Source organism: Lysinibacillus sp. FW301-JW8 (genome assembly GCF_058788755.1).
Genome location: NZ_JBYTBB010000039.1, coordinates 1 through 51265, shown reverse-complemented (window position 1 = coordinate 51265; position 51265 = coordinate 1). Strand labels below are relative to the sequence as shown.

Sequence of the window (51265 nt, the reverse complement as noted above, 5' to 3'; positions counted from 1 at the left end):
TGCTTTGTTCACCAGCAGAAGCTAGCTACTAAAAACTTGATTGATTACGTTTTGCTTGTTCAGTTTTCAAGGTTCATTTTGTTACCATTTCTCAACAGCAACTCTTACATCATACCGCACTCACAACTATTTGTCAACAATTAAATTCAAATTTAATTTATTTGTTTTTCAACAGTTATCTTGGCGACTTCTATTACTATACCATAATATTTTTATTATGCAAGCTTTTTATAAGAAAAATATTAAAGCTGTTATTCCTAAGACGCCTGGTATACCTAGTATAGCAATAGTTAAGACAGAAAAAAGATTGATAGGTATATTATAGCCTACATACCCTATACTCAAATGAATAATAAACAATAGAAGAAAAGCGAAGGCAAATCTAAACCAAAAAACGGACATTCCTTCTAAAATTTTACCCATTTTAGCATGTCTAATTATTACATAAAGAAAAAGAAGCACTACAGGTACACCAAAACTCATAATTACTAACCACGACATCAGGTTTCCCCCTTAATGATATAATTATGAAAGTTTATGATTCCTGTTTTGCTTCTATGAGTTTAAAAGACTGTTATTTAATTAATACTCTTCGTATTCTAGCTTCTTTAAATAAATAGAAATGAATGCTCTCTGTTGCTTTTCGTTGAGCAATTAATTCTAAATCATAATCATCTAACAATTCTTCAATTAATTTTGCCTGCTGTAAATCTTCTTTTGTTCCTTTAATTAGACTCACAAGCCTGTCATCGAATTCTTTTTTTAACTTTCTCTTACTGCGGAAGAACATATTAATCCCTCACTCATAATTCTCGGCGACCTTCCATTGCCTTCGATAACGTAACTTCATCTGCGTATTCTAAATCTCCGCCTACCGGTAGTCCGTGGGCAATACGAGTTGTTCGAATACCAGAAGGTTTCACTAGACGGGAGATATACATGGCTGTTGCCTCACCTTCGATAGTTGAATTCGTAGCTAAGATTAACTCCTGAACTGTTTCATCCTGCAAACGAACTAACAATGAGGCAACATTAATATCCTCTGGGCCAATACCATCCATTGGTGATATTGCCCCTTGTAGTACATGATACATCCCGTTGTAGTCACGCATTTTCTCCATCGCTATTACGTCTTTTGTATCTTGTACAACACAGATAATCGAATGATCCCGTTGCTTATCTGTACAAATGTGACACGGGTCAACATCAGTAATGTTGCCACATACAGAGCAATAACTTAAATTTCGTTTAGCATCAATAAGTGACTTAGAAAAGGATAAAACATCATCTTCTTTCATTGTTAACACAAAAAACGCCAGACGAGCCGCGGTTTTCGGCCCGATACCTGGCAATTTCATAAAACTATCTATTAGTTTTGATATTGGTTCTGGGTAGTACATTTATTTACCTCCTAGAATGGAAGGTTTATGCCTTGAGTAAATTTACCCATTGTTGCATTTGTTTTTTCTTCTACTTTTTTAAGTGCTTCATTTGTAGCAACAACGATTAAATCTTGAAGCATTTCGATATCATCAGGGTCTACTACTGAAGTATCAAGATTCACTTCTACAACCTCACGTTGGCCAGTAACAATTACTTTTACCATACCACCGCCAGCAACACCTTCAAATTGCTCTGCATTTAAGGCCTCTTGAGCTTCCATCATTTCCTTTTGCATTTTTTGCATTTTTTTCATCATACCTTGCATATTTCCCATTCCACGCATAAACATATTCCTCCTAAATGATTAATCGTTAACAATTTCTATAAAATCTTTACCAAACAACTTTTCTGCCTCTGTCACAAGTGGATCTTGTGAGGCAAGTGGTTGAGCATCATCGATAAACGGCTCATCAGGCATTTCTGCCGGTGGTGGCTCTAATAATTCCACCTCATGATCAGTCACTGTTTGAGATTTTTTCTGCTGTTGCAAACCGTGATCACGAATAAACTCTTCACGTAATTTTAACCAAGTTTCTTCAGGGGTACAAAGCATTTCATACGTTGTACCAGTTTGCCCTGCAATTAATTGTGTGAAGTGAGCTTTTAGAGACTGATTATCAGCAACCATTTGACAATGAATATCATACTTGAATTTTAACACAAAAGCACTCGAAGATGCCGCAACGGGTTCAGCTTCTGCTAAAAGAGCAGATTGCGACTTTTGCATTTGGTTTAACGCTTGTGCCCAGACTGATTTAATGCGGTGAACATCTTGTTTCGTGGCATCCTTTAGCACCTCTTGTATCCGCCCAGTTGGCGCTTTATAGCCATTTGGACTTTTAGCTCGTGGCCGTTGTTCTTTAGGTGCTTGCATCTGCTGCCCAGGAGCTCCAGCCTGTAATTGTACTGACAATTGTTGTACCATTTGCTCAAGTGCTACTATCTTTTGAGCAAGTTCTGGGCTCAAAGCTGCTTCAACTGAAGTGGTTGTTTGACTAACTAGCCCACTCGAAAGCTGTACCATTTTAAGTAGTGCTGTTTCTAAATAGATTTTTGTGTGGTGGGAGAATCGCATTTCTTGCTGTGTTTTCGCTAAAATATCTATGTAGCCATATAGCAAATCAGGTGCAAAATCATGCGCTAATGTAAATACTCGTTCTTCCGGCGAAACTAGCTCTAATAGTTCAGCCAAATCATCACTTGTTTGCAGCAATAATAAGTCACGGAAAAATGTAATCAAGTCCTCTGAAAGACGAAGTGGATCCTTGCCATCTGAGATAAGCTGTTCTAATAACGCAAGCATTTGAGCAACATCTTTTACTTTTAAGGCTTCTGCTAAGTCATAAAAAACTTCCTGACTGATTGAACCTGTTACAAGTAATGTATCCTCAAGCTTTAGCTCCTCCCCACTGAAAGAGACAACCTGATCTAATAAACTTAATGCATCACGCATACCACCAGCAGCAGATTGTGCAATAACCTTCAAACCTTGTTCCTCATACGGTAGTTCGATGTCCTCTAATACAACCTTCATTCGTTCGATAATATCATTAGTTGAAAGTCGCTTGAAATCAAAGCGTTGGCAACGAGAGATAATGGTTGCAGGCAATTTATGAGGCTCTGTTGTCGCCAAAATAAAAACAGCATGTGGAGGTGGTTCTTCTAATGTTTTTAAAAGTGCATTGAAAGCACTTGTAGAAAGCATATGCACTTCATCGATAATATACACTTTATATCTGCTACTAGCAGGAGCAAATCGAACTTTCTCGATAATATCACGTATTTCTTCAACTCGAGAATTAGATGCTGCGTCAAATTCAATCACATCAGGGTGTGACCCATCTGTAATACTTAAACAAGTGGCACATTCGTTACACGGCTCGTTCGATGGTGCTCGCTCACAATTCAAAGCTTTTGCAAAAATCTTAGCTGTACTTGTTTTCCCGGTTCCTCTTGGCCCAGAAAACAAATAAGCATGTGTGGTTTTATTTGCTAGGAGAGCATTTTGTAGCGTTCTTTTGACATGTGCCTGACCAGACATTTCTCTAAATGATTGCGGTCTATACACACGATAAAATGCTTGATACGTCAATGATTTCCTCTCCTTTTCCTCATTTATATAGAATAGTTCTATTATAACATTTGTCTAATAATAGTGTTATCAATTCCAAAAAATTGAGACAATATACTTTGTCTCAAGTTCATTTCTATTATGTAAGATATATAAATATAAAAAACGCATCCCGCCTAATGTAGACGGATGCGTTTGAATTGGCAATTTAATGCCGTGCACCTTTCTTTGACAGCCGCACATAAGCGTTACTCTTGTCGTTAGCTCAGATTAGGCAACCCCGCGGCACATGAATAAGACCACTTAATGCTGCTTCCTTCCGGACCTGACATGGTTCATGGGTATCCATTGCGCAGGACCCAATCGTCAACACTACGTGCAAAAGGCAGACCAAACAATACGGACAGCCTCGAAAAAGGAATTCAGTCTCGCTAGAGCGGATTGCGAGTTACAGGACACCGCTACCTTCCCACCTAGCACGGCAATAACTAGTATACTGACTGTTTTCATAAATTGCAACTTAATGCACATAATATTTATGTGGAAACATTTATCAACAATATAATTATAAAAATTTCTAAAATCAGTTGACGTGAAATACAAAACATGATAAATTAATTTTTGTCGATAAGACATCAGGTTAATATGGAGGTATACCCAAGTCTGGCTGAAGGGATCGGTCTTGAAAACCGACAGGCGGGTAACACCGCGCGGGGGTTCGAATCCCTCTACCTCCTCCAGTTTTTAAATTCCGACTACATCTGTAGCCGTTTTTTTTTGCCTAAATAATTGTACATAATACATGCAGATACCACTTCCACAAAGGTTGTGGTATTTTTTTATTGATAGGAGAAAATAAATTAAATATCTACATTTATATAATAAGGGAGGATTTTTGTGCACCCAAAATATTTAATCTCTCGTGCTTCCCTCACTTGGATCTTGTTAATCGCTATATTAACTGCGATTGGTAGTGAAATTAAAATAATGCCATTTGCTAATACAACTTTTCGTTTTGGATTAGGAACTATTGTTTTCTTTCTTTGTACCCTTCTTAGGTCAACCCCTATTATATTAGCCGGTATCGTTACAAGCATTGTGACAACAGCTTTTCGAGTTTTCGTAACTTCTACTACTCCCAATGTAGCTTTAATGGATAGCATCTTTTTACATTTACCAGCTGCAGCATTTTATATACTTTTTGCGTTATGCCTACAAATTTTAAATATTCATCGCTATCGAGAAAAACCACTAATGCTTGGATTATTAGTTGCATTTAGTGAAGTAATAAGCAATTTAGCAGAACAATTATTTCGTTTTCTTGTTAATTCTTATACTTTTTTACTCGTTCATGATTTACTTATATTGTTAGCTGTTGCTTTATTACGTAGTTTCTTTGTAGTTGGTGTTTATAGCTCCATTTTAATTGCTGAACAAAAAAAACGTGTGCAAGAAATGCTTACTATTGGGTCAGATCTATATGTTGAAACTCTCTATTTAAAAAAATCTATGAATCATATTGAGACTATCACAGCTAGTGGGTTTGATTTATATCGACAGTTAAAATCGCAAGGCTATCGGACTGAAAGCTTACAGGCTTTGCATATTGCCCAGGAAATTCATGAAGTAAAAAAAGATTCGCAACGTATCTATGCAGGAATTTCTAAAATTGTAGGCGAAAAGAGCTTTGGTCCCTTTAGAATGTCAGAATTATTACATTATATTGAAGATGGTAACAGAAAGTACGGTGAACTACTGGGAAAAGAAATTCACTTTAAAGTAAGTTTGGATACTACTGACTTTCAAACAAAAGAACATATTGCATTGCTCGCACTATTGAATAATCTAACTGCAAATGCTATTGAAGCCATTGAAGATCAAGGTGTTATTTCTATTGCCATTCAACAGCAGCTGGATGATACTGTAATTACAGTATGTGATAACGGAAAAGGCATTTCACAAAATGATATCACTATTATTTTCGAACCTGGATACACCACAAAATACAATATGGACGGTGTCGCTGCAACTGGTATTGGACTTTCACATGTTGCTGAATTAGTAAATAAATTAAATGGCTTCATATCCGTTGAATCAAACAATCAAAACACAATGTTTAAAATTACAATTCCTACGCAAACTATTCAAACAGGAGAGACTTAAATGAGGTATTTTATTGTAGATGATGATCGTGCAAGTCGGGTCATGTTAAAAAAAATTATTGAAGATAGCGGGCTAGGCACCGTTATTGGTGAAGCCCGTAATGGTGAAGATGCTATCCCACAAATTTTAATGACACAGCCAGAGTTTGTGCTTATTGATTTACTGATGCCAAAGCTCGATGGAATCGCAACAGTCGAGCAACTTACTCAAAATCGTTTTGAGGGGCAATTTATCATGATTTCTCAGGTTGTCAATAAGGAAATGGTGGGTGAGGCCTATGAACAAGGGATTGAATTCTTTATTCATAAACCAATAAACCGTATTGAGGTTGAAAATGTTTTACGTAAAACAACAGAACAATTTCGCCTAAAAAATTCACTATTAGTAATTCGTCAATCGCTGACAAACATTGATTTAAGTGAGCAAATAAATCAAAAAGCCACTTCTCGTGATCATATTCAATCAATCTTAAACGATATGGGCATTGTTGGTGAGATTGGAAGTGAGGATATTATAGCTATCATCGAAACCTTGCTTGCTCATCAACATAAGATAGCACCCCTACCTCCATTGAAAGAGCTATATGAGGAAATTGCAGCTGTTACAAAGACTACACCTGATGAAATTTTGAAAGAAAGTAAAGCGATTGAACAGCGTGTACGTCGTACAATATTAGCAGCCATGATTAACCTTGCCAATTTAGGTGTCGTTGATTACACAAACTCTGAATTTGAATATTATGCGCCTCGATACTTTGATTTTAAAGAAATTCGTCAGCTAATGACACAGATAGAAGATCATGAAAATCGTAAAGCAAAGGTAAATATCAAGAAGTTTATTCAGGTATTATATTCAGACATTTTAACAAAAGTAAATTAATTTTCTCGGATTTTGTCGGATTCCATAAGTCCTCCGTATTATTAAAGTAAGGCGAGTCCTAAAAATTTAATATCAGGGGGTACAAAGGGTTTGAAGAAGAAATTTAAAATCAGTTTAGCCACTCAAATTTTAATCGGTTTGATTTTAGGGATCATTGTTGGTGGTATCTTTTATGGAAACCCCAAAATTGAAACATATTTACAGCCTTTAGGGGATATCTTTTTACATCTAATTAAGATGATTGTTGTACCGATTATTATTTCTACTTTAATCGTTGGTGTTGCTGGTACCGGAGACATGAAGCAGCTTGGACGATTAGGCGGGAAATCAATTATTTATTTTGAAATTATTACAACTGTAGCAATTATAGTTGGTTTACTTTCTGCAAACTTGTTCCAACCAGGCGCTGGCCTAAATATGAATGAGCTTTCTCAAGGGGATATTTCAAAATACGTTACAACTACAGAAGAAGTACAGCATGAGGGACCTTTTGATATTATTGTAGGCATTGTCCCAACAAATATCATTCAGTCTATGGCTGAAGGTAATATGCTTGCCATTATCTTCTTCTCTGTTATTTTCGGCTTAGGGGTTGCCGCTATCGGTGACCGAGGAAAACCAGTCTTAGACTTCTTCCAAGGGGTAGCAGACGCTATGTTCTGGGTAACAAACCTCGTAATGAAATTCGCTCCATTTGGGGTATTTGGCTTAATTGGTGTAACCGTTTCCAAATATGGATTTGCTTCACTAATACCACTAGGTAAACTTGCAATACTTGTTTATGCTACAATGCTATTCTTTATCTTTGTCGTTCTTGGACTTGTGGCAAAATTTGCAGGTATCAACATCTTCTACTTAATCAAAGTGTTAAAAGATGAGCTAATCTTAGCGTTCTCAACTGCAAGCTCTGAGGCTGTTCTACCACGTATTATGATGAAAATGGAGAAATTAGGTGCTCCAAAGGATATCGTTTCCTTTGTTATTCCAACCGGTTATTCCTTTAACTTAGATGGTTCAACATTGTACCAAGCTATTGCTGCATTATTTATTGCTCAAATGTACGGTATTCATCTAAGCATTGGAGAACAAATTACGTTAATGCTTGTATTAATGGTTACATCAAAAGGAATCGCAGGTGTTCCGGGGGTGTCATTCGTAGTACTTCTAGCAACTTTAGGTACTGTCGGCATTCCGCTTGAAGGCTTGGCATTTATCGCAGGTATTGACCGTATCCTTGATATGGGACGTACAGTTGTTAACGTAATTGGTAACTCATTAGCGTCATTAGTAATGGCAAAATGGGAAGGCCGTTTCGATACAGAGAAAATGAAAAATTATTTTAAAGATAACGAAAACTTAGCGTAAAAAGTTAAAAAAATCCTCACGATGTATGGATGGCATCGTGAGGATTTTTTTAATTTGATCAATTATGCCTCGGCATAATTGCGTCCGGAATCGGCTTTGTGCTTAGGCCTGCACGAGGGCCGACACGATGTCGGTCATTTCGGTAATGCCACAGGACGTGGCGTTTTTACCGATGCAGGTCAGTTAGCCGTTATCGCATGGAAGCGATGATTTAAGGCTAACATCCTAAATTGAACTCCTTTCCGATTCCGTGACATCCGCTGGAGGCTTTAACTTCTGTCAGCTTCTGCTGAAGGAAGTTAAAACTTTATCTAAATAAGCAATGATTGATTCTTTACCATTTACATGTGCCTCATGTGCACGAGCTTCATCTTTTTCTAGCTTTGCCTCCGCTGCCATCACAATACGTTCTGCATCTTCCTGCGGCACGACAACAACTCCATCCACATCCCCAATAATATAATCTCCAGGATGAACATTAACTCCTCCAATAGAGATGGGGATATTTACTTTACCTCCACCATTTTTATTACCAGCAGCTACCGTTGTCCCTAAAGAGAATACAGGGAAATCCAGCTCTCGAATGGCTGCGATATCTCGGATAACACCATCCACAACAAACCCTTGTACACCTATGCCCTTTGCTAAGGAAATCACAAAATCTCCAGCAACAGCTCGATTCGTATTGCCCTTCGCATCGATTACCAAAATATCACCTTCATTAGCAGCTCGAATAGCTTCTAATACCGCACCATTTTCACCATCTGGTAAACGCACAGTTACCACGCGCCCAGCCACTTTAAAGTGATCTGCTAAAGGCTTAATATCACTGCGTAAATTGGTGTGTCCGCCAGTTGCATCTGAAATAGCTGTTGTTGGTAAATGCTTAAAACTTATTTCCACCTTTGTCATACATAACACCCCTATTATGATTTATGAAAGACTTACATAATTATTGTAAATAAAAATCATCTACTATTTCAATATATCTCAGAAAATTATGGAAATAAAATATTTAAATATGGTACTGTTAGGAGAAAATAAAAGAAAAAGTGGGTACTATGGCTAATCAAAAATTATATGAACAACGCAATCAAATTATCGCAGCTTTTTTGGTAGCAGCTTTTATCGGTTTATTCAATGAAACAGCTCTCAATATGGCCTTTGCACAATTGATTGTTGACTTTAAAACCGATGCATCTACCATTCAATGGCTAACAACTGGTTATTTGTTGACCTTAGGTATTTTAGTACCGCTCTCTAGCATCCTTATGCAACGTTTTACAACGAGGCAATTATTTATTGTATCGTTGTTCTTTTCTATTATAGGTACCTGTGTTTCAGCTATCTCTCCAACCTTTGCACTGTTACTAGCTGGACGCATTATTCAAGCTGTTGGAACAGCTATTATTCTGCCGCTTATGATGCAGGTTGTACTCATGATTTACCCAATTAATCAACGTGGCGCTGCAATGGGGAAAATCGGATTAGTTATTATCTTTGCTCCAGCAATTGGACCAACTATTGCAGGCTTTGTCATGGAGCATTTCTCATGGCATTCTATCTTCTGGATGAGTCTTCCGTTTTTACTCATATCATTTGTGCTTGGATTAAAATTTGTTCAAAATGTTAGTGAAGTTAGGATGGTTAAATTTGATGGTGTTTCAATCGTCTTATCAACGATTGGCTTTGGAGGGATTGTTTACGGTTTTAGTATTTCTGGTAAGCTAGGTACTTTTATGACAATAGAGGTAATCTCCTCTCTCATGGTTGGAGCACTAGGAATCATTCTTTTTTGTTTGCGACAAGTTAAAATGGAACAACCTATGCTGAATTTAAAGGTATTCTCATTTCCGATGTACAATATTGGCATGCTCCTGGTTATTATTGTACATATGACCATTTTAGCAACAATGGTATTATTACCCATTTACTTACAAAACATTTTATTGCTAGCACCTATGATAGCTGGCCTTACACTACTTCCTGGTGGTGTCATAAATGCCTTTATGGCTGTTGCCTCTGGACATATTTTTGATCGCTTTGGACCTCGTATCATGGTTCCTGTTGGATTATTTTTGGAAATAATTGCATTACTTTTCTTACGAACAATTGATGCTGAAACTTCTGTTTATTTCATCGTAAGTTTCCATATCCTTATGTTTGTTGGCATCTCTCTTGCAAGTATGCCTGCGCAAACAAATGGATTAAATCAGCTACCCCGTCGACTTTATCCGGATGGTACGGCATTTATGAATACATTACAGCAGGTTGCAGGTGCAATCGGTACTGCTGTCTCGATAACGATCATGTCCATTAGTAAAACAAATTTCGTTTCCCAAAATGGAGCCTCTACTACAAATGAATTTGCAGGATCCATTATTGGTGTACAACACGCTTTAACCTTCTCACTTATACTGGCGATTCTCGCATTCGTTATATCATTCTTTATGAAACGTGTACAAGAGAATAAATAAAGCCAAAAATGCGCCATTCATTAGGAATGAACTCACCTTTCTATCAAATGGCGCTAACTATCATTAAACTATTTCGATAAAATGCTTTGATTGTTCGTCTAACGCCTCTGCTGCACTGGCGATTTCAGCAAAATCGTTGGTTGTCACAGATATTTGTCCATTTGTTTTTTCAACTTTTTCAGCTATACGTGTAATACTTTCCGTAACTTGTCCTATTTCTCGCTCTATGCCCTCAATATTATCCTTTACTTCAGAGATAGATTGCTCAACTCTTATGGATAGCTTTCTCACCTCTTTTGCTACAACATCAAAACCTCTCCCATATTCTCCTGCCCTAGCTGCTTCAATAGCTGCGTTTAATGCCAGTAAATTTGTCTGAGAAGCAATTTCTTGAATAGTTTTCACAATGCCTTTAATAGATTCAGCTTGCTTTTGCAGCTGTGCAAGATTTATTACATTATCGGCAGACTCTTTTGATACTTCCCTAATAGTCTCTAGTAAACCTTCACTATTTTGAATACCAGCCTCTGAACGGCTATGAAGTTCTTTTGACATCTCCTTTAATGTCTCAGCTACACTTACGATCTCATTTTGACGGTCTGTAATATTAGTAGCAATTTTTGATACACCAATCACCTTTCTAGAATTATTTGCAAAGACCGGCATATAGGTGGCTTCAAGCCAAACTCTATTTCCGTTCGCATCCAATCTTTCAATTTTATCTTGATAGCTATTACCAGCGGCTAAGTTCCGCCAAAATTTTTCGTACTCCACACTATTACTAAATTTAGGTAAACATAAATCTTTATGATCTTTTCCTATCATTTCTGCTACTGTATAGCCTAATGTTTTGGCAAAATGTGCATTTACAAAGGCTACTTTACGCTCCATATCAAAACGAATAATAGCAATATTTCGTTCAATTGCCTGCACCACTAAATCATCTGTTACTTGTGTATCGATTTTCTGCATAATCTACACCTCTTTATTCAATTTTATAAAAAAAGATTTATTTTAACTAAAAATTTAATTTTTTCCATTTTAGCTCCTCATTAATCTTTGCAGAAAAAACATGGGCAATCATTACCCATGTTTTAATAACTGTAATACTTCTTCTGATGTAGTAGCTACATCAATTAGTGACTTTTGTTCCGCACGAATAAATCCTTCTTCAAGCATTTTCTTAAAATGCTGTAAAAGTGCATCATAAAAACTATTTACATTATATAAAATTACTGGCTTTTCATGTAGTCCAATTTGTGCCCACGTAAAGACCTCAAAATACTCATCCATTGTGCCACCACCACCTGGTAGCGCTATAAAGGCATCTGCAAGCTCTACCATTTTTGCCTTGCGTACATGCATAGACTCAACAAAATGAATTTCTGTTAATGAAGCATGGGCTAATTCCCGCTTCTGTAAATGCGTTGGCATCACACCAATTACCTCTCCACCAGCGGTTAAAACAGCATCTGCCACCTTTCCCATCAACCCACTTTTTGAACCACCATAGACTACACCATGACCATTTTGAGCCAACACTGCACCTAATTCTGCTGCCTTTTCTGCATAAACTGGGTTTTTGCCTAAACCAGAACCACAATACACCGCTATTCTTATAATAATCCCTCCTACTTAAAAGACGTGAAACAATAGCTATTTATATTGTCTCACGTCCTTTAATCATTTATTTTCTTTAATTGCTTATTTAGATATTTTTAGTTAAGGTTCTTGTAAATTTCTATTTGCGTAAATGGCTTGTTTGTTTTAGCATATGACTGATACGGCTCACAATTGATTCAATTGCTTCAGGATTTTTTAATAAATCATAATCATTAATATCTAAACGTAAAACTGGGCATGAATTAAAATTATTAATCCAGTTCTCATAACGTTCATGCATTTCAATCCAATAATCATTTGGTGTCTGCTGCTCCATTGCACGGCCACGCTCTTGAATACGTCCTATGACCGCATCAATTGGTCCCTCGAGATAAATTAGTAAATCTGGATGTGGGAAGTAAGGTGTCATTACCATTGCATCAAATAAATTTTTATAAGTCTCGTAATCTGTTGGACTCATTGTTCCTTTATCATAATGCATTTTTGCAAAAATTCCTGTATCTTCGTAAATAGAACGATCCTGAATAAATCCACCGCCATATTCAAAAATACGCTTTTGCTCCTTAAAGCGTTCCGCTAAAAAATAGACCTGCAAATGGAAGCTCCATTTTTCAAAGTCCTCATAAAATTTATCCAAATATGGGTTAGTATCTACTTTTTCAAATGATGTACGGAAACTTAGTGCCTCTGCTAACGCTTTTGTCATCGTTGATTTCCCTACACCTACAGTACCAGCAATAGTAATAACGGTCTGCGGAGGAATATCGTACTTCTCTCTTAAATTCATTGTTGCAAGCTCCTTTGTTGTAACGTATCCTTTATGATTTGCAAAACATAGTTTAAATCATCCGTGTTCTTAACAAAGTCAATCTGATCTCCATTAAATCGAATGACAGGGATTTCAGGGTGCATTTTCTCAAAATGCTCGATAAAAGAGTGATAATCTGCCACAAGTTGCTCCATATAATCCCATGCAATCATCTTTTCAAATTCACGTCCACGCATTGCAATACGCTTCATCAATGTTTCAACACTGGCATGTAAATAAACAACAACATTAGGTACAGGCATATCCTTCGTTAGTATTTTATAAATTTCTTCATACTTATCATACTCGGTTGGTGCCAATGTACGCTTTGCAAATATTAGATTTTTAAAAATATGATAGTCCGCTACTACAGGCTTTTGATGTGCTAAGCGAAATTTTTTAATATCTGATAATTGTTTATAGCGATTACATAAGAAAAACATTTCAGTTTGGAAGCTCCACTCCTCAATGTTTTCATAAAACTTATTTAGAAAAGGGTTTTCGTCTACTATTTCCTTTAATAGATGGTAATTTAATGTCGCTGCAATCTCTTTCGATAAAGAGGTTTTACCAACACCAATCGGACCTTCTACCGTAACAAATGGAACCGTCACCAGAAGCTCCTCCTTTATGTTCTATGGATTCTATTATCAATTCCCTCTTCGCCTGAGGATATTATATAAATCAGTGCTTTTCATTGTATCATAGTGCGAAAATGAAAGACAGAATCAAGCTAATCTCTCTATTAAATTTACATATTAAAAAACGACCCACCGAGGTAGGCCGTTATCGATCATTATAATTTAACACGCTGTAATCGAAGTGCGTTTAAAACAACTGAGACTGAACTAAAGGCCATTGCTGCCCCTGCTACCCAAGGAGCAAGTAAACCAATTGCAGCAATTGGTATACCTAATGTATTGTAAGCAAATGCCCAAAATAAGTTTTGTTTAATGTTGCGCATTGTTTTACGGCTCATAATCATGGCATCCGCGATACTGTTTAAATCACCACGAATCAGCGTAATATCTGCTGCTTCCATAGCTACGTCAGTGCCGGTACCGATTGCCATCCCAATATTAGCTGTAGCAAGTGCTGGTGCATCATTAATGCCATCGCCTACCATCGCCACTTTCTTGCCCGTAGCTTGCAGTTTTTTTACTTCATCTGCTTTCCCTTCTGGTAGTACCTCAGCAATAACATGATTCACCCCAACTTCTGCTCCGATAGCTTGGGCTGTACGTTCATTATCACCAGTCATCATAATAACTGTAATACCCATATCTTGTAGACGACGAATCGCCTCCTTAGAAGTTTCTTTAACAGTATCTGCTACTGCTACTAGACCAGCATATTGACCGTTGATAGCAGCTAACATCGCTGTTTTACCGTTTTCCTCTAACTGCTCCATTTTCGGTAGAATGTCATCAATAGGAATACCATATTGTTGCATCAATTTACGTGTACCGATAACAACTCCTTGACCAGACACTGTCGCTTGCACACCATAACCTGGTATCGCTTCAAAGAATTGAACATCACCTAGCTGAATACCACGATCTGTAATGCCTTGAACAATTGCTTCTGCTAATGGATGCTCTGATTGCTTCTCTGCTGCACCTATTAACGATAAAAATTGTGCTTCGCCTTGCTCTGCCGCTAGTATAACATCAGTTAATACAGGTTTTCCGTGTGTTACTGTACCTGTTTTATCTACAACAACCGTATCGATACTTTGCGTCTGCTCTAAATGCTCGCCACCTTTAAATAAAATCCCAAACTCTGCTGCACGACCAGAGCCTGCCATAATAGATGTTGGTGTTGCTAATCCGAGCGCGCATGGACATGCAATGACAAGAACTGCGATTAATACTTCTAATGCAGGCGTAAACTCACCCGGTTGTACCCAAAGAATCCAAACTAAAAACGTAATAATTGCAATTCCAACAACAATTGGTACAAATATGCCGGAAATATGATCTGCTAAACGCTGGATTGGAGCCTTTGAGCCTTGTGCATCTTCTACCACTTTAATAATCTGTGCTAAAGCTGTATCTCGACCTACTTTTGTTGCTGTCATTTTAATAAAGCCATTTTTATTTATTGTTGATCCAAATAATACATCACCTTGCTTTTTATCAACAGGAAGACTTTCCCCTGTCAGCATTGACTCATCAACAGCGGTTGTTCCTTCTAAAACTTCACCATCAACTGGAATTTTTTCACCTGGTTTTACTAAAATAATGTCACCAATAGCTACTTCTGCTAATGGTACTTCTTTCTCAACACCATCTCGAACAATGACTGCCGTTTTTGCTTGAAGGCCCATTAACTTTTTGATTGCTTCAGATGAACGACCTTTCGCTTTTGCCTCAAATAATTTTCCTAATAGAATTAAAGTAATTAATACCGCGCTTGTTTCAAAATAAAGGTGCGGGCCATGATGTGAACCAGCTGTAACAATTGCTTGATAGACACTATAAAAGTAGGCTGCTGATGTACCCATTACTACTAGTACATCCATATTGGCACTACCATTTCGCAAGGCTTTGTAGGCACCCATATAAAATTGTTTCCCTATTATAAATTGAACGGGCGTAGCTAATAACATTTGTACCCATGGATTCATTAGTATATCTGGTACATATAAAAACGAAGTAAATGAAAAATGACCAACCATCGTCCAGAGCAATGGTAGTGAAAGAATAGCTGATAAAATAAATTTATGCTGCTGTTGTTTGATGGCCTTTTGACGATGGTCTACGGCTTCTTGTTCTTCAGCTTTTTGATGGGCCTCATAACCTAATTTTTCAACCTTTGCAATGATATCTGCAATGGACACTTCAGATGGGTTAAATTCAATTGTTGCCTTCTCAAGCGCTAAGTTTACATTTGCAGATGAGACACCTACTAGCTTATTTAATCCTTTTTCTATACGCGTAGCACAGGCTGCACAGGTCATGCCCGTAATGTCAAATTCAGTTTTCTGTTTAACAACGCCATAACCAAGTGCCTCTATTTTCTTTTCAAAATCTACTTCACTTAGTTTGGATGAATCGTACTTAATCGTTGATTTTTCAAGCGCTAAATTAACAGTGGCCTGTTCAACACCATCCATTTTATTTAATCCTTTTTCTATACGAGTGGCGCAGGCTGCACAGGTCATACCCGTTATTTGCAGGTTGGCCTCTTTTACTTCTGTACTCATTTCTTTCACCTCTCCTTATACCAACAGGGGGTATATATCACTTAAAATAATAGAGTGCTACTTGAGCACCCTACATATTTTATTTTACATCATAGCCTTGGTCATCAATTGTTTCTTTAATTTGATCTAAAGATACTTTTGCTTCGTCAAATGCAACATCTACTAAGCCTTCTGTTAGGTTCACTTTCACTTGGTCAACACCAGTTAATGTTCCCACACTTTTTTCAACTGCATTTACACAGTGTCCACATGACATTCCTTGTACATTTAAAGTTACATTTTGCATAAAATATCTCTCCTCTTTGTTTATATTAAATAGGGGTATATATTTACAAATATTATTTTTTCATTAGCTTTTGAATGGTCACTACTAATTCATCCAATACTGCTTCATCACCCTCAGATAGGCGGTCCACAACACAACCCTTTAAATGACCTTCCAATAATATTTTTGCTACACTATTTAAAGCAGATTGTGTGGCAGATAACTGCGTAATAATATCATCACAATAAACATCTTTTTCGATCATTCCCTTAATACCACGAATCTGACCCTCTATGCGATTTAAACGAGTCGTTAAATCCTTTTTTACACGTTCAGGATGATGGCTTTTTCGACAAGATGTAGTTTCCTCCGTATGACAAGTAACCTCTTTCGTTATGTCTTCCATTCCATACACCTCCTATTTCACTTTCATCATACTATACCCAAGAAGGGTATGTAAAGTAAAAAATTTTATTAATGTTGATGATCATGATGAGACGGTTCTGCTTTTAATTGGCATAAAATTGAATTGTCATGCTGATGTGCTGCAGTTTCTAATTGAATTGTTACATGCTTAATGCCCTTATGCTCAAGATTATGTTCAATTTCTCGTAATATATTCTCACTATCCGTAATTTTCAACTGATCATCAACCACTGCGTGACAGGAAAGTGCATTCGTTCCACTTGTTATTGTCCAAATGTGTAGATCATGTATACTATGAACACCTTTTGTTTGCTCAATTGTTTGAATAATTTCTTGAATATCGACGTTTGAAGGAGTTCCTTCCATTAAAACATGGACTGCCGCCTTCGTTACATAGTAGCCACTTCTTAATACCAGTAATGCGACAATTACACTTGCCAGCGGATCAGCCCAGCCCCAACCAAAAAACATAATTAGTAGAGCAGCAACAATGGCTCCTACAGATCCCAGCATATCACTTAGTACATGTAAAAATGCACCTCGCATATTTAAATTATCCTTTGTGTCACTGCCCCTCATCATTATCCAAGCCACCAAAATATTAATAAGAAGACCAATCGTACTAATAATGAGCATACCTTTAGTTGCCACTTCTGGTGGATTTGCAAAGCGCTCTATTGCCTCATAGAAAATAAATAATGCTATTAAGATTAATGTCACACCATTTAACACCGCAGCTAAAATTTCAAATCGTTTGTAACCATATGTTTTACTGTAATTTGCTGCCTTCTCTCCAAACATAAATGCAAGTAATGCTATTGCTAAAGAAATTGAGTCACTTAACATATGTCCTGCATCTGATAAAAGAGCCAAACTATTTGTTAAAAAGCCACCAATTGCTTCAACCACCATATATCCTGTAATTATAATAAATGATAATATTAACACTTTTTTATTAGCGCCATGTGTATGATCATGGCCGTGATCATGATTATGTCCCATGTTTTTTCCCTCCGTTATATTTAATTATGTGCAGCATGTTCAATCGCTTGCTTCAGTAAATTCATAATGTGGTCATCATCCTTCGAATAGTATAAGGTTGTGCCCTCTCTTCGAAATTTCACTAAACGTAAATTTTTTAAAAAACGTAATTGATGCGAAACGGTTGATTGGCCTAAATCTAAGATTTCCGCGATGTCATTAACGGAATGTTCATCTGTACACAATAAATTTAGTATACGAATTCTTGTAGGATCACTTAATGCCTTAAAGGTTTGCGATACAACAAATAGTGTCTCCTCGTCTAAATGCTGATCGTTGTTTACTTTAGCCTCTGTTAATTTTTCATCCATTTAGTTTATCCCCAATCTTTTATATTTATATATGAGCATGTGTTCATATATAAATATAAATGGTACTTTTAGGAATGTCAACATTTAAAGTAGCATTTACCAATTAAGCAGGATACACTACTTTTAAGGAGAGATATTTAGTGGATATTTTCGAAACAGATCGTTTATTTATGAAACAGGCATTAGAAGAAGCACAGAAAGCCACCGCACTTGGAGAAGTACCTATCGGGGCTATACTTGTTTACAATGGAGAAATTATTGCAAGAGCCCATAATTTACGAGAAACAACACAAAATGCAACCACACACGCTGAGCTGGAGGTTATACAGGAGGCTTGTAAAAAAATTGGTAGCTGGCGTTTAGAAAATACAACACTTTATGTAACGCTTGAACCTTGCCCTATGTGCGCAGGTGCTATTTTACAGTCTCGTGTGCCTCGTGTTGTATATGGTGCACGAGATCTAAAGGCTGGCTGTGTTGATTCCCTCTATCATCTGTTAAATGATGCACGCTTTAATCATGAATGTGAAGTAACTGAAGGTATATTAGCCGAGGAATGCGGACAAATATTAACTGATTTTTTCAGAGCTTTACGTGAAAGGAAAAAGGCAGAGAAAGAGGCTCGTAAATTAGCTGAACAACAATAAATAAAAAAACCAAACAACCGAAGTAGCAATATGCCCCTGTGTGAAAGCAAGGGGACAGTGGCAGAAGGATGTTTGGCTTTTTTTGTTATAGTAATCAATATATAAGTTCTAATCATTCGGCTGCTTCATATTGTACCCTACTTCAAAAAAGATCAATATTTAACCATAAAATCTTTATAGGTATCCAAACCATTTTACATTGCTCCAATACATAATCGTGATTCAGTAATATTCACAGTTTACCAGCAACTAATTAGCCCTCGAGAATCAGTTTGAACTCTTTTCCTTTTTGGACATATGTGTCAATCGATAATTGAATTAGCTCAAAGTCTTTATCTTGTAAGGAGCGAATAACCTTACCTGGTGATCCAACAACTAATGAACGTGGAGGAATCCTTGTACCTTGTGTAATAAGCGTATTTGCTCCAATAATACATTCCTCTCCAATTTCAGCATAATCTAAAATAACCGACCCCATGCCGACAATTGTACGACGACCTATTTTACAGCCATGTAAGACCACCTGGTGGCCAACTGTTACTTCGTCTTCTACAATAACAGGCGCCCCTTCAAATAAATGAATTGTTACATTATCCTGAATACTACAGCGTTTTCCAATGCTGATTGTATCTTCATCTCCTCGTAATACTGCATTAAACCAAATTGAAGATTCTTCATCTATTGATACATCCCCAATGATATATGTTCCTGGAGCTTGAAATACAGATTCGTGTACAACTGGTTTTTTTGTGGCGTATGTAATCTCCATAAAATTCACCCTTCCATTTGTCTGATTATTTTGTTAAATTTAATATAACACATTTTAAACGGGAGGTGTACTTATTGAATCAATTATGTTCGATTTTAAAGATTCAATACCCAATTATACAAGGAGGAATGGGAAATATCAGCAGCCCTGAACTCGTAGCTTCTGTGTCAAATGCAGGAGGATTAGGAACAATCGGCTGTGGGACAATGACACCGGCAGAAGTAGAGAAGCGCATAGAAGCTACAAAACAACTGACGGAAAAACCATTTGCTATTAATATCCCAATTAATGTTAATCCTTATGCAAAAGAATTATTACAAATGGCTATAACACTTAAAGTACCGGTCGTTTCTTTATCAGCAGGAAACCCCGAACCATTTATCAAGAAGCTACATGCCCATAATATTTGTGTAATGGTGGTTATAGCAGCCGTCAAACACGCTATCAAGGCCGAACAAGGCGGTGCTGATGTGCTTGTTGTAGAAGGATTTGAAGCGGCAGGGATTAATTCAAATTTAGAGCTGACAACATTTACTCTGATTCCACAAGTTGTTGATGCGGTTTCGATTCCCGTTGTGGCAGCAGGTGGTATTGGTGATGGGCGAGGATTGGCAGCTTCATTCATGCTTGGGGCAGCGGGTGTACAAATGGGAACACGTTTTATTGCTACACAGGAAATGCCTGTACATAAGACCTATAAACAAAGGCTACTGGATGCAACCGATGTAGAAACGGCTATTCTTGGCAGATCAGTTGGGCAAATACGTCGTGTATTAAAATCACCTTACACAGCTGAACTTCTGTCAGATGAAGGAATAGGCATAACGCTTGCTGATTATCAAGAACGTACATCTGAAACGTATCATATCAAAGGAGCCATTGAAGGAAACGAAAAGGGTGGTTTTATGAATAGTGGACAAATTGCAGGGATGATCCAAGACTTACCGACTGTTTCCACGCTTATCAACAATATGATGACCGATGCACAGAAATGTTTAAATCGCGCATTGCTTACTAATTTTCAGTCTCAATAAAAGGAAGGACATAAGCGACCATGATTGACTTAAAACAAGTTATTAACGGGGCAGTTGAACCACCCGCATGTGATCAAACGTTATGTATTAAATTAATCTCGGCTATTGCTGGAGATGCTATTTGCTCATGGGAGATTAACGAAAATTTTTTAAACGGTCATCAAATAGTAATGGGTGGATATATAGCTTCTGCGGCTGACATTACGATGGCATATTCGATGGCTTCTGTACTAGAAGAAAATCAAGTGTTTTCAACCATTAATTTACAAACAACATTTTTACGACCTCTTCACGTAGGTATTGCCACTGTTGATTCAAGGATCATAAAAAAAGGACGGAAAACTTGTTATGTGGAGGCGATAGTTTCACAAAATGAAAAATATGTTGCTAAAGTAACGTCTTCTATAATGATTCTTTAAAATTAAAAGAGCTCCCCTTATATTGGATGAGCTCTTTTGTGTTTTTAATTATCAGCGTGGAAAATCTCCTCAAAGAAACGATAGGATGGCTCTTCCAGTAATTTATAGTATTGTTGAAACAATAATGCTGCGTGATTTCCACTCCACATAGGAGGTAATAATTCTTGTGGAAGACCTGGATCGATAAATAGAAATTTACGATATTCATGAACAAGATTTGTACGCTCTACAAAACATTCAGCATCTGACATTTCTTCTTTAGAGATGGCACTTTGATGCACGATATATTGCTTGCTATATTGATTCATAAATTCCTCATATCGCGCTTCAATTTCTGTCAATGACCAGCTTTTTTCAATAAGTGCTTCATGATTATGCGGCCCAATGTATTCGGCTGAAAAGAAATCTACGTAATCAGCAATATCATATTTTTGAATAAGCAATTTAACTTCTTCTTCTAAGTTGTTGGGCGATATCCAGCAGCCATTTGAAAAAGAACCAAATCCGCTCCATAAGAGTTCTTTGCGTAATTCGTCTCGAATCTGACGTTTGTCTTCTGGAATAGTATACATCAGAAGTCGCCATTTTTGGTCCCATTTGTTGGGTTTCAGTTTAAAAATACGATTGGCCGCTTCTTCCATTCGTTTTTTACCTCGTTTTGTTAAAAAATAATAACTACGGTTCCCTTGTTTTTCAGATTGTAACCACCCTTGTTTGACCATTCTAGATACGGATACACGTACATTTTGCTCTGTATGACCAAATTCCTTCAATAAACGAATTAAGCTACCAATCCAAATTTTAGAACCGTAGCGCATAATATAATCACCATAGAGTGTAAAAATCATTGACTGTGTATTAGCGCCCATCTTATCCCCCAACTTTCTTACTTATTTCCCTTGAAATACAGGTTGACGTTTTTCACTGAATGCCTGCAATGCTTCAAGGCGATCCTCTGTCGGAATGACTAACTCATACGCCTTTGATTCGATGGCAAGACCTGTTTGTAAATCTGTGTTCATTCCTTGTGAAATGGCGTATTTTGCTTGACGAACGGCTACTGGACCATTTTGCATAATACGTGCTGCAAGTGCCTCACATTCAGATAATAACAATTCACGTGGCACCGTTTTTAAAATGATACCTAGCTGTACAGCTTCTGTTGCTGTAATTTTTGCCGCTGTTAAAATCATTTCTTTTGCCTTCATTTCACCAACTAGTCGTGGCAGTCGTTGTGTTCCACCCGCGCCAGGAATAATTGCCCAACTCGTTTCAGTTAAACCAAGCAATGCCTCTTCAACAGCAATCGCAAAATCACAGGCTAATAACCATTCAAAGCCACCACCTAGTGCATGTCCATTAACCGCTGCAATAGTGGGTTGTGGTAAACCTGCGATACTATTAAACACGTCTCGAATCGCTCGTACATTTCGACGTACTTCCTGTGGTGTTAATGTTTTTCGCTCTTTTAAATCTGCACCTGCACTAAATGCCTTCTCACCCGCACCTGTAAAGATGACGGTATGGACGTTATCAGCTATATGTATCTCATCAACAACTTGTTGTAATTGAGATAACGTTGTATAATTGAAACAATTTAACGTCTCTGGTCGATTTATTGTTATATAAGCAATATAATTGTTTATTTTAAATGAAATTGTATTCATATGCAAACCCCTCTTTTTTTAATCCTATTTTAGTAAAAACCGGCACATTGAATGTGCCGGTTCCTCTCTAAGATTCTATATTTGCTATAATTGTTGCGATTCCTTGACCAACACCGATACACATAGAAGCCAGTCCGTAATGTACGTTTTGTTTCTTCATTTCGTAAAGTAACGTTGTTAAAATACGAGCACCACTTGCACCTAGTGGATGGCCGAATGCAATCGCACCACCGTTTACGTTCACCGTGGCTGGGTCTAGTTCAAGCTGTTTCATGGATTCTAATGCTTGTGAAGCGAATGCCTCGTTTAGTTCATAAAGCCCGATATCCTTTGTTGTTAGCCCTGCACGATGTAGCGCTTTTTTAGAAGCATAAATCGGTCCTAATCCCATAACAGCAGGCTCTAATCCCGCAATAGCTCCTGTTACATAACGTGCTAAAGGTGTGATATTCAGTTCCTTTGCTTTGTCAGCACTCATTAACAATAGAGCAGATGCGCCGTCATTGACACCAGAAGCATTACCAGCTGTTACTGTGCCGTTTTCGAAAATGGGACGTAATTTGGCCAGTGCTTCAAGTGTCGTTTCTGGACGCGGATGTTCGTCTGTATCAATAATCGTTTCATTGCCTTTTTTATCTTTAATGCGCACGGGTACGATTTCATCTGCGAAACGATTTTCTTCAACCGCCTTTTTCGCACGTTGTTGGCTTTCAAAGGCAAAGGCATCTTGTTCTTCACGGCTAATGTTAAAGCGTTGTGCCACATTTTCAGCTGTTTGTGGCATTGTATCAGCTCCATACATGGCTTGTAGCTTTGGGTTTGTAAAACGCCAACCAATCGTTGTATCGAATAATTTTTGATCGCCACGCGGATAGTCTACTTCAGGTTTTCCCATGACAAATGGTGCTCGTGTCATGCTTTCTGTACCACCCGCTATAAAAATATCACCTTCACCACTTTTGATAGCACGGGCTGCGAAGTGTACAGCATCCATTCCTGAACCACATAATCGATTTATGGTTGTTCCACCAACCCCAATTGGTAGCTCTGCAAGTAAAGCGGCCATACGTGCAACATTTCGATTATCTTCACCAGCTTGGTTAGCGTTTCCGAAAATAACATCTTCTATTTGTTCAGCGGGCACTTTGGGATTTCGTTCCACAAGTGCTTTAATCACTATGGCAGCTAAATCGTCAGGGCGTACAGATTTTAATACGCCTTTATATCGTCCAATTGGTGTACGTACAGCATCTACGATAACGACTTCCCTCATTTTCTTATCACCTCTTTTTGCTCGGTATAGTCATAAACACCTTTTCCACTTTTACGTCCTAAACGCCCAGCTTGTACATATTGTTCAAGTAGTGGTGCTGGACGGTATTTTTCACCGAGTTTTTCATGTAAATAACGCAAATTATTTAGGCGTGCATCAAGACCAACTAAATCTACCAACTCAAATGGACCCATTGGGTAATTTAAGCCAAGTTTAATTGCTTTATCAATATCTTCGGGTGTACCTAAACCCTCTTGTAACATGTAAAATGCTTCATTACCAACGAGTGCACTGATACGACTAGTAACAAAACCTGGGAATTCGTTAATGATAACAGTTTGTTTACCCATTTGTTCAGCGATTTCTCGAATTGTTTGTGCAGTCTCATCGCTTGTTTCAAGACCTCTTATAATCTCGACTAGCTCCATTTTATGTACGGGATTAAAGAAGTGCATAGCGATTGTTTGTTCGGGCCGTTTCGCATAAGAAGCAATTTCTGTTGGACTCATTGTTGAGGTATTTGTCGCAAATAAACAGTAGGGGGATGCAAACTGTTCCATTTGTTCAAACACAGCTTTTTTAATGTCTTTTTTCTCTGGCACAGCTTCAATGATTAAATCTGCATTTTTTGCAACAGCCGCTAAGTCTGTCACATAAGCAAGACGTAATCTAGCTTCTTGAGCTTGTTGAACTGTTAATTTTCCACGTGTAACGGATTTTTCAAAAATAGATGTAATTTCATTTTGGGCATTTTCCAACGCTTGTTCATTAATATCGATAATAGCTGTTTCAAAACCACCGACTGCGCTTACGTACGCAATTCCACGACCCATAACGCCTGATCCGATGACAATGACTTTTTTCATGAAAGCTACCTCCTTGTTGTGAAAACCATATACGAAGAGTGGGGATAGCTCATCGCATATGGTTTTTGTGGTGGTTAAACGCCCAGTGGGTTTAGTGGGCGGCTACCATAATATGAAATGATACTTTTAGTTTCTGTATATAAATCTAATGTTTCGATACATAACTCGCGACCGAAACCAGATTGCTTATAACCTCCAAATGGTGTACCTGGCATTGCAGAGAATGGGCAGTTAACCATTACTATACCTGCTTGGATTTGATTTGCGACACGTGTAGCACGTGCACCATCTTTTGACCAAACCGCTGAGCCTAGACCAAATTCAGAATCATTTGCTAAGCGAATCGCTTCTTTCTCATCACCAAATGGCATCACCACTACCACTGGACCGAATATTTCCTCACGTACAACTTTCATAGATTGATTCACATCTGTAATAACAGTTGGCTCATACCAAAAGCCATTTTCAAAGCCTTCTATTGTCGCAACTTTTCCACCTGTTAAAATTGTAGCGCCTTCTTCAATGGCAGATTGTACATAGCCATCGATGACGTTTAATTGATCTAAGTCGATAATCGCGCCCATATGTGTGCCCTTATCAAAGGGATCACCTAGTTTAATCGCTTTTGTTTTTGTAACAAATTTTTCTAAAAACTCTTCATAAATGTCTTTGTGTACATATAAGCGGGAACGTGCTTCACATGATTGACCGGAGTTATAGAAAATACCGTATAGTGAACCATCTACTGCAGCATCAATATCTGCATCTTCGAATACTAAATTAGGTGATTTACCACCGAGCTCTAATGTGACACGTTTTAAAGTTTGAGATGCTTTTTCCATAATGCCTTTACCGACTGGTGTAGATCCTGTAAATGCTACTTTGTCGACTTGTTTATGTTCCACTAAGTAATTCCCTACATCTTTTCCTGATCCTGGAATAACATTCACAACACCATTTGGAACGCCTGCTTCTAAGCAAATTTCTCCTAAAATAATTGCAGTTAAAGGTGTTAAAGAAGCTGGTTTGACAATAACGGAACAGCCTACAGCAATAGCCGGGGCAATTTTCCATGCAGTCATCATTAGTGGATAGTTCCAAGGAACAATTTGAGCGCATACACCGACAGGCTCTTTCTCCGTATAGTTATGGAATTGACCTGGCAAGTTGTTCACTGTACCACGGTGACCAACGATTGCACCTGCATAAAACTCAAAATCTTCGATTGCTTGGTGTACTTGACCTTGTGCTGTGCCAAGTGATTTTCCTGTATCAAGCATTTCAAGTTCTACAATTTCATTGAAGCGTGAACGCATGATGGCAGCAATCTTGTTGAGTACTTGTGCACGGCGATTAATAGGGTATTGTTTCCACTTTCCGTGATCAAAGGCCTCGCGAGCCGCTTGTACTGCGCGCTCAGCATCTTCTTGAGATGCTTTCGCGACAGTTGCAACAACTTCACCTGTTGCAGGGTTAATCGTTTGGAATGTCCCACCATCACTGCTTTCAACTTTTTCACCATTAATAATTAAATGGTAAAAGTCACGCTTCACTGATATTTGCTCTTGTACTTGTTGTGTCATTGCCATTCACTCCTTCTTATTGTCCGCTAAATTGAGGCTGTCTTTTTTCTGTAAAAGCTTTCATACCTTCTTGATAATCATCTGTAGTGCCTGCAATACTTTGACTTTGTGCTTCATACTTAAGGAAGTCTTCAAACTTTAGGTGTTCTGCTGCCTTCATATTACGTTTAATTAAGCCAATTGCTTTAGTCGGTAGCTGTCCAATCTGTTGGGCAAAGGTATGGACTTCATCTTCAAATGTGTCATCGCTATAGATAGCGGTTGCTAATCCTAATTGTTTGGCTTCATCTGGTTTAATACGTTGCCCGAGTATAGAAATTTCAAGTGCTTTGGCATCACCTACTAATTGTTTTAAGTAGTATAAATTCCCTGAATCTGGAATAAGACCTACATGAATGAAGGCATTCATAAAGAAGGATTTTTCTGCCATTACACGAAAATCTGCGGCAAGTGCTAGACTAAAGCCAGCACCTGCTGCGGCACCTTTCACAGCTGCGATAATCGGTTTTTCACAGCCATGTATTTGTTGCACCATTGGACCATAGTGATCTGTTAAAATATCACCAAGTTTCGTACCTTTATCGATGGCGGACAAATCTTGACCTGAACAAAATGCGCGTCCTTCACCACGTAATACAATGCATCGTATGGTAGCATCTGCAGAGGCTTGCTTAACAGCAGTGCGAATTTCATGATTCATTTGTGCTGTAAATGCATTTAATGTATCAGGGCGATTTAACGAAATATACGCCACAGATTCTCTTAGCTCATATCGAATAGTTTCAAACATAATTATCTCCCCTTAAAGTTCGGTTGACGTTTTTCAACGAATGCTTGCATACCTTCTTTTTGATCTTCTGAAGAGAATAATAGATAGAAGTTTTTCCGTTCAAATTGCATACCTTCATAAAGTGAGTAGTCAACAGCTTTGTTGACGGACTCTTTAATGAGGCGGACAGCGAGTGCTGGTTTTTTCGTGAGCATTATCGCTACTTTCTGTGTTTCTTCCATTAATATTTCTGGTTGTACAATTTTGTTGATAATGCCATGTGTGAGTGCTTCTTCGGCCGTAATGCGGGCGGCACTCCAAATCCACTCCAATGCTTTTGTACGTCCTACTAATTTTGTTAGACGTTGTGTACCACCTGCACCAGGCATAACACCGAGGTTAATTTCTGGGAAACTAAATTCAGTGCCTTCCGCTGCAATTAATAAATCACAACAAAGTGCTAATTCAAAGCCACCACCGAACACGAACCCCTTGACACTACCGATAATAGGTTTTTTAACTTGCGCGATACGATCCCAGTCAGCGAATTGATTTAGTAACTCTAAATGAACAGTATTGTCTGTAGCCATTTCGTCGATATCTGCACCCGATGAAAAAGCTTTTCCATGCCCTGCTACGACAATCACTTGTACGTAGTTGTCATGGTCAAATTGTTCCATCGCATACATAATTTCGCGTATCATTGCACGATTTAATGAATTGTATTGGCGAGGACGGTTCAAATAGATATACCCAACCCCGTTTTCAATCGTTACTTCAATAAATGTGAATGCTGTCATTACGCATCTTCACCGATAATAAGTGTGACAATGTCGCTCGCAAAGCTCATTAAATCTTTTCCTGATGCTTTGCCCTCTGGGGAACGTAGTCCATTTTTTAAATCTTCTGCGCTATCATATGTCATTTCGCACATTAAATAATAAGGTGAATCTGTGCCCATCGGTGTTGAACTGAACTTTGTGATTTTCATTTCACGTAAGCCTGGAATTTTTGCTGTAATTGGTGTGTGTACGTTTTCATAGTGCTCGTCAAATGCTGCCTTATCTGCAGGGTGTTTATATAATGCGACTAATTTAGCCATAGTTGAATACGCTCCTTTGTCTACATTGAAGTAGAAATTAATTTCATTGCCTCAAACGGGTTTTTACAGCTCTTGCAATATAAAATACTGCGGCATGCTGTGGGACCAAATATATTTTCAAGCGTGACATACGTAGAACCACAGTATGGGCAATCGACATGCCAAGAACCGTCTTCATTTAAAAACCGAGGTGGAGGGGCTATGCCGAATTGCTTTAAGCCCTCTCGACCTTTTGCTGTTACACGATCGGAAGTCCAAGTAGGATTATTAATAAAAACGACAGCTACTTCACGAACGTTTTCTAATTGAGAAATCGCTTTTTCGATATTTTGTTGAATGATTGTCAGTGCAGGACAACCTGAAAATGTTGGTAGCACTTCAATACGAATATGACCATCATTAATTTGAACACGCTCAATCATGCCAAGATCAATTATGCTTACCGTATCGATTTCAGGATCTTTTACTGTATCAAGTACTTTATAAATGTGTGTCTCGTGCAATTCAATAGTCGGCATAGTCACCCTCCTTTGTAAATTGACATTACCAACTTGCTGCTAAATCAGAACGATAAACCTCTGACATTGTCTCAATCGCTGATGTTAAATCATCTGTATGCTGACCGTTACGACCATTGATTGTAGGTGTTGGTAATACAGGTACGGCAATTTTTATTGATTCAAATATTGGTTTAATAATCGCTGACCAGCGTTCTTTTAAGGCTTCTTCAGATTCGATTAAATCAAATGTTGCTAGGCGAGGTGCTACATCCCCGTATGAGAATAAATCGCCTGCATCTTTGATGACTTCTTCTAATGCTGCAATCATACGTGAACGTGATTCTTCTGTTGCTGTAAATAATTGAGTAAACCAAGCTGTCCAGTGCATTTGGTGGTAGTATAGTTCGGCACTAATCTTTGTAACGATTTCTTGGATCGGACTATAGCTGCTTGCTTTTAAGGCTTCAATTTTTGCTTTTTTTGCAGTTGAATAGATATAATTACGTGCAACCGCATAGCCCCAATCATAATTAGGTGCTTCTTTGTAGTAGCCTTCACCATTTGGACGTTCAACAAGTAGACTATTGCTACGTTCTTCTTTTGGTCGAAGCTGTGCTAAAGAATCTGAATTGCCTTCACCAAGTTCTTCTAACAATGTGTAGTATAGTTTTGCGTGCCCCATTGTATCTTGTGTAATAGATGAGAAAGCCACATCTTCTTCAATATGAGGTGCTAACCCAAGCCATTCTGAGCCGCGATAAGAGAATAAATAATCATCATCTGCTAATTGATATAGCAACGTAGTTACTGATTTTTTAAATTCAGGAGTTACTTCTTTGCTCATCTTTTTTACCTCCTCCAGCCCAAGATAGGATTTCTTTTTCATCTAGCATGCCTTGCTCATAGTGCCGCCATTTTTTCTTTAAATATCCATAGCCTTTTGTTGTACGATAGTCTTTATTATCTAAGCGTTGCAATGCTTGTTTGCTTTCTTGTGTTAAGCCATGTACATGTTTACGATTTACTACCCAAATGTCTACGACAGGTTCACGACGCATAAAGTTTTCCTGAGCCATCACTAGGGCTATTTCTCCGTTTGGAGCTAGGAGACTGAATTGATGTTGAAAATGGGATGTTGGTGTTCGTTTACTAAATACTTCAAATTCTTGATAGAAAGATTCTTTTTCCACGATAGTACCTCCTTCTAAGAGTTAATTTGCTAGTGCAGTTAATGCTTCACGTACCCAAGCGTTATTTTCGTACGATGAGCGACGAAGTGTTAAACGTTCCTGTGAACATGGGCCTTCATTGCGTTGAATTTTCTTGAAATATTCCCAGTTAGGTTGTTCGTAAATCCATTTTTGTTGTGCCTCATCAAAGTGTAAAGTTGGATCTGGAACTGTTAAACCTAACGATTGAATACGCGGAATGTACTTTGTTAAGAAACTTTGACGTAATTCTTCGTTTGATAACACGCGAATTTTGTATTTAATTGTTACATCCTGTTTGCTTGAGCCTGTTGTATCCTTTGTTTCTGGACCAAAGAAGAATAACAATGATTCCCACCAGCGATTTAATGCATCTTGCACTAGTTCACGTTGTTCAGGTGTTCCTTCTGCTAACGCCATTATGATGGCTTCACCATGCTGTGCGTGGAACACTTCTTCTGCACAAATTCGTTGTAAAGCACGTGCATATGGTCCGTAAGAAGCACCTAACATATTTGTTTGTGAGATGATAGCTGAACCATCTACAAGCCATCCGATTAATCCTGCATCACCCCAGGATTTTGTTTCCATATGGAATACATTATGAAATTTAAGACGGCCCTCGAATAAATCAATCATCAAATCGCCACGGTTTTTCCCATATGGTTTTAGTAAGTCTTCTGCTACGCGCAATAATAATTGGCCATGACCCATTTCATCTTGTACTTTTGCCATAATACCTAGCTTTCGATATAAAGTAGGGGCTTTAGGAACCCACTCTTTTTCAGGAAGAGCACCCATGATTTCACTGATACCATGCATAGAAATCAACTTGATTAACGCTAATCGGTATTCTTCTGGCATCCAATCATCTACTTCGATTTTGTCTCCTGCAGCAATACGTGCCTCAAACTGCTCTTGTAATTTTTGTTCAGATAATTGTGTTGCTACACTCATCGTAAAAGCCTCCTTATAACTAATTTTAATTACCCGTTCTTATTTCGTTATATTAAAAACCAAAAAAAATTATTCGTCTAGCAGTCTTTCAGAGTTACTTGCTACTTTAATGGATTCTGTAGGGCAACCTTCCATTGCATCCTCTAAATCATCATATAAATCTTCAGGTACTTCTTGACAGCCTTCGTTATCATCTAAAATAACATATGCAATACCCTCATCATTATAATCAAAGATTTCCGGAGCTGATGCACCGCAAGCGCCACATGCAATGCATGTAGTCTGATCTACTCTTGTGAATTTAGCCATACTTATTTGTTCCTTTCAAAAACCTTCTGCATCAGGTAAACTGTTTCTTCTTTTCTTCCATTAAACTCGTACTATGCAACGGCTGTACTTTAGATGTTGGGTCAATATAAACTTTCGCATTACTAATAGCTGTTGGTGCTTCCCCGAAACCACTGACAATTAACTTTACTTTTCCATCATACGTACAAATATCACCAGCAGCGTAAATGCCAGGGATGTTCGTTTCCATGCGAGAATTGACTACAATGGAGTTTTTGCTAATTTCTAAGCCCCAGTCTTTAACTGCACCTAATGATGAGACAAAGCCAAAGTTTACGATCACATCATCTACCCCATAGATTGGTTCTATTGTTTCATCTTTCGCATGTTTTAATTTGACATGAGTAATGATTTTTTCCCCAATTAGCTCTTCAGGGACATAAGGTGTAATCACTTCGACAGAAGATTTCATCAAATTTTCTATACTATGTTCATGTGCACGGAATTTGTCGCGTCTGTGTACGATTGTTACTTTTTTAGCGATTGGCTCTAGCATCATAGCCCAATCCACTGCAGAATCTCCACCTCCGAATACCATGACGTTACGATCTTTGAAAGCATTAAGATCATTGATGAAGTAATGTAAATTATGTTCTGCATACTTCTCTTCCCCGTCGAACTCAAGTGTACGAACTTTGAAAGCACCATTTCCTGCAGTGATAAGAATTGTACGAGAGTAATGAATTCCACTTGTCGTAACAAGTGTGAAAATACCATCTTCATCTTTTTCAATGGTTAGTACAGATTCTTTTGTACAGACATCAACTGGAAATGTATTCATTTGCTCTTTTAGGTTGTAGATAAGATCTTGAGCACGTATTTTAGGGAAACCAGCAATATCATAAATATATTTCTCTGGATAAAGCGCTGCTAGCTGGCCCCCCAATTGGGGGAGACTTTCAATAATTTTTACGCTCATGCCACGCATACCGCCATAAAAGGCGGCAAACATGCCAATAGGTCCTCCACCAATAATCGTCACATCTTTTATTTGTTCTTTTTCAATCATTGAATAACCTCCCGCCTCTCATTTCTCCGATCAATAACACGAATTGCCTTTCCTTCTGATCGAGGAATAGAACCGATGTTTTCAATCACAAGACTAACAGAAACTAAACACGCATTTTTTAAATCATGTTTGACTTTTCTTGATAACATTTGAATCAGCGGATGGTTTAAGTTTCCACCAATTTCTTTATATAATTTTGGTGTCAACTCCACATGTAGCTCTAGCTCATCCATATTCCCTTTCTTCAATATATGAATTTGATAGTGTGGGGCTAAACCTTCAACTTGTAGCAATTCACGCTCAATTTCTGACGGGAAAACATTCACTCCTCTAATAATCAACATGTCATCCGTTCGTCCTTTAACACGAGCCATGCGTATTGTTGTACGTCCACATTTACACTTTTCATGTGTAATTGAAGTAATATCACCAGTTCGATAGCGAATAATTGGTAGCGCTTCCTTTGTTAAGGTTGTAATAACCAGTTCACCATCTTTGCCAGCCTCTACAGGTTCTAATGTCTCAGGATCGATAATTTCCACAAAGAAGTGATCCTCTGCGATATGTAAGCCATTTTGACCTTCATAACATTCTATTGATACACCAGGCCCCATAACTTCACTTAAACCATAAATATCTAAAGCACGAATTTTTAATTTGTTCTCTATAGCACGGCGCATTTCCTCTGACCAAGGTTCTGCACCAAATATCCCGTACTCAATGCCATTTGTTTCTGGATCAATCCCCATTTCTTCCATCTTCTCAGCGATGGTCAAAATATAGGATGGTGTACCTGCAATGCCACGTGGTTTGAAGTCTTCAAGTAATGTAATTTGTCGTTCTGTATTGCCTCCTGAAATCGGTACAACTGCTGCGCCTAATGCTTCAGCCCCGTAGTGTAAACCAATTCCACCTGTAAATAGGCCGTATCCGTAAGCATTATGGAAAATATCTGATTTGCGTCCCCCTGCGGCAACAATAGCACGAGCTAAAAGTCCCGACCACATATCGATATCATTTTTTGTATAGCCGACAATTGTTGGTTTTCCACTAGTACCTGAGGAGCCGTGAATACGGACTACCTCATCCATAGGAACTGAGAAAAGTCCAAATGGATATTGTTCACGCAAATTTACTTTTTTTGTGAATGGTAATTTTCGGATATCCGCTAAACTTTGAATATCAGCAGGCGTTACTCCTAGCAGATCGAATTGTTCCTTGTAAAAAGATGTATTATTGTATACTCGTTCGACTGTTTTTTTTAAACGTGTCAGTTGAATCTTTTCCATTTCTCCCCTTGATGCTGTTTCAATTTCTGGATGATACATTCCCTAATCCCCCTTTTAGCTTTTACAGTTCATTACAATACAAAACTTTATATAACATTTTAATAACGACAGTATTTATACTGTAATCTATTTATAAGATAAACAAATTAATCTGAATTGTCAATATATTTTGTTTTATCTCTTTAAAGTTACTTATTTCTAATTTTCAAGCTATTTTCTTTTAGTTATGTTAATTATATTTCCAATAGTCCGTATAACAGTAATAGCATTCCTAAATAATTTTTACCGAAAATACATGCGGAAAATCAATATAATTCTACATAGCACACATATTACCTAATTCCTTATTTACTTTTTAAATAACCAATGTTAAATTGATTTTATATTTCACTTTTATTACAGTCGTTATTATTATGTATTAATATGTGCAATACAATCGTTGGGTACATTCTATTCAAATAAGGAATATATTTACAATTAAAAGGAGGGAATTTGTATTGACGTTATCTGAAACACAACAACACGAACAATATTACGACGACATTTTTGACGCTTTAAAAAACGAACCTTACGCTAATTATTTAGGGATGGAATTAATAGAATTGAAAGCAGGATTTGCGAAAGTGACACTTTCACCAGCTACTCATATGCTGAACACACATGGTACTGTACACGGGGGCATTATTTTTTCACTAGCTGATTATGCCTTTGCAGTGGCAAGTAATTCTTATGGAACAACTGCTGTTGGTGTGACAAATACGATTAACTACATGAGCGCGAGTTTTGCTGATCATAAACTAACAGCTATCGCTCAAGAAGTGAAAAAGACGCGCCGTTTAGCTTGGTATCGCATCGATGTATTAAGTAACGATGAATTATGCGCAACAATGGAAGCGATGGTTTATCGTAAAAATGAAAGTTTTATTGGATAAGAGTAATCAATTTCGCCTTGGCGTAATTGCGTCCGGATTTTGAATTGTGCCCGCACAATTCATTCCTTTGAAAATCCGTGACATCCGCCGGAGGCTGTATCTCCATTCAGTAGGTGTTTGGACAACTACTGAAAAGGAACCAAAACCGCATTCATCTCTCCACCTGTAGAGATGGGAGTCTTCTGCTGAATGAAGATAAAGTAATCAAAAGTGAAATGGCAATGCTGATGTGATTGAAGGAGCAATCTATCAAATATCCACCGGTTGCTTGTTATAGTAGATGTGTATGAAACCTTTTTGAGTGATGAATAGGTTTCATACACATCTTTTATTACGCTTAAATCCATCTCTAGTTTAGTGACAAGGAGGGATCTTGAAGTTGTTTTCTTATCCCTTTACTTTTGCTAGCGCAGTTGGTTTTTTCTGCGGTATACCAAAGTACGCCTCTTGTACTTTTGAATCATTTAATAACTCTTGGGCTGTACCTGAAATTGTCATTTGACCATGCGCTAATACACAGGCACGGTCAGCTACCTTTAAGGCCGCTTTTACGTTCTGTTCTACCAAAATAATCGTTGCACCTCGTTCATCACACAGTTTACGTAAAATATTCATGATATCTTTCACAATTAAAGGCGCGAGTCCTAATGAGGGCTCATCTAGCATTAATACTTTAGGATTGGCCATCAAACCTCTTCCAATAGCTACCATTTGTTGTTCCCCTCCTGAAAGTAAGCCACCAGGACGATTGAGCATTTGCTTTAAGCGTGGAAATAATTCTACGATTTCCTCGTAGTCACGATGAATCGTTTTCTTATCTTTCTTATAACGATGATAAGAACCAAGCATAAGATTGTCTTTTACAGATAACGAAGAAAAAATTTGTCTTCGTTCAGGTACTAAACAGATTCCTTTGGCAACTGTCCTTTGTACACCATCTCTAGTAATATCAAACCCCTTGTATTCGATTTTCCCCTCAGTTGGCGTATATACACCAGCTAGAGTACCAAGTAGCGTACTTTTCCCTGCACCATTTGATCCGACAATTGACAGTAATTCTCCTTCTAATAGCTCAAAATTTATACCTTCAAGGACGTGTAAATACCCATGGTGGGTATGTAGATTTTCGACTTTAAGCATACTCCACACCTTCTTCCTCATCATCGCCCAAGTATGCTGCCAGGACTTGTGGATTTTGATAAATCTCTTCAGGAGTGCCTTCTCCGATTTTGACACCATTATCCAAAACTACTAAACGATCTGAAATGGACATAACCGTTTCCATGTCGTGTTCAACAAATAAAAATGTCATACCATCCGCCCGCATTTTCAAAATTACGTCGACTAATTGTCTAGATTCTTCAGCGTTCAGACCTGCCATTGGCTCATCTAATAAAATTAGTTGTGGTTTTGAAATTGCTGCACGCGCAATTTCAAGCAGCCGCTGATTACCATAAGGCAATTTATCTGACATTTCATAGGCGAATTCGGCAATTCCTACGTCCTTTAAACATTGCAATGCCCTTTCCATTGTTTGAACTTCTTCATTGACGACAGCCGGTAATCGTAAACCTGCTGTTAAAATGTTTGTTTTCATCGTAATATGTGCCCCAGTCATCACATTTTCGATGACGGTCATATTATCAAAGACTTCTAAGTTTTGAAATGTTCTTGTCACACCAGCTTGTGCAATTTGATATGGCTTTTTACGTGTTAATCGCTTACCTTGGAAGTACACATTTCCAGATGAACTGGGCAATACTCCAGTAATCATATTGAAAAGTGTTGTTTTACCAGCTCCATTAGGACCTATAACAGCGAAAATTTCACCTTTTTTAATTGTGAAGGATACATTGTCTACAGCAACAACACCGCCAAAAATCTTTGTTAAGTTTTCTACGCTTAATATAAGTTCTTTGTTAGTCATTAGTTTTCCCTCCTGTTGCTTGGGTATTGATAGTTAAAGTCATGTGAGTAGTGTTACCCTTCTTTTTAAATTTGGAGAAAATTTTCTCGAATTGTGGTACTAAACCATTCGGCATATAAATTAATGTTAAAACAAGTAATAAACCGAAGAATACGATTTCAAATTCTCCCCCAACATTCGGTAAAATCAATGGTACATAGTGCTTTAATATTTCTCCTAGTAAAACATACGTTGCAGAGCCAATAATGGCACCCCAAATATTACTTAGTCCCCCGATAATGACCATTATTAAAAAATAAATCGACGTATTTGCTGTAAACAAATCTGGATTAATAAATGATACATAATGGGCTAATAAGGAGCCAGAGATAGATGTGAAAATAGCACTCGTCATGAAGATTTGTAGTTTATATTTCATTAAATTAACACCAACTGCATCTGCTGCAATTTCACTTCCCTCAATGGAACGTAAACCACGGCCAATACGTGAGTGAATAATGTTACGTGCAATAAACAGTGCAACAAAAACAAATACCCAAATAAGATAGAAGTAACTACGATCTGTGACGAATTCAAAGCCAAATAAGCTAATAGACGGAATACCAAAAAAGCCGTTTGAGCCTCCAGTAATCTGTGTTAACTCCTTGAATGCGGTATAGACAATAATACCAAACCCTAATGTTGCTAATGCTAAATAATAGCCCTTCAATTTAAATGTTGGAATACCAATTAGTAAAGCAACAAGCGCAGAAATTAGTGCACCTACAATAATTGCTAACCAAGGAGATAAACCATGTGTACCTGTCATAAAAGCGGATGTGTAGGCACCGATTCCATAAAAGGCTGCGTGACCTAAAGAAATTTGTCCTGCGTATCCCGTTAGCATTGTTAACCCGATACATACTAATGCATAAAATCCAATCATTGTAAAAATGGCAAGTGTATAAGTAGATCCCACAAGCGGGATACAAAATAGCAGTGCAAAGAAAATACAAGGTCCAACCAAGCTGTTATTATAAATTAGTTTTAAATTTTTTTTTGTCATAGCTTTTGTACCCCTTATACGCGTTTTCCTGAAGCTTTAGCAAATAGACCTTCAGGTTTTACAAATAAAATTAACAGCAATAAAGAGAAACTCACTACATCTTTTAAACCCGAAGACCACAATCCTTCTGTAAATGCTTCAATAATTCCGATTAAAAAGGCACCTGCAATTGCAGCTGGGGCATTTGTCAATCCACCTACAACCGCTGCTACAAATGCTTTTATGCCAAGCATCATTCCCATATCATAGGATGCACCGGATATTGGAGCGATTACTGTACCCGCTAAGGCTCCTACTGCAGCACTTACAACAACCGCAAGTAATGACATTTTATTTGGGTTTATTCCCATTAAACGAGCAGCAAAAGGATTGACCACACAAGCTGTTAATGATTTTCCTGTAAATGTGTAGTTAAAAAAGTACATCATGACGATTAAAATTATGATAGAAAGACCAATTGCCCAGAGGTTTTGCGGAAGTAATACGGCATCTAAAAATTGAATTGGTGTATTATCCATAAATGGCGGTAATGTTTGGGCTTGTGTCCCCCAAATTAAAATCGCAATCCCACGGAATGCTATCGAAACCCCAATTGTAATGATAATTAGTGTTGTCATGGATGATTTACGAGCGGTATGAATGGCTGTTCGTTCAAATATTCCGCCAATAGCCGCTACAATGGCGATACTTAAAATAATGGCTAACCATAAGGGTAGATTTGCTTTTACAAGTGAAATACTGATTAAAGCACCAAACATAGCAAATTCACCCTGTGCGAAGTTAAGAATACCTGTCACGTTATAGATAATAACGAATCCCACTGCAATCAGTGCATAAATTGCTCCTATTGTTAAACCTGAAAATAATAATTGCAACATTTGAGAAAATGTTTCCATGATATCATTCACTCCATTTCATTTCGATGTAACTAAATTGATAATGAATGAACAGTGATGGGGAGACACCACTGTTCATTGAATTTGTATTATTTTTATCAGTTTTCTAAAGTCCATTTTCCGTCTACAATACGTACCATTGCAAAACTATCTGGACTTAATCCCATATGGTTTTCAGCATTGATGTTAAATGTACCTGTTAGGCCTACAAATTCCCCCAGTTCTTGCTCAATGAAATCCCGAAGAGCGGCGCTATCAGTACCTTTCGCTTCAATTGCTTTTGTTGCAATAGTGAAAGCGTCTGCTGCATATGCACCGAACGTACTTGCCGATTTATTGTATTTTGCTGTGTAAGATTCGTTGTACGTTATTAATAGTTCTTTTTGTGGATTTGAATCTTCTAAGCTATTTGCAATTAATAATTTACCTGTTGGCAAAATTACATCATTCGCTGCTTCGCCTGCGACTTCAATAAATTGATTTGTTGCAATTCCATGACTTGCAAGCACAGGTATATCTAGCGCTAATTCACGAATGTTTTTAATAACAACCGCAGATTCCTGTACAGTTCCCCAAACGATAATTGCATCTGGATTTGCTTTTTTCACACGTGTTAATAATGGTTTTGCATCTGTGACTGTTGTTTCGAATTCATCTTCAATCACTGACTCTACACCGTATTTAGGGGCATGTTTAACGAATTCGTCATGACCACCTGTACCATAAGAATTCGCAACATTTAACCATGCTACTTTAGATAAGTTATGATCTTTTAAATATTGTAAAATACGTTCTACTGCTTGTTGGTCGTCTTGTGGCATCTTAAATACCCATTTACGTGCTTTGCCATCTTCACCTACATAAATTTGTTTACTTGCGGCAACCGAGATATAAGGTACTTGATTTTGTTCTGCTAAAGGCAACATAGCTAATGAGTTACCACTAGTTGTACCGCCTATTACAAGTGATACTTTGTCTTGAGTTAATGCTTTTTTCATTGCAAGAATTGCTTCATTTTGGTCTGATTTATCATCATAAGTTACTAATTCAATTTGTTGACCGTTAATTCCGCCTTCTGCATTTTTTTGATCTACTAACATTTTAAGTGTTTGCATTTCTGGTTCCCCAAGAGCGGCTGCTCCACCAGATGCTGAAAAAATCCCTGCAATTTTTATTGAATCCGCTGTTGCTCCTGTACCAGATTCTGAGCTAGAAGATCCTGCTGATGATGAATTGTTTTTTCCTGAATCAGATGATGAACCACACGCTATCAAAAATAACGCACTCATCAATAGGAAAAGTGATAGTAAAGTCTTTTTCATAAAATACTACACCCCTTAATTATTTTTATACCTATATAAACCGCATCCCCTATTAAAAATGACGGTATGTATAGCTCCTCATGAATAAAAAACATAACGAAAATTATTTAATTACATTTTTTTTGTAATACAAAGGTTTCTTAAGATAACAACTAATTTTATTTTCCAAGAAAAAAATCACACATTCTAGATTTTAATAACTATAAAGTAGAAAAAATCTGCTTTTATTAGTCCAAAGAATAACATGTATTGTAATAAATGATAAATACTAAAAATATACACATCAAATCATTATATATACGTTTTTTATATATTCGTTTTTATTTTGTTATATTTTTAATCAAAGTAAGTCATATAATTTGACGTATAAAATCCTTGCCACCTCTAGTAAAATTGCATTTTCTCGCAAATTTAAAGGAAAGAAACATATTAAATATAAAAAACGTTATATTCTAAAAAATCTGAAAATATGTTATTATACATAATAAATATACTTATTCGACAAAATACTGCATTTTAAGTATAAAGGTGGGAAATTTTATGGATCTTAGGCAATTAAATTACTTCATAACAATTGTCGAGGAAGGACAAATTACGAAAGCTGCAAAAAAACTTCATATGGCACAGCCTCCACTTAGCCAGCAGTTAAAAATGATGGAAGAAGAATTGAATTGTAAACTACTAGATCGAAATGGTAGGACACTTGATATGACGGGTCCCGGAAAAGTGTTATATGAAAAAGGGAAAACTTTATTATCTAATTTCGAGGATACTATTTCTGAAATAAAGGAAGTAGGAGAAGGCTTAAAAGGTGTTTTATCCATAGGCGCAGATCAAACTTGTTTATCCTATATACCTGAAAAAATCAAGATTATGCTCGACCGATACCCCGATTTATGCTTTAAAATTATCGAAGGTGATACATTATTCTTAACAGAGAGCCTTTTAAGTAAAGAAATCGACGTAGCTATTTTACAGCAGCCCATTGAAGATGAAAAATTTTTTTCGTTAGGCTTAGGTGTTGAGGAATTTGTACTTGCTACACCATCGAAATGGAATTTACAGAGCCCGATTCATATGGAAGATTTAAAGAATATACCATTTCTTTCTTTTTATCGTCATCATAACTGTAATACACTTCGTATTATTTTAGATGAATTTAAAACTCATGGATTTGAACCAAATATTATTTGTGAGTGTACTAATATTGCCATGGTCTCTTCCTTAATTAGAGAAGGAGTAGGTGTGACCATTTTGCCGAAAACAAGTCTAGATAAGTTTTCTATTGATGGCATTAAAATTATTGAATTCGCTAATTGTTACATCCAGTCAAAGGCGACGATAGTTTGGCCAAAAGAACGATATTTAGCAAAATATGCACTGAATTTTTTAGAATTGTTTACTGAAAATGGCAATTAATCAAATTTACCTATATAAAAAATGTGTTTCTAGGAACGTGATCTTTGCTTGCCCCGTATAACAGACCAAAACTCCATAGAATGAACATTTTAAAAAGGTGAGCAATTGTTTTGAAATTCCATTTGGGTAATAAATCTATTTTATATCTCATACTTATATTTACTCAGACATAACGATCTCTATAAAGCACCGCATGCGTCTCCATTAAAATATATTTACAAAGAAAAGCTACCATCGAATATCTCCAACGGTAGCTTATTTTTCTATTTACTTCTTTAATTCTCTGCACTTGCCGCTTCGACCCAGATTATTTTGGGGCTATTACTTCTTTCCCGCCCATATAAGGTCTTAATACCTCAGGAATTATTACGCTTCCATCAGCTTGCTGATAGTTTTCTAGGATAGCCGCTACTGTACGACCAATAGCAAGACCTGAGCCGTTTAATGTGTGCACATACTCTGGTTTTGCATTTGCTTCACGACGGAAGCGAATATTTGCACGACGTGCTTGGAAATCCTCGAAATTAGAGCAAGAAGAGATTTCACGATACATGTTTTGTGCTGGAATCCAAACCTCTAAATCATATTTTTTTGCTGCCGTAAAGCCTAAATCTGCTGTACACATCTTTAATTTACGGTAAGGTAGGCCAAGTAATTGTAGTACCTTTTCAGCATGACCAGTTAATAGCTCTAGCTGTTCATATGATTCCTCTGGCTTTACAAAGCGTACTAATTCTACTTTGTTAAATTGATGCTGGCGAATTAAACCACGTGTATCACGTCCCGCAGAGCCTGCCTCTGAACGGAAACATGCACTATATGCAGCAAAGCCCTGTGGTAATGCTTCTACAGATAAAATTTCATCACGATAGAAATTTGTTACAGGTACCTCTGCAGTTGGAATTAGGAAATAATCTGTTTCTTCTAATTTAAATACATCTTCTTCAAACTTCGGAAGCTGACCAGTACCTGTTAAGCTATCACGATTAACAATCACAGGTGGCAGCATTTCCTCATAACCATGCTCTTCTGCATGTAAATCCATCATAAATGTCATTAATGCACGTTCTAAGCGAGCTCCAAGACCACGATAGAATAAAAATCTGCTACCTGTCACTTTTGCTCCACGCTCGAAGTCTACAATTTTTAAATCTGTTGCAATATCCCAGTGTGCTTTAATATCAAAATCAAATGTCGGTACCTCACCCCAAGTATATTCCACAACGTTGTCATCCTCTGTTGTGCCCACTGGTACAGATTCATGCGGGATGTTTGGTAAACGCATCATCATATCTTTAAAACGGTCTTCTACATCATTTAATTGGACATCTAGCTCCTTAATTTCATCGCCAACCTGACGCATACGAGCAATTACTTCATCGGCGTTTTCTTTATTACGCTTCATCACAGAAATTTGTTCAGATACTTTATTACGCTCAGCTTTAAGCTCTTCTGTTTTTGCAATTAATTCACGACGTTTAGCATCTAATTCTTCAAAATCGTCTAAGTTTCCTAAATCCTCATTACGTGTTAATAGCATTTCTTTAACTTCAGCGAAATTATCGCGCACGCGTTTAATATCTAACATCGTTCATACCTCCAATAGATTCTAAATGATGGGAAATAATAAGTCAGGTGAACACAAAAAAGCCCTCATCCCATAAAAGGGACGAGAGCTACCCGCGTTGCCACCCTAATTGACTAGACACCATGTCTAATCCACTTATTTCATAACGGCATTTCAGCCGGCGACAGCCTACTTCATTAACTTCGACTGCGCAACTCCAGGACGGATTCACAAGTGTTTTTATCAGCTTCCACCAACCGCTGACTCTCTAAAAAAAACGATCCTGCTACTACTTCCCATCATCGTGTTCAGTTATTTAAATTTTATCCATACTGTACTATACGAAACGACATTTTGCAAGTCAAACCATAGACGATACAAAATATTTGAGAATACGTGTATCTGTTGTTAATTCAGGGTGAAAAGAACAGCCTAATAAATGATCATCCTGCGCCAAAACAATTTTCCCTTCATGCTCTGCTAGAACTTCAACACCTTCACCGACTGATACAATATGAGGTGCACGTATAAAAACAGCAGGAATTGAGTCACCTATTTTAGGTATATTAAGGTCTACTTCGAAGCTATCTACCTGACGCCCATAAGAATTTCTTGCTACTACTACATTCATAACCGCTAAATGCGGCTCATAATCCACTACTTCATTTGCCAATAAAATTAAGCCTGCGCATGTTCCAAACATTGGCAATCCAGTCTTTGCAAGTGTGCGAATTGGCTCTAACAGCTCGTATCGATTCAGCAACTTTCGCATTGTAGTACTCTCCCCACCAGGTAGCACAAGTCCATCTAGTTGCTGTAAGTTATTGTGCTGTTTTACCAAAACAACCTCACAGTCTAGTGACTCTAACATTTGCATATGCTCTCGTACCGCTCCTTGCAATGCTAATACACCAATTCGTTTCATGTTACCAGCCTCGCTCCTGCATACGCTCATTTTGACCAAGCTGTGCAATATCAATGCCTTTCATTGGAACCCCTAGCTCTTTTGATATTTCGGCTAAAAGCTTATAGTCCTTATAATGTGTCGTAGCCTCTACAATTGCCTTTGCAAACTTCTCTGGGTTTTCTGATTTAAAAATACCTGAACCAACGAACACCCCGTCAGCCCCAAGCTCCATCATTAAGGCTGCATCAGCAGGCGTAGCGACACCACCAGCTGCAAAATTCACCACTGGTAAACGCCCATTTCGTTTAATTTCTCTTAATAATTCAAACGGAGCTCCAAGTAATTTCGCCTCTGTCATTAGCTCATCCTCTGTCATACCGACCACCTTACGAACTTGCGCATTCACTTTACGAATATGGCGTACAGCCTCTACAATATTCCCTGTTCCTGGTTCACCCTTTGTTCGCAGCATTGAAGCTCCCTCACCAATGCGTCGAGCAGCTTCTCCTAAATCACGGCAGCCGCAAACAAATGGTACAGTGTAATCACTTTTTAATAAATGAAACTCTTCATCTGCAGGTGTCAATACTTCACTTTCATCAATATAATCAACACCCATTGCCTCTAAGATTCTTGCTTCGACTATATGCCCTATACGTGCCTTAGCCATCACAGGTATGGAGACAGCCCCCATAACCTCCTCAACAATTCTAGGATCAGCCATACGTGCAACGCCGCCCGCCTTACGAATATCTGATGGTACCCTTTCTAATGCCATGACAGCTACAGCTCCTGCTGCTTCAGCAATTTTTGCCTGCTCTGCATTTATTACGTCCATAATGACGCCACCCTTTTGCATTTCTGCCATTCCTCTTTTTACTAGCTCTGTGCCTGTTTGTTTCATGTTTCTAACCTCCATCTTTATGATGAAGTCTAGTATAATGGAAATTGACTATATCGAAATATCCAGTTTTATTAATATCTATAAGGTCAGGAGGAAACGTAAACGTGGACATGCTATTATTTCAGCTAGAAAAAGATGGCGGAAAACCGCTCTATGATCAGCTTTATAGCGGCATTAAAGAAGCTATCATTACAAAGAAAATTACAGTAGGAGAAAAATTACCATCAAAAAGAAAATTATCTGATTTCTTGAATATTTCTCAAACAACAATTGAAATTGCATATGCACAACTACTAGCTGAGGGCTATATAATGTCTAAAGCACGCGTTGGATATTTTGTAGAGGAGATTGACGAGCTTCCCTATATTCATCAAGACACGGTAGCTACCTTAAGTGATCTGCCTAGGAAAAAAACATTCAAAATAGATTTTAATCCTGCTTCTATCGATATTCATGCATTTCCCTTTCAAACATGGCGTAAATATGCAAAAGAGCTTTTTGATGATACTTCAAAGGAATTATTATTAACTGGGGAACCTCAGGGAGAGTTATCTTTACGTACTGAGATTGCTAATTATTTATATCAATCGCGTGGAGTTGTTTGTAGCCCTGAGCAAATAGTTGTGGGTTCAGGGACGGAGCAGCTACTTCCAATGATTTTACGCCTCTTTAGTGACGACACTTACTTTGCTCTTGAAAATCCCGGTTATCCAGCTGTGCATCGTATGTTTTCTCAGCATAAACGAAAGGTCTATCCAATAACTGTCGATGAAGAAGGCATCTTAATTCATGAACTCGAAAAAACGAGCGCTGACGTTGTGTATATCACACCATCCCATCAGTTTCCAACAGGTGCAGTATTGTCAGCTACAAGACGTGCACAGGCATTAAATTGGGCTGCACAGAGCACCTCTCGCTATATAATCGAGGATGATTATGATTCTGAATTTCGTTATACTGGAAAACCAATTCCTGCACTACATGCACTTGATCGAAACGATAAAGTCATTTATATGAGTACCTTTACAAAATCATTAATGCCATCCCTGCGTGTTGCTTATTTTGTTCTCCCACCAAAATTGCTCGCGACCTATAATGAAGTATTTAATTACTACTCATCAACAGTACCTAGATTCGATCAACATATTGTTGCTAATTTCATGCGTGACGGTCATTTTGCTAAACATTTAAATCGAATGAGAAAAATTTATCGTAAAAAACATGATAAGCTTACTTCTATTTTAGAAAACTATTCTAATCAAATTAAAATTACTGGGGAGCAAGCGGGAATGCATATATTATTAGAGGTACAGCATGCACTATCTGAAAAACATTTACAACAGCTCGCCTCTAATGCAGAGATTGGTATTTATCCATTATCGGACTACCGCCTAGATCGCACTGTAACATCGCAGGCTCAATTTTTACTAGGCTTTGGAGGTATACCTGTACATGAAATTGAACAATCCATTGAGAAACTTATGGATTGTTGGGATATAAAAAAGCACCAATCACCCTCACGTTAAAATGCGGGCTGATTGGTGTTTCTTTTCAATTAGGACTCAATTAATTGAATATTATAATGTTCAAACCATGTATGAATTTGCCCTAGATATGCCAAAAGTTGAGGCCCTGCCATTAATTGCCCGTACCAAGGAACTTTAAAAGAGCTACCACCAGAATCAATTAGCTCAATCAGCTTCTGCCTTTCAAATAACTCATGAAGAATCGAATTTTTATCCTTCATTATTTCTCCTAGCCATTTTTGAACACCCATCGTATAAAGCGGGTGATAGGTTTTAGGATACGGATTCTTTTTACGATACAATACTTCTTTGGGCAATAAGTGGTCCATCGCTTTTCGAAGTAATCCCTTTTCCATTCCGCCTAAATTTTTCATTTCCCAAGGAATATTCCATGTATATTCCACAAGACGATGATCAGCAAATGGAACTCGAACCTCAAGACTTGCTCCCATACTCATACGATCTTTTCGTTCTAACAACGTTTGCATAAACCACACCATATTTAAATAAAACATTTCACGATGCCTTGCTTCCTCTATACTTTCTCCTTCGAAATATGGTACTTCTGCAATTGTTTGTCTATAAACATGCTGTGCATATGATTCAACTGCTAATTTCTTACGCCATCGATCTTGTAGCATTGTTGTTCTTTCACCAAGTGAACGAATCCAAGGGAAACCTGTTGTCGTCTCAGTAAACCATGGATATCCACCAAAGATTTCATCTGCACATTCACCTGATAATGCAACTGTAAAGTCCTTTTTAATTTCTCGGCAAAACCATAATAGTGATGAATCTACATCTGCCATTCCTGGTGAATCTCTAACAAGCACAGACTCCACTAACAGATCAATTAATTGCTGTTGCGAGATTTCCTCAGCATGATGATCTGTTTTAAATGTATTTGTCATTTGTTCAATCCAATAAGTGTCTGTCGATGTTTGAAATGCATGTGGATTAAAAAAACGCTCATTATCCTCATAATCAATAGAGTACGTATGAAGCTTATCTTTCCCCTGTTGCTGAAATCTGTTGGATGCAATGCCTGTAATAATACTAGAATCTAAACCACCTGATAATAAGGTGCAAATTGGTACATCCGAAACAAGCTGTCGTTCAATTGCATCTGTCAGTAAAAAACGAACATGATCTACTGTCTCTTCTAATGACTCATCATGACGCTCGCTCTGCAAACGCCAATATTGCCAAATTCGTATACCTTCCCTTGAGAAACGCATTGCATATCCGGGACGCAATTCGTTAATATTTTGAAAAAGCGCCTTTCCAGGTGTTCTAGAAGGCCCTACAGCCATAATATTGGCTAATCCTTCTGTATTTACGGTTGCCTTCACCATAGGATGTGCTAACAATGCTTTCACCTCAGATGCAAAAAGCAAACCACCTTGTTGCTCTGTATAATACAAAGGTTTTACCCCAAGTCGGTCTCTACATAAAAATAGTGATTGTGATTGCTCATCCCACACCCCAAAAGCAAAAATACCATTTAAAAAATCTACACATTGCTCTTTCCATTCAATATAAGCTGTTAGCAAAATTTCCGTATCTGAATGTGTAGTAAACGTATATCCTCGATTTTGAAGCTCCTTTCGTAATTCCTCTGTATTATAAAGCTCGCCATTGTATGTAATGACATAATTTGAACCTTCATGAATTTTTATCATTGGTTGCTTGCCGCCGATTAAATCGATAACGGCTAACCGACGATGGCCAAATGCTATATGCTCATTACACCAAATATTTTCATCATCGGGACCACGCTTTTTTAAAGTTTGCGTCATCAACTTGATGATTTCTTCACTTATTCTTAAATCTTTTTGGAAGGTAGCCCATCCTGTAATTCCACACATTTAGCCACATCCTTTCGCCTATTAGCGTATGCAAAAATGCACTAAAATGTGAAAAAGAACACGTAATGATTTACGTGTTCTTGAATGATTGATTATTAAAATAAGCCACTAACAAAGTCGGAGATACCACCCCATAAGTTGCCAAAGAAGTTACCTATACCCTGGAAGAATAATGAGATGCCACTAGCACGCTCCACAGCCTCTGTAGTGACAACATCAGCTGTTAGTTCCTTACCATCAATGAAACCGTAATCGGTACCCTCTGAGCGTTCAATAACTACCTTTCCGACAACAGTATCCTTTTTAACCTCTGCTTCTACACTCTTTTTATCTAATACTAGTTTTGGTTTATATAAATCTTTATCTGATGACTTCATCATAAAAGATACAGATTCTTTTACAGCAATTGCTACTTTCTTTTCTTTACCTTTCGTAACTTTTACTGTTTTTTGATCTTTAAACGTATACTTCGCTGGAATAACTTCTTGTTTTGAGAATTGTGAAAAGCCATAGTTAAATAATTTAGCTGTTTCGTCGAATCGAGCTTTCTTTGATTCCTGCCCTTTTGCATCTACAGCCTTCATAACAACAGAAATTAAACGTGTACCATTACGCTCTGCAGTACCTGTAAAGCAATGTCCAGCAAAGTTTGTTGTACCAGTTTTTAATCCATCAACACCTTGATATTGTTGCGATAATCCAGGCAACATTAAGTTCCAGTTTCTCATTTCAATTCTATCATCTGTACCTTCACGGAACGTCTTTTCTGCAATTTTAGACGTTTCTAATACAGTTGGATGATCTTTAAGTAAATGATATGCTAATTTGGCTACAGATTTAGCAGGCATCACGTTTTCATCTGATGGTCCAGTGCTAGCTGGATGCATTCCAAATAAATCTGCATTGTTAAGTCCAGTAGAATTCACGAATTTATAGTCTTTAAGACCAAGCTCTTCAGCCTTTTTATTCATCAGTTTTAAAAACTCAGCTTCAGTACCAGCAATTGTTTCTGCAATACCTACTGTAGCAGCATTTGCTGAATAAATCGCCATTGCCTCATATAATTCACGAATTGTGTAAGTTCCATCCCTACGTAATGGTACATTACTTAACGCACGGTTTTGTGACATACGATACGTATAATCAGTTACATGATATTCCTGATCCCACTTAACTGTACCTGCATCAATTGCGTCCAATAACAGGTATTCTGTCATCATTTTTGTCATACTTGCAATACCTAGTGAAGTATCTGCATTTTGTTCATATAAAATTTTTCCTGAATCTGCGTCAATTAAAATCGCAGCATCCACGTGTAGTCCTAAATCTGTTTCTGCTTTTGCCTTCACAGGAATACCTGCAAACACACTAAATAACAAAACAGGGATTAGGAGCAAGCGAATGACAGTATTCATTGTCTTTTTCACCTTTAAAACCCTCCAAAAAAAATAATCTTGTCCACGACATTTTATCACAGATAGTAACTTACGTGGGTACTTCTCTAACATAAAAAAAGCTCTCGCGCCATCTTTGTAGACGATTCGAGAGCATAAAAGTTGCTAGTAATATATTACATCGAATAATTCGGTGATTCTTTTGTGATTTGTACATCATGTGGATGCGACTCACGTAAACCTGCACCTGTCATTCGAATGAATTGAGCATTTTCTCGTAAGAACTCTAGGCTTGGTGATCCACAATAGCCCATACCTGCTCGAATACCACCGATAAGTTGATAAATTGTATCTGCTAGAGGTCCTTTATAAGGAAGTCGACCTTCAATTCCTTCTGGTACTAATTTTTTCGCATCTTCTTGGAAATAACGATCCTTAGATCCTTTTTCCATAGCTCCAATTGAACCCATACCACGGTAAACTTTGAAGCGACGTCCTTGGAAGATTTCTGTTTCACCAGGAGATTCTGAAGTACCTGCTAGAAGTGAACCAAGCATTACAACATTACCACCCGCTGCAAGAGCCTTTACGATGTCTCCAGAGTATTTAATACCTCCATCGGCAATAATTGTTCTGCCAACCTCACGAGCCACTGTAGCGCAATCGTAAACAGCTGTAATTTGAGGTACACCTACACCAGCTACAACACGAGTAGTACAAATAGAGCCTGGACCAATACCAACCTTAACTACATCCGCACCAGCTTCAAATAATGCACGTGCACCTTCACCTGTCGCTACGTTACCAGCGATAATCTCTAGCTCCGGATATGCTTCACGGATTGAACGAATTGTTTGTAATACGCCCTCAGAATGCCCATGAGCTGTATCAATTACTACGATGTCAACTTGAGCCTCTACAAGCTTCTCGATACGTACCATCGTATCTTTTGAGACACCAACTGCAGCACCTACTAATAAGCGACCATGTATGTCTTTTGCAGCGTTAGGGAATTCAATTACTTTTTCGATATCCTTAATCGTAATTAACCCTGTTAATTTACCTTCTTCATCTACAATTGGTAGCTTTTCGATCTTATATTGCTGAAGAATTTTTTCAGCATCCTCTAAAGTCGTTCCAACAGGAGCTGTAATTAAATCTTCTTTTGTCATAACATCTTCGATTTTTAATGAATAGTCAGAGATAAAACGTAAGTCTCGGTTTGTAATTATTCCTACTAATTTTTGATTTTCCATACTATCAACAATCGGTACACCAGAAATTCGGTATTTGCCCATTAAGTGCTCAGCATCGAAAACTTGGTGAGTCGGAGTTAAGAAGAATGGGTTTGTAATAACACCATTTTCAGAACGTTTTACTTTTTCTACTTGTTCAGCTTGCTCATCAATTCCCATGTTTTTATGGATAATACCGATACCACCTTGACGTGCCATAGCAATTGCCATTTTAGACTCTGTAACTGTATCCATGCCAGCACTAACCATTGGAATGTTTAATTTAATTTTTGGTGTTAGTTGAACTGATAAATCAACATCTTTCGGTAATACTTCGGAATGAGCTGGTACTAATAATACATCATCAAAAGTTAAACCTTCTTTGGCAAATTTAGTTTCCCACATTTTCGTAACGTCCTCCTATAGTTAAAAGAATATTAATTGTAAGATTAACAACGTGCCAAGCTACTGTCAAGAAACTTATAAAAGAAAGACAATTCAGATTTTTAAAGGCGGTAAATTTAGCAACAAATTTACTCTTAGCTCTTCAAATAAATGATGATGGTAAGTTCTAATCTTTAAATTCTTCTACTTCATTTAGTATTTAATTACTACCTTGTACTCTGCTATATTTAGTATTTTGAACAATTTTTTTGAAAAAGTTGATAGATTGGAAAAGATTTTTCCATTAAAAACAAAAAAACAGCCAACACACAGTTGACTGTCTTTGCCTAGCAATGTCCTACTCTCACAGGGGGAAGCCCCCAACTACCATCGGCGCTAAAGAGCTTAACTTCCGTGTT

Annotated in this window: 52 protein-coding genes, 1 tRNA gene, 1 rRNA gene, 1 other RNA gene and 1 other annotated feature; of the genes, 11 read left to right on the top strand and 44 right to left on the bottom strand. The window is 37.6% G+C overall.

Annotated features, from left to right (window positions below):
• Positions 1-228: 228 nt before the first annotated feature.
• The 6 genes from AC3WOM_RS16035 to ffs form a co-directional block, all read right to left on the bottom strand.
• Positions 229-501 (bottom strand): pro-sigmaK processing inhibitor BofA family protein, encoded by a 273-nt coding sequence (locus AC3WOM_RS16035; RefSeq protein WP_427545654.1) that lies wholly within the window; start codon positions 499-501, stop codon positions 229-231.
• Between the two features lie 73 nt (positions 502-574).
• Positions 575-790, bottom strand: a complete 216-nt coding sequence (locus AC3WOM_RS16030) for a YaaL family protein (RefSeq protein WP_427545656.1) — start codon at positions 788-790, stop codon at positions 575-577.
• 13 nt (positions 791-803) lie between these two features.
• Complete coding sequence (gene recR / locus AC3WOM_RS16025; RefSeq protein WP_427545658.1) at positions 804-1400, bottom strand: recombination mediator RecR; 597 nt, start codon at positions 1398-1400, stop codon at positions 804-806.
• Between the two features lie 11 nt (positions 1401-1411).
• Positions 1412-1726 (bottom strand): YbaB/EbfC family nucleoid-associated protein, encoded by a 315-nt coding sequence (locus AC3WOM_RS16020; RefSeq protein WP_492447561.1) that lies wholly within the window; start codon positions 1724-1726, stop codon positions 1412-1414.
• Positions 1727-1747: 21 nt separating this feature from the next.
• Positions 1748-3535, bottom strand: a complete 1788-nt coding sequence (gene dnaX / locus AC3WOM_RS16015; RefSeq protein ID WP_492447560.1) for a DNA polymerase III subunit gamma/tau — start codon at positions 3533-3535, stop codon at positions 1748-1750.
• A 193-nt stretch (positions 3536-3728) separates the two neighbouring features.
• Positions 3729-3996, bottom strand: an RNA gene (ffs, locus tag AC3WOM_RS16010) — signal recognition particle sRNA large type.
• Positions 3997-4161: 165 nt separating this feature from the next.
• On the opposite strand from ffs, the gene AC3WOM_RS16005 reads away from it, so the two are divergent.
• From AC3WOM_RS16005 to AC3WOM_RS15990, 4 genes are all read left to right on the top strand, one after another.
• A tRNA-Ser gene (locus AC3WOM_RS16005) sits at positions 4162-4254 on the top strand.
• A 157-nt stretch (positions 4255-4411) separates the two neighbouring features.
• Positions 4412-5677: an ATP-binding protein gene (locus AC3WOM_RS16000; protein WP_492447559.1), complete on the top strand. Its 1266-nt coding sequence runs from the start codon at positions 4412-4414 to the stop codon at positions 5675-5677.
• Positions 5678-6556 carry a response regulator gene (locus AC3WOM_RS15995; RefSeq protein ID WP_492447558.1) on the top strand — a complete coding sequence of 293 codons (879 nt, stop codon included), beginning with the start codon at positions 5678-5680 and terminating at the stop codon, positions 6554-6556.
• Positions 6557-6646: 90 nt separating this feature from the next.
• Positions 6647-7921 (top strand): cation:dicarboxylate symporter family transporter, encoded by a 1275-nt coding sequence (locus tag AC3WOM_RS15990; RefSeq protein ID WP_427545668.1) that lies wholly within the window; start codon positions 6647-6649, stop codon positions 7919-7921.
• 279 nt (positions 7922-8200) lie between these two features.
• Here AC3WOM_RS15990 and AC3WOM_RS15985 read toward each other — a convergent pair whose 3' ends face one another.
• On the bottom strand, positions 8201-8833 hold the full coding sequence (locus AC3WOM_RS15985; RefSeq protein WP_492447556.1) for an RraA family protein: 633 nt from the start codon (positions 8831-8833) through the stop codon (positions 8201-8203).
• Between the two features lie 149 nt (positions 8834-8982).
• Here AC3WOM_RS15985 and AC3WOM_RS15980 point away from each other — a divergent pair, with 149 nt between their 5' ends.
• A complete protein-coding gene (locus tag AC3WOM_RS15980) occupies positions 8983-10398 on the top strand; it encodes a DHA2 family efflux MFS transporter permease subunit (protein ID WP_492447555.1) in 1416 nt (471 codons plus the stop codon).
• A gap of 63 nt (positions 10399-10461) precedes the next feature.
• Here AC3WOM_RS15980 and AC3WOM_RS15975 read toward each other — a convergent pair whose 3' ends face one another.
• The 9 genes from AC3WOM_RS15975 to AC3WOM_RS15935 form a co-directional block, all read right to left on the bottom strand.
• On the bottom strand, positions 10462-11370 hold the full coding sequence (locus tag AC3WOM_RS15975) for a methyl-accepting chemotaxis protein (protein ID WP_492447554.1): 909 nt from the start codon (positions 11368-11370) through the stop codon (positions 10462-10464).
• Between the two features lie 111 nt (positions 11371-11481).
• Positions 11482-12006 carry an LOG family protein gene (locus AC3WOM_RS15970; RefSeq protein ID WP_492447553.1) on the bottom strand — a complete coding sequence of 175 codons (525 nt, stop codon included), beginning with the start codon at positions 12004-12006 and terminating at the stop codon, positions 11482-11484.
• Between the two features lie 133 nt (positions 12007-12139).
• Positions 12140-12808, bottom strand: a complete 669-nt coding sequence (locus AC3WOM_RS15965; RefSeq protein ID WP_427545678.1) for a deoxynucleoside kinase — start codon at positions 12806-12808, stop codon at positions 12140-12142.
• Positions 12805-13443: a deoxynucleoside kinase gene (locus AC3WOM_RS15960; RefSeq protein WP_427545680.1), complete on the bottom strand. Its 639-nt coding sequence runs from the start codon at positions 13441-13443 to the stop codon at positions 12805-12807. The genes AC3WOM_RS15965 and AC3WOM_RS15960 overlap by 4 nt, the downstream gene beginning before the upstream one ends.
• A 182-nt stretch (positions 13444-13625) precedes the next feature.
• Positions 13626-16037, bottom strand: a complete 2412-nt coding sequence (locus AC3WOM_RS15955) for a heavy metal translocating P-type ATPase (RefSeq protein ID WP_492447552.1) — start codon at positions 16035-16037, stop codon at positions 13626-13628.
• A gap of 79 nt (positions 16038-16116) precedes the next feature.
• Positions 16117-16323, bottom strand: coding sequence for a copper chaperone CopZ (gene copZ / locus AC3WOM_RS15950; RefSeq protein WP_427545684.1), 207 nt, complete (start codon positions 16321-16323; stop codon positions 16117-16119).
• 52 nt (positions 16324-16375) lie between these two features.
• On the bottom strand, positions 16376-16708 hold the full coding sequence (locus AC3WOM_RS15945) for a metal-sensitive transcriptional regulator (RefSeq protein ID WP_427545686.1): 333 nt from the start codon (positions 16706-16708) through the stop codon (positions 16376-16378).
• 68 nt (positions 16709-16776) lie between these two features.
• Entirely contained in the window at positions 16777-17730 is a 954-nt protein-coding gene (locus tag AC3WOM_RS15940; RefSeq protein ID WP_492447550.1) for a cation diffusion facilitator family transporter, read from the bottom strand.
• 20 nt (positions 17731-17750) lie between these two features.
• Positions 17751-18080, bottom strand: a complete 330-nt coding sequence (locus AC3WOM_RS15935) for an ArsR/SmtB family transcription factor (RefSeq protein WP_492447549.1) — start codon at positions 18078-18080, stop codon at positions 17751-17753.
• A 140-nt stretch (positions 18081-18220) separates the two neighbouring features.
• On the opposite strand from AC3WOM_RS15935, the gene tadA reads away from it, so the two are divergent.
• A complete protein-coding gene (tadA, locus tag AC3WOM_RS15930; protein WP_492447548.1) occupies positions 18221-18727 on the top strand; it encodes a tRNA adenosine(34) deaminase TadA in 507 nt (168 codons plus the stop codon).
• 253 nt (positions 18728-18980) lie between these two features.
• On the opposite strand, the gene AC3WOM_RS15925 is transcribed toward tadA, so the two are convergent.
• Positions 18981-19496: a gamma carbonic anhydrase family protein gene (locus AC3WOM_RS15925; protein WP_492447547.1), complete on the bottom strand. Its 516-nt coding sequence runs from the start codon at positions 19494-19496 to the stop codon at positions 18981-18983.
• 74 nt (positions 19497-19570) lie between these two features.
• On the opposite strand from AC3WOM_RS15925, the gene AC3WOM_RS15920 reads away from it, so the two are divergent.
• Positions 19571-20530, top strand: a complete 960-nt coding sequence (locus tag AC3WOM_RS15920) for an NAD(P)H-dependent flavin oxidoreductase (RefSeq protein WP_427545696.1) — start codon at positions 19571-19573, stop codon at positions 20528-20530.
• Positions 20531-20550: 20 nt separating this feature from the next.
• Positions 20551-20949: a PaaI family thioesterase gene (locus tag AC3WOM_RS15915; RefSeq protein WP_427545698.1), complete on the top strand. Its 399-nt coding sequence runs from the start codon at positions 20551-20553 to the stop codon at positions 20947-20949.
• Positions 20950-20993: 44 nt separating this feature from the next.
• Here AC3WOM_RS15915 and paaX read toward each other — a convergent pair whose 3' ends face one another.
• The 15 genes from paaX to AC3WOM_RS15840 form a co-directional block, all read right to left on the bottom strand.
• Positions 20994-21818, bottom strand: coding sequence for a phenylacetic acid degradation operon negative regulatory protein PaaX (paaX, locus tag AC3WOM_RS15910; RefSeq protein ID WP_427545700.1), 825 nt, complete (start codon positions 21816-21818; stop codon positions 20994-20996).
• A gap of 21 nt (positions 21819-21839) precedes the next feature.
• Positions 21840-22616 carry an enoyl-CoA hydratase-related protein gene (locus AC3WOM_RS15905; RefSeq protein ID WP_492447546.1) on the bottom strand — a complete coding sequence of 259 codons (777 nt, stop codon included), beginning with the start codon at positions 22614-22616 and terminating at the stop codon, positions 21840-21842.
• 67 nt (positions 22617-22683) lie between these two features.
• A complete protein-coding gene (locus AC3WOM_RS15900; RefSeq protein ID WP_492447545.1) occupies positions 22684-23889 on the bottom strand; it encodes an acetyl-CoA C-acyltransferase in 1206 nt (401 codons plus the stop codon).
• Positions 23886-24755: a 3-hydroxyacyl-CoA dehydrogenase gene (locus tag AC3WOM_RS15895; RefSeq protein ID WP_492447544.1), complete on the bottom strand. Its 870-nt coding sequence runs from the start codon at positions 24753-24755 to the stop codon at positions 23886-23888. The genes AC3WOM_RS15900 and AC3WOM_RS15895 overlap by 4 nt, the downstream gene beginning before the upstream one ends.
• Positions 24756-24829: 74 nt before the next feature.
• Positions 24830-26338: an aldehyde dehydrogenase family protein gene (locus AC3WOM_RS15890; RefSeq protein WP_492447543.1), complete on the bottom strand. Its 1509-nt coding sequence runs from the start codon at positions 26336-26338 to the stop codon at positions 24830-24832.
• 16 nt (positions 26339-26354) lie between these two features.
• On the bottom strand, positions 26355-27128 hold the full coding sequence (locus AC3WOM_RS15885; protein WP_492447542.1) for an enoyl-CoA hydratase-related protein: 774 nt from the start codon (positions 27126-27128) through the stop codon (positions 26355-26357).
• A gap of 2 nt (positions 27129-27130) precedes the next feature.
• A complete protein-coding gene (locus AC3WOM_RS15880; RefSeq protein ID WP_427545711.1) occupies positions 27131-27907 on the bottom strand; it encodes an enoyl-CoA hydratase/isomerase family protein in 777 nt (258 codons plus the stop codon).
• Positions 27907-28209, bottom strand: a complete 303-nt coding sequence (locus AC3WOM_RS15875) for an EthD family reductase (protein WP_427545713.1) — start codon at positions 28207-28209, stop codon at positions 27907-27909. Before AC3WOM_RS15875 ends, AC3WOM_RS15880 begins: the two co-directional genes overlap by 1 nt.
• Positions 28210-28229: 20 nt before the next feature.
• Positions 28230-28727, bottom strand: a complete 498-nt coding sequence (gene paaD, locus AC3WOM_RS15870; RefSeq protein WP_427545715.1) for a 1,2-phenylacetyl-CoA epoxidase subunit PaaD — start codon at positions 28725-28727, stop codon at positions 28230-28232.
• 25 nt (positions 28728-28752) lie between these two features.
• A complete protein-coding gene (gene paaC, locus AC3WOM_RS15865) occupies positions 28753-29553 on the bottom strand; it encodes a 1,2-phenylacetyl-CoA epoxidase subunit PaaC (protein WP_427545716.1) in 801 nt (266 codons plus the stop codon).
• Positions 29531-29899 (bottom strand): 1,2-phenylacetyl-CoA epoxidase subunit PaaB, encoded by a 369-nt coding sequence (paaB, locus tag AC3WOM_RS15860; protein ID WP_427545718.1) that lies wholly within the window; start codon positions 29897-29899, stop codon positions 29531-29533. The genes paaC and paaB overlap by 23 nt, the downstream gene beginning before the upstream one ends.
• A 21-nt stretch (positions 29900-29920) precedes the next feature.
• The gene (gene paaA, locus AC3WOM_RS15855) at positions 29921-30874 is read right to left on the bottom strand and encodes a 1,2-phenylacetyl-CoA epoxidase subunit PaaA (RefSeq protein ID WP_492447541.1); all 954 of its coding nucleotides are present in this window, start codon (positions 30872-30874) and stop codon (positions 29921-29923) included.
• A 69-nt stretch (positions 30875-30943) separates the two neighbouring features.
• Complete coding sequence (locus AC3WOM_RS15850) at positions 30944-31183, bottom strand: ferredoxin (RefSeq protein WP_427545722.1); 240 nt, start codon at positions 31181-31183, stop codon at positions 30944-30946.
• Positions 31184-31214: 31 nt separating this feature from the next.
• Positions 31215-32231 (bottom strand): NAD(P)/FAD-dependent oxidoreductase, encoded by a 1017-nt coding sequence (locus tag AC3WOM_RS15845; protein ID WP_492447539.1) that lies wholly within the window; start codon positions 32229-32231, stop codon positions 31215-31217.
• A complete protein-coding gene (locus AC3WOM_RS15840; protein WP_427545726.1) occupies positions 32228-33559 on the bottom strand; it encodes a phenylacetate--CoA ligase family protein in 1332 nt (443 codons plus the stop codon). Before AC3WOM_RS15840 ends, AC3WOM_RS15845 begins: the two co-directional genes overlap by 4 nt.
• A 458-nt stretch (positions 33560-34017) precedes the next feature.
• Here AC3WOM_RS15840 and AC3WOM_RS15835 point away from each other — a divergent pair, with 458 nt between their 5' ends.
• Positions 34018-34452 (top strand): hotdog fold thioesterase, encoded by a 435-nt coding sequence (locus tag AC3WOM_RS15835; protein WP_427545728.1) that lies wholly within the window; start codon positions 34018-34020, stop codon positions 34450-34452.
• A 387-nt stretch (positions 34453-34839) separates the two neighbouring features.
• Here AC3WOM_RS15835 and AC3WOM_RS15830 read toward each other — a convergent pair whose 3' ends face one another.
• The 5 genes from AC3WOM_RS15830 to AC3WOM_RS15810 form a co-directional block, all read right to left on the bottom strand.
• The gene (locus AC3WOM_RS15830) at positions 34840-35592 is read right to left on the bottom strand and encodes an ABC transporter ATP-binding protein (RefSeq protein WP_427545730.1); all 753 of its coding nucleotides are present in this window, start codon (positions 35590-35592) and stop codon (positions 34840-34842) included.
• Positions 35585-36379, bottom strand: a complete 795-nt coding sequence (locus AC3WOM_RS15825) for an ABC transporter ATP-binding protein (protein WP_492447538.1) — start codon at positions 36377-36379, stop codon at positions 35585-35587. The genes AC3WOM_RS15830 and AC3WOM_RS15825 overlap by 8 nt, the downstream gene beginning before the upstream one ends.
• Complete coding sequence (locus AC3WOM_RS15820; RefSeq protein WP_427545734.1) at positions 36372-37424, bottom strand: branched-chain amino acid ABC transporter permease; 1053 nt, start codon at positions 37422-37424, stop codon at positions 36372-36374. Before AC3WOM_RS15820 ends, AC3WOM_RS15825 begins: the two co-directional genes overlap by 8 nt.
• Before the next feature lie 14 nt (positions 37425-37438).
• Positions 37439-38320 carry a branched-chain amino acid ABC transporter permease gene (locus AC3WOM_RS15815; RefSeq protein WP_427545736.1) on the bottom strand — a complete coding sequence of 294 codons (882 nt, stop codon included), beginning with the start codon at positions 38318-38320 and terminating at the stop codon, positions 37439-37441.
• A gap of 98 nt (positions 38321-38418) precedes the next feature.
• On the bottom strand, positions 38419-39642 hold the full coding sequence (locus tag AC3WOM_RS15810; protein ID WP_492447537.1) for an ABC transporter substrate-binding protein: 1224 nt from the start codon (positions 39640-39642) through the stop codon (positions 38419-38421).
• A 540-nt stretch (positions 39643-40182) separates the two neighbouring features.
• Here AC3WOM_RS15810 and AC3WOM_RS15805 point away from each other — a divergent pair.
• Entirely contained in the window at positions 40183-41061 is an 879-nt protein-coding gene (locus AC3WOM_RS15805; protein WP_492447536.1) for a LysR family transcriptional regulator, read from the top strand.
• A gap of 307 nt (positions 41062-41368) precedes the next feature.
• Here the strand turns inward: AC3WOM_RS15805 and serS are convergent, their stop codons facing one another.
• From serS to pdxS, 3 genes are all read right to left on the bottom strand, one after another.
• Entirely contained in the window at positions 41369-42649 is a 1281-nt protein-coding gene (gene serS, locus AC3WOM_RS15800; protein ID WP_492447534.1) for a serine--tRNA ligase, read from the bottom strand.
• A gap of 74 nt (positions 42650-42723) precedes the next feature.
• Positions 42724-42940 (bottom strand) — a binding site (T-box leader).
• Positions 42941-42989: 49 nt separating this feature from the next.
• A complete protein-coding gene (gene pdxT / locus AC3WOM_RS15795; RefSeq protein ID WP_427545744.1) occupies positions 42990-43553 on the bottom strand; it encodes a pyridoxal 5'-phosphate synthase glutaminase subunit PdxT in 564 nt (187 codons plus the stop codon).
• Position 43554: 1 nt separating this feature from the next.
• Positions 43555-44439 (bottom strand): pyridoxal 5'-phosphate synthase lyase subunit PdxS, encoded by an 885-nt coding sequence (gene pdxS, locus AC3WOM_RS15790; RefSeq protein ID WP_427545746.1) that lies wholly within the window; start codon positions 44437-44439, stop codon positions 43555-43557.
• Positions 44440-44543: 104 nt separating this feature from the next.
• Here pdxS and pdxR point away from each other — a divergent pair, with 104 nt between their 5' ends.
• Entirely contained in the window at positions 44544-45965 is a 1422-nt protein-coding gene (gene pdxR, locus AC3WOM_RS15785) for a MocR-like pyridoxine biosynthesis transcription factor PdxR (RefSeq protein ID WP_492447533.1), read from the top strand.
• A gap of 29 nt (positions 45966-45994) precedes the next feature.
• Here pdxR and asnB read toward each other — a convergent pair whose 3' ends face one another.
• From asnB to rrf, 4 genes are all read right to left on the bottom strand, one after another.
• A complete protein-coding gene (gene asnB, locus AC3WOM_RS15780; protein ID WP_492447532.1) occupies positions 45995-47833 on the bottom strand; it encodes an asparagine synthase (glutamine-hydrolyzing) in 1839 nt (612 codons plus the stop codon).
• 95 nt (positions 47834-47928) lie between these two features.
• Positions 47929-49260 (bottom strand): D-alanyl-D-alanine carboxypeptidase family protein, encoded by a 1332-nt coding sequence (locus AC3WOM_RS15775; RefSeq protein ID WP_492447531.1) that lies wholly within the window; start codon positions 49258-49260, stop codon positions 47929-47931.
• Between the two features lie 143 nt (positions 49261-49403).
• On the bottom strand, positions 49404-50867 hold the full coding sequence (gene guaB / locus AC3WOM_RS15770) for an IMP dehydrogenase (protein ID WP_427545754.1): 1464 nt from the start codon (positions 50865-50867) through the stop codon (positions 49404-49406).
• A gap of 324 nt (positions 50868-51191) precedes the next feature.
• Positions 51192-51265: ribosomal RNA gene (gene rrf, locus AC3WOM_RS15765) — 5S ribosomal RNA — on the bottom strand; the annotation flags it as partial.

What these genes read in the sequence shown, in the direction of transcription:
- AC3WOM_RS16035 (WP_427545654.1), bottom strand. Translation starts at nt 501, where the DNA reads ATGTCGTGGTTAGTAATTATGAGTTTTGGTGTACCTGTAGTGCTTCTT.
- AC3WOM_RS16030 (WP_427545656.1), bottom strand. Translation starts at nt 790, where the DNA reads ATGTTCTTCCGCAGTAAGAGAAAGTTAAAAAAAGAATTCGATGACAGG.
- recR (WP_427545658.1), bottom strand. Translation starts at nt 1,400, where the DNA reads ATGTACTACCCAGAACCAATATCAAAACTAATAGATAGTTTTATGAAA.
- AC3WOM_RS16020 (WP_492447561.1), bottom strand. Translation starts at nt 1,726, where the DNA reads ATGCGTGGAATGGGAAATATGCAAGGTATGATGAAAAAAATGCAAAAA.
- AC3WOM_RS15995 (WP_492447558.1), top strand. Translation starts at nt 5,678, where the DNA reads ATGAGGTATTTTATTGTAGATGATGATCGTGCAAGTCGGGTCATGTTA.
- AC3WOM_RS15985 (WP_492447556.1), bottom strand. Translation starts at nt 8,833, where the DNA reads ATGACAAAGGTGGAAATAAGTTTTAAGCATTTACCAACAACAGCTATT.
- AC3WOM_RS15980 (WP_492447555.1), top strand. Translation starts at nt 8,983, where the DNA reads ATGGCTAATCAAAAATTATATGAACAACGCAATCAAATTATCGCAGCT.
- AC3WOM_RS15975 (WP_492447554.1), bottom strand. Translation starts at nt 11,370, where the DNA reads ATGCAGAAAATCGATACACAAGTAACAGATGATTTAGTGGTGCAGGCA.
- AC3WOM_RS15965 (WP_427545678.1), bottom strand. Translation starts at nt 12,808, where the DNA reads ATGAATTTAAGAGAGAAGTACGATATTCCTCCGCAGACCGTTATTACT.
- AC3WOM_RS15955 (WP_492447552.1), bottom strand. Translation starts at nt 16,037, where the DNA reads ATGAGTACAGAAGTAAAAGAGGCCAACCTGCAAATAACGGGTATGACC.
- copZ (WP_427545684.1), bottom strand. Translation starts at nt 16,323, where the DNA reads ATGCAAAATGTAACTTTAAATGTACAAGGAATGTCATGTGGACACTGT.
- AC3WOM_RS15945 (WP_427545686.1), bottom strand. Translation starts at nt 16,708, where the DNA reads ATGGAAGACATAACGAAAGAGGTTACTTGTCATACGGAGGAAACTACA.
- AC3WOM_RS15940 (WP_492447550.1), bottom strand. Translation starts at nt 17,730, where the DNA reads ATGGGACATAATCATGATCACGGCCATGATCATACACATGGCGCTAAT.
- AC3WOM_RS15935 (WP_492447549.1), bottom strand. Translation starts at nt 18,080, where the DNA reads ATGGATGAAAAATTAACAGAGGCTAAAGTAAACAACGATCAGCATTTA.
- AC3WOM_RS15925 (WP_492447547.1), bottom strand. Translation starts at nt 19,496, where the DNA reads ATGGAGATTACATACGCCACAAAAAAACCAGTTGTACACGAATCTGTA.
- AC3WOM_RS15915 (WP_427545698.1), top strand. Translation starts at nt 20,551, where the DNA reads ATGATTGACTTAAAACAAGTTATTAACGGGGCAGTTGAACCACCCGCA.
- paaX (WP_427545700.1), bottom strand. Translation starts at nt 21,818, where the DNA reads ATGGGCGCTAATACACAGTCAATGATTTTTACACTCTATGGTGATTAT.
- AC3WOM_RS15905 (WP_492447546.1), bottom strand. Translation starts at nt 22,616, where the DNA reads ATGAATACAATTTCATTTAAAATAAACAATTATATTGCTTATATAACA.
- AC3WOM_RS15900 (WP_492447545.1), bottom strand. Translation starts at nt 23,889, where the DNA reads ATGAGGGAAGTCGTTATCGTAGATGCTGTACGTACACCAATTGGACGA.
- AC3WOM_RS15895 (WP_492447544.1), bottom strand. Translation starts at nt 24,755, where the DNA reads ATGAAAAAAGTCATTGTCATCGGATCAGGCGTTATGGGTCGTGGAATT.
- AC3WOM_RS15890 (WP_492447543.1), bottom strand. Translation starts at nt 26,338, where the DNA reads ATGACACAACAAGTACAAGAGCAAATATCAGTGAAGCGTGACTTTTAC.
- AC3WOM_RS15885 (WP_492447542.1), bottom strand. Translation starts at nt 27,128, where the DNA reads ATGTTTGAAACTATTCGATATGAGCTAAGAGAATCTGTGGCGTATATT.
- AC3WOM_RS15880 (WP_427545711.1), bottom strand. Translation starts at nt 27,907, where the DNA reads ATGACAGCATTCACATTTATTGAAGTAACGATTGAAAACGGGGTTGGG.
- AC3WOM_RS15875 (WP_427545713.1), bottom strand. Translation starts at nt 28,209, where the DNA reads ATGGCTAAATTAGTCGCATTATATAAACACCCTGCAGATAAGGCAGCA.
- paaD (WP_427545715.1), bottom strand. Translation starts at nt 28,727, where the DNA reads ATGCCGACTATTGAATTGCACGAGACACACATTTATAAAGTACTTGAT.
- paaC (WP_427545716.1), bottom strand. Translation starts at nt 29,553, where the DNA reads ATGAGCAAAGAAGTAACTCCTGAATTTAAAAAATCAGTAACTACGTTG.
- paaA (WP_492447541.1), bottom strand. Translation starts at nt 30,874, where the DNA reads ATGAGTGTAGCAACACAATTATCTGAACAAAAATTACAAGAGCAGTTT.
- AC3WOM_RS15850 (WP_427545722.1), bottom strand. Translation starts at nt 31,183, where the DNA reads ATGGCTAAATTCACAAGAGTAGATCAGACTACATGCATTGCATGTGGC.
- AC3WOM_RS15845 (WP_492447539.1), bottom strand. Translation starts at nt 32,231, where the DNA reads ATGATTGAAAAAGAACAAATAAAAGATGTGACGATTATTGGTGGAGGA.
- AC3WOM_RS15840 (WP_427545726.1), bottom strand. Translation starts at nt 33,559, where the DNA reads ATGTATCATCCAGAAATTGAAACAGCATCAAGGGGAGAAATGGAAAAG.
- AC3WOM_RS15830 (WP_427545730.1), bottom strand. Translation starts at nt 35,592, where the DNA reads ATGCTTAAAGTCGAAAATCTACATACCCACCATGGGTATTTACACGTC.
- AC3WOM_RS15825 (WP_492447538.1), bottom strand. Translation starts at nt 36,379, where the DNA reads ATGACTAACAAAGAACTTATATTAAGCGTAGAAAACTTAACAAAGATT.
- AC3WOM_RS15820 (WP_427545734.1), bottom strand. Translation starts at nt 37,424, where the DNA reads ATGACAAAAAAAAATTTAAAACTAATTTATAATAACAGCTTGGTTGGA.
- AC3WOM_RS15815 (WP_427545736.1), bottom strand. Translation starts at nt 38,320, where the DNA reads ATGGAAACATTTTCTCAAATGTTGCAATTATTATTTTCAGGTTTAACA.
- AC3WOM_RS15810 (WP_492447537.1), bottom strand. Translation starts at nt 39,642, where the DNA reads ATGAAAAAGACTTTACTATCACTTTTCCTATTGATGAGTGCGTTATTT.
- AC3WOM_RS15805 (WP_492447536.1), top strand. Translation starts at nt 40,183, where the DNA reads ATGGATCTTAGGCAATTAAATTACTTCATAACAATTGTCGAGGAAGGA.
- serS (WP_492447534.1), bottom strand. Translation starts at nt 42,649, where the DNA reads ATGTTAGATATTAAACGCGTGCGCGATAATTTCGCTGAAGTTAAAGAA.
- pdxT (WP_427545744.1), bottom strand. Translation starts at nt 43,553, where the DNA reads ATGAAACGAATTGGTGTATTAGCATTGCAAGGAGCGGTACGAGAGCAT.
- pdxS (WP_427545746.1), bottom strand. Translation starts at nt 44,439, where the DNA reads ATGAAACAAACAGGCACAGAGCTAGTAAAAAGAGGAATGGCAGAAATG.
- asnB (WP_492447532.1), bottom strand. Translation starts at nt 47,833, where the DNA reads ATGTGTGGAATTACAGGATGGGCTACCTTCCAAAAAGATTTAAGAATA.
- guaB (WP_427545754.1), bottom strand. Translation starts at nt 50,867, where the DNA reads ATGTGGGAAACTAAATTTGCCAAAGAAGGTTTAACTTTTGATGATGTA.